Origin of the sequence: Kitasatospora sp. NBC_00240 (assembly GCF_026342405.1) — a bacterium.
GTDB lineage: Bacteria > Actinomycetota > Actinomycetes > Streptomycetales > Streptomycetaceae > Kitasatospora.
The window spans coordinates 9,002,479-9,059,976 of record NZ_JAPEMU010000001.1 but is presented as its reverse complement, the minus strand read 5'-3'; the positions used below and the strand labels follow the sequence as shown (position 1 = coordinate 9,059,976).

Sequence of the window (57,498 nt, the reverse complement as noted above, 5' to 3'; positions counted from 1 at the left end):
GGTCAGGTACTGACGTCGGTACCAGTCCACCGAGTGGTGGTTGAACTGCCACGGGTCGGCGTTGTCGCGCATCGACGCGTCGTCGGCCAGCTGGTCCGTGTTGGGGTAGACCAGCACCTGCCCGGCCAGGGCGAGGTCACCGTCGGCCCGGGCGAGCAGGGTCACCGCGGCCGCGAGGTTGCCACCGGCGCTGTCGCCGCCGACCGCGAGCCGGGCCGGGTCGGCGCCCAGTTCCTCGGCGTGGTCGGCGACCCAGCGGAGGGCCGCGTGGCAGTCGTGCACCGCCGCCGGGAACGGGTGCTCGGGCGCGAGCCGGTAGCCGACGGTGACCACGAGGCAGCCGGCCTCGGCGGCCAGGTCGCGGCAGAGCCCGTCGGCGGTGTCGATGCTGCCGAGGGTCCAGCCGCCGCCGAAGTAGTAGAGCAGCGCGGGCAGCGGCCGGGCGGCGCTCGGCCGGTAGACCCGGACCGCCAGCTCGCCCCCGGGCCCGGGGATGCGGAGGTCCGTCACCTTGTGCAGGGAGCGGGGGCTGCCGGCGGCGGCCCGGATCGAGGCCAGGTCGGCGGCTCGGGCTTCCTCCACCGACAGGCTGTAGAGGGGGGCCGCGCCGCTGCGGGCGCGCTGGTCGCGCAGGGTCTGGAGCTGTGGGTGCAGGGGCATGGCGGTGCTCCGATCGACGGGGCGTCAGGGGGCCGGGCAGGCCGGGCGGACAGCGGTCAGCAGCCGGCCGGTCGGACAGGCGGCGGGGCGGTGCAGGGCAGTGGCGGGGCCGCCGGGCGACGGGCGAGGGGTCCGGTGGGTGCCGGGGAGGTCCGCCCGGGCCAGGTCCACCGGTCCACGCTCACCAGGAAGGCCTCGGTACCGGAGAGCGCGACGGCCGCCCGGTAACCCTCGGGCGCGGGCACGTCGGCGACGCGGTAGTCGTGCGACCAGGCGTCGACGGGGTTCCCGCCGGTCACGGTGCCGCTGTCGAGCAACGGGATCCGCAACCCCTGGGTCAGCCGGCCGCCGTGCGCCTTCACCAGGGCCTCCTTGCGGGCCCACAGACCGGCGAAGCGCTCGGCCCGGCTGTCCGGGTCCGCCGCGGCCCGCACGAAACATGCCTCCTCGGGCAGGAACCAGCGCTCCGGCATCCCGGTGGCGTCCAGCCGTGGCAGCACCCGTTGGACGTCCACCCCGACCCGCCGTGACGCCGAGAGCGCGACCATGGCCATGGCGCCGGAATGGGAGAGGTTGACCTCGGCCCCGGTGTACCGGCCGGCCAGTTCCGGCTTGCCGTGCGGGCCCCGGCGCCAGCGGATCTCCTGCGGCGCCACCCCGAGCCGGCCGGCGACGATGTGGCGGACCGCGCCGTGCGCGAGGACGAACCGGCGGCGGGCGTCGGCCGACAGGTAGGCCGCCGCGCGTGCCCGTTCCTCCGGGTCGAGCACGGCGAGCAGGTCCGCGGGGGCCGGACCGGGCTGCTGGTCGGGCACCAGCCACAGCTGGACCGTGTCCGGTTCGCCGGTCATCCGGGCACCCGGGTGTCCGCGGGGGCGGCGGTCGCCGGCGCCCTTCCCGGCCCCGGCGGGCCCGGTGCGTCCGCCCGCTCCCTGACCAGTCGGGCGAGCCGGCGCACGCCCTCCTCGATCTGCTCGGGTTCCAGGGCGCTGCAGGACAGCCGGAGGGCGCGCCGGCCCCCGTCACCGGAGTGGAAGAAGCTCATCGGGGTCCAGAGCACCCCGTAGTCCCGGCCGGAGATCTCCAGCAGGGTCTCGTCGGCGGTCATCGGCACCTCGACCACCGCGAAGAAGCCGCCGGCCGGCGCGTTCCAGCGAACCCTCGGCTCGTCGGCGAAGGAGCGCTCCAGAGCCGCCAGCAAGGTCCGCAGGTTGCGGCGGTAGAACGCGGTCTTCTCCTTGACCGCCGTCCTGATGCTGCACCCGGACTCGACCAGGAAGCCGCCGACCAGGGCCTGCGCGACCGGCGAGGTGTTCACCGTGAGCAGGCTCTTCACCGTGGACAGCTCCTCCGCGAGCAGCGTGCGCCGGCCCTGGCCGTCGGTCACCGTCTGGTCGGCGACCAGGAACCCGATCCTGGCGCCCGGGAAGAAGGACTTGGCGAAGGAGCCGAGGTGGACGACCCGCTGCTCGGTGTCCAGCGCCTTGAGGCTGGGCCGGGGTTCGTCGTCGAGCCCGAACAGCCCGTACGGGTCGTCCTCCAGGAGCAGCAGGTCCGCCTCGGCCGCCACCTCCAGCAGCCGCCGCCGGGCCGGCACGGGCATCGAGACCCCGGACGGGTTGGCGAAGTTCGGCACCAGGTAGAGGGCGCGCGGACGGCGGCCGCCGACCCGGACGGCGCGGGCGACGGCGAGCACGGTCTCCGGGTCGAGGCCGTCCGCCGTCTCGGGCACCGGCATCACCTCGATGCCGAGCAGCCTCGCCGCCCCGGTGAACCCGACGTAGCAGGGTTCGACGGCGAGCACCACGTCGCCGGGCCCCGCGCACAGCCCGCGCAGCGCGACGACCATGGCCTCCTGCGCGCCGGTGGTGACCATCACGGCCTGCGCGGGCACCTCGATCCCCTCGTCCAGGAGCAGCATCCGGGCGATCAGCGGGCCGAGGTGACCGTTGGTCCGGCCGTACTGGAGGAGTTGGCGCTCCCGCTGGTCCGCGTCGAGGCCGAGATCCGCCAGGTGGGCGAGGTAGGTGCGCAGGTAGCGGTCGAGGTCGTCGGTGCTGTGGAAGCCCTCGTGGGGGCGTCCCGCCGCCAGCGGGACGGCGTCGGGGAACCGCGCCGAGACCTCGTTCAGGAAGTTCATCGACGCGGACGCCGGATCGGACACCGAGGCGTGCAGGTCCTCGCGTGCCAGTACTGTCGCCATCGTCCGACCGTCCCTCATCGTCCTGTGCCCGGGGCTGTGCTCGGGGCTGTGCCTGGGGCTGTGCCTGGGGCTGTGCTCGGGGCCGTGCCCGGTGCTGTGCTCGGGGCCGTGCCTGGGGCTGTGGTGCGGGCGACCGCGGGCCGGTCGACGGCCGACAGGTCCGGTCGTCCGGTGAGTGCCATGGTGTGGGCGAGTTCCTCGGTGGCCAGGCCCAGCACCCCGGCCACCCCGGCGGCGCCGTCCGCGGCCAGCCCCCAGAGGACCGGGCGGCCGAGCAGGACGGCCCGCGCCCCCAGCGCGAGCGCCGCGAAGGCGTCGGTGCCGCTGCGGACGCCGCCGTCGAACAGCACCGGCGGGCCGGCGGCCCCGACCGCGTCCACCACCTCCGCCAGGGCGTCCAGGCTCGCCGCCGCGCCGTCGAGCTGCCGGCCGCCGTGGTTGGAGACCACGATCGCGTCGGCCCCGTGCTGCACCGCGAGTACGGCGTCCTCGGCGGTGAGAATGCCCTTCAGGACCAGCGGCAGCTCGCTGCGCCCGCGCAGCCACGCCAGGTCGGCCCAGGTCACCGACGGATCGACGGCCTCCGCCGTGTGCACCGCCAGCGCGGAGCGACCGGCGTCCGCGCGGTGGGCGGAGGCCATCAGCGCCGGGTCGAGGTTGACCGCGGAGATGCCGGACGGGACGGCGAAGCCGTTGCGCGCATCCCGGTGGCGCCGTCCCAGCTGCGGCGCGTCCACCGTGAGGACGAGGGCGCGGTAGCCGGCCGCGGCGGCCCGCTCCACCAGGCCGGCCAGCACCTCGCGGCGGCGCAGCCAGTAGAGCTGGAGCCACAGCGGTCCGGCGGCCGCTGCGGCGATCTCCTCCAGCGTGCGGCTGGCGAAGACGCTGACCACGTAGAGCGCGCCGGCCGCCCCTGCGCCGTGGGCGGTGGCGACTTCGCCGTCGGGGTGCAGCAGCCGGTGGTAGGCGGTGGGCGCGACGCCCACGGGGGTGGCCAGCCGGGCACCGAGGATGTCCGTCCCGGTGTCGCAGGCGGCGACGTCGACCAGCACCCGAGGCCGCAGCGTCACGCGGGCGAAGGCGCGCCGGTTGGCCCGGACGGTGCGCTCGGCGCCGGCTCCGCCTTCGACGAAGTCCCAGACCTGGGCGTCGAGTCGGCGCCGCGCCCGGTGCCGGTAGTCCTCGATGCGGAGCACGGGCGGGAGGTCCGGGGAGGGGGCCGGCGGTGGGGGGTCCCAGGGGACGGTGGCCGGACCGGGGGCTTCGACGGGCGCGGTCACCCGGTCACCCCGCCGTCGGCGTAGCAGTTGCCGTCCAGCGCGACCGTCGCCAGGGAGAGGTGGTGCGGTCCGGCGTCGTAGTCGGCCAGCACCACCGTGCGCGGCCCGGTGGACGGCTCGGCGAGTTCGCCGGCCAGCTCCCACCACACGCCGGTGGCGGGCTGCCCGGCGTCCGCGAACCGCAGACCCGCCGGCCACCGGTGGGCGGCGGCGGCCGCCGCCGTGGCGCCGAGGATCGCGGTCACCGCCCCTTGCGCGGAGCCGTCGCCGGGCCCGCCGAGTTCGGCGGCCAGCGCGGCGGCGGGGCTGTCCGTGGCCAGGATGTGCGTGGCGACCCGGGAGACCGCGGCCACCCGCTCCCCCGGCAGCGGTTCGCCGAACAGCAGGGCCACCCCGTGGTTTCCGGCCGGGACGACGACCGGGACCTTGGGGTCGTACGGCAGCGACTCCTGCTCGACGACCAGCAGCAGCGCCCGTCGCAGGCCGCCCGATCGCGCGTAGGCGTCGACCAGCCGCAGTGCGGTGAACGCGCTCGCGGCGCCCTGGTCGCTGACCGCGAGGGCCATCGGGGTGCCGGGGCAGATGTGGCTCAGATAGGTGGTCGTGGCACGGCCCGGGGTGATGTCGGGGACGGAGTGGGCGAGCACCAGCAGGTCGACCGCCTCACCCTCGGGCACCACGGCTCTGATCAGCGCCTCGGCCATCTCCCCGTAGGACCGGCCGTCAGGACTCGCGCCGGGGTCCAGCGCGCCCGCTTCGAGTTCCAGTCCGTACGGGTGCAGCAGATCGGTCAGGTAACGCCGCAGGCGCGCGGTGTGGACGGGGTCGGCGGCCGGCGCCCCCGGGCCGGGGAAGGCCAGCCGGACGGCGCGGCGGATCCCCCAGGGCGGTGACGGCCCGTCGGCGGTGGTCCCGTCCGGGGGGCTCGTGGCGTCCGCCGCACCGGCCGGTACGAAGGTGCGCACCGGTCACGCCTCCGGGATCAGGTTCTGGGCGACGTAGTCGGCCAGGGAGCCGACCGTGGCGAAGTCGTGCCGGCCCAGCTCCTCGACGCTGATCTCCACGTCCAGGTGCTCCTCCAGCTCCAGGATGAGTTCGAGGCCGCTGGTCGAGCTCATGCCGAGGGCCTCCATCAGCGTGGTCGCGGCGGTGGCCCCGGTCACCTCGCGCTTGAGCACCTGCGGGAGCAGGGCGCAGATGTCGTCGACCAGTTGCTCGCGCAGAGCGGGGTCGATGGTCGGGAGGGCGGTGTCCCGCTCGGTCATCGTCGATCCTTCGGTGGTGGGTGGGGTGGGCGGGTCAGTGCTGGAGGACCATGGCGGAGAAGGTGGCGCCGCGTCCGGCGCCCGCGGCGGCCATCACATAGGGCTGGCCCGGCCGGAGCAGCCCCCGCTCCCGCGCGGTGCGGTGGTTGACGAGGTTGTCCGCGCAGAAGACGTGCCCGGCGGTCGCCACGTTGTCGAGCACGACCCGCTCACGGGGGTAGCCGAGGGTGCGGCAGACCTGGTGCCAGGCGACGTTGTTGACGTTGTGGGGCAGGATCACCCCGATCGCCTCCATGGTCAGGCCGGCCCGTCCGACGGCGGCGAGGATCGCCTCGGCCAGCGCGTCGGCGTAGATCCGCTGGAACTCCAGGGCCCGCTCCGGCTCGTCACTGTCGAACTCGCCCCTGAGGTCGGCCGCGTAGGACAGCACCCGGTCGCGCTCCCCGGTGGGGGCGACCAGGCAGGCCGAGGCGCCCTCGCCGAAGAAGGAGGTGTCCGGGACGATCCCGGCCTCGGGGGTGAAGGCCTTCTCCCCGGCCAGGACCAGGGCGAGGCCGTCCCGATCGCCGTCGGCGGCGAGCAGCCGGCCCGCCGCGTCGATGGCCAGCAGGCCCGAGGCGCAGGCGTGGTGGCCGACCGCGAACACGGTCGCCCGGTCGAGGCCCAGCTCCCGGCAGAGTTCCTGGACGGGGTTGTGCGGGTAGGGCACCACGGTCGGCAGGGTCCGGGCGTGCAGCACGTAGCGGACCTGGTGCTCCCGGCCGCGCAGGGCGGGCAGGCCGGCGACCGCGCCGCGCAGCAGGTCGAGCAGGGTGCCGTGCGGGTCGCGGGCCACCTCGCCGAGCTTGTGGTAGCGGCGGAAGATCTTGATCTGCATCGGGGACAGCCCGAACTCCTCGGCCAGGTCCTCGATCGGCGTCCGGCCGGTCGGCAGGTGGTCGGCCACCGCCAGCAGCGCCGTCACCGGAGCAGCTCCGGGGCCGGTTCCGGGGCCTCCGCGGTCTGCGCCGGCTCCTGCTGCCGCTCCTGCTCCGCCGGCCCGTCGCCGACCAGCGGTCCGGTGCGCGTGCCCGGATCGAGGGCCGCCTCGACCGCGAGCGCCTCCACGCCGAAGGCGAGCGCCTCGGCGTCGTTTGAGGAGAAGTAGTGGGTGTTCGTCTGCACCTCCATCAACAGCGCGTCGGGGAGGTCGTCGAAGGCCACGTAGAGCGCGCTGACCGTGTCCTCGGTCTGGTGGGTCCACCGGAATCCGCTGTCCTCCCGTGCCTTCCGCAGCTGCCGGGCCAGCTCCTCGGTGTCCGACGCGGTGCCCTCCTCCGGCGGCCGGTTGGACGTGCGGTCGTTGAGAAAGCACTGCACGTCGACGCGCTCGCCCCGGTCCGCCGAGACCCGGGCGATCAGTTCGTTCAGCTTCTCCGGGTGGAAGTAGGCGTGCTTGAAGGTGGCCAGCGCACCGCGCCGGGTCAGCTCGACCACCTCGTCGACGGTGCTGTCCCCGATGTCCAGCACCGAGATGCCGGCCTGGGCGACCATGCACACCACGTCGCTCAGGTCGGACCGGAAGCGGTTGTTGACGACGGGCCGGACCACCACCGGGCCGGTGACGTTGATCCGCCGAAGCGCGACCGCGTACAGGGCCTGCAGAACGGTCTGGGTGTCGGTACCGGTCCGCTCGGCGATCAGCGGCACCGCCAACCGCAGGGCCCGGGACTCGAACAGGCCCACCCGGTGCCGGGGGGTGTCCTGGTCCGCCACCGGCGGGAACCGGCGGGCCGGGATCGTTCCGAGGACCCGCTCCCAGTGGCGCAGGGCCTTGCCGTTCTGCCGCTGCCCGGCCGGTGAGCGCTGCCAGCCGGCCTGCTCCAGCGGCTGCAGGCCGGTGACCGGCGCCGTCGAGCGCTCCTGCACCTCGCGGAGCATGATCGCCCCGCCGACGGCATCGGTGACCAGGTGGTTCATGATGCTGATCAGATGGGTGGCCATGCCGTCCCGGCGCACCATGCCCATCCGGACCGGCCATTCGGTGGCGTAGGCGAAGTCGGTGGCCCGGTAGTGCTGTTCGACCTGGTCCGCCACCTCGTCGGGATCACCGTCCCCGGCGTCGTAGACCTCCAGGGTGGTGCTGCCGGAGCCGAAGAGCTCCTGGGTGGGCCAGCCCGCCGCGTCGAACCTGAGCAGGGTGCGCATCGAGGGGAACCGGCTCATCAGGTAGCGCAGTTCCTCGGCCACGCCGGCGACGGTCGTCCCGGCGGGCAGGGCCATCCGGCCGCCGATGGGCAGCGAGCTGCGCTGGTCGACCATCGCGTGCCAGATCTCCCACATCCCCCAGGACATCTCGTCGACGCCCGAACCCTCCCCGGTGAAGTCCACGGTCACCCGCTCGGCGGGCTCCCGGACGGGTACCTGCCGGGTCTCCTGCTCGCTCATCGGACCGCCGCCATCTCTGCCAGGTGCCGCTGCCGCATCAGGAACTTCCGTACTTTGCCGGTCGGGCCGAGGATCAGGTCCTCCTCGGAGACGGCCACCACCCGGCGCAGCGTCGCCGCCGCCGCGTCCGTCAGCGCGGCGCGGACCGCCGCGGTGCGGTCGGCGTCCGGGTCTGCGGTGGGGTGCAGGGCGAGCAGGACGTCGGTGACGACCGCGCCGTCGGCCTCCAGCGAGACCACCGTGCAGTCGTGCACGTCGGGACAGTTGGCGAGGATGCGCTCCTCGCTCATCGCGGTGTACAGCCACTCGCCGCCGCCCAGGTCGACGGCGTCGACCGCCCGGTCGACGTGGAAGTAGTAGCCCTCCTCGTCCCGGTACATCAGGTCGCCGGTGAGGTAGTAGCCGTTCAGGCGGTTGCGGTAGGTGGCGTTCGAGTCGTTCCAGTAACCGGGGGCCAACGACGGCGCCTTCAGGCCGAAGTGACCGACCTCGCCGACCTCGACCTCGCGGCCGGTGGCGGTGTCCAGCAGCGCCACCTCGGCGAAGCCGTGCGGCACCCCGACGCAGCGCCCGTAGCGCTCGGTGCCGGCGCTGTGGGTGATGTGGAACGCGGAGTGGCCCATCTCGGTGGAGCCCAGGCCGTCGACGAAGCTGGACCCGGGGACGCGCCGGACCCCTTCGCGGGTGACCGTCTCCCGGGAGCCGGCCGCGACCAGGTTGCGGATGTGCGGCTCGTGCGCGCAGTCGCCGGTGTTGAACCAGAGCGACACCGAGTCGAGGTCACGGCCGGCCAGGTCGTGGCGGGCCATCCGGGCCCAGGTGGCCGCGAAGCCGAGGACGCCGGTCGGACGCCAGCGCTCGATGGCGTCGACCACCGCCGCGCCGTCGTTCTGGGTGGACAGGAACAGCAGCTCACTGCGGTTGCACAGGGCCAGGTTGAGCGCCGAGATCCCGGCGGCGTGGGCGGCCGGCAACGCGCTGAGGATCCGGTCCGTCCCCCTGGCCCGGGGGGCCGCGAGGCGGAACAGCCGGGTGGCGGCGAACAGGCTGGCGTTGGAGTGCACGACGGCGGTGGGCATCCGGGTGGTGCCGGAGGAGTGGGTGATGGCGATCGGGTCGTCGTCGTGGTGCCGGTACGGGGCCGGGGCCGCCGCCGGGTCCCCGGTGCCGGTCGCGGCGGTGTCGGCGTGGATGCGGACCCCGAGGTCCTCGCCGGCCAGCCGGGCCCGGTGCTCCGGGTCGGTGAGCAGCCCGACGCCGCGCAGCCGCCGGACGTACTCGGCGGCGATGTCGCCGGGGATGTACTGGTTCATCAGCGCGGGGATCGCACCGAGCCAGGTCAGTGCCAGGAAGTTCAGCAGGCAGTCCGCGGAGCCGGACACGTAGACCGCGACCGGGTCGCGCGGGCGGATGCCCTGCCCGTGCCACCAGGCCGCCCGGGCCGCCACCCGCTCGCGGAGCTGCCCCAGGGTGAGGCCCTGCTCGGCCGGGTACCCGTCGACCGGGACGTCGAAGGCGGCGCCAGGACCGTCCGGGTCGGCCCCGTGCTCGAAGAGCTTGTGCAGCACGTTGCCCGCGCCCAGTCCGGGGTCGGCGGCCAGCCGCGCTCTGATGTTGGTGCCCGTCACTCTGCGCTCCTTGAAGGGTGTCCGTGCGGGTGTCCGCACGGCTGCCCGTGCGGGTGTTGTTCGGGGGCCCGCGGAGGCGGGGGCCCGTTCATCCGGCCCCGACCGCCTTCTCGACGGCCGCCCTGAGCTGCGCCCTGGTGGGCTGGCAGGCCAGGTCGAGTCCCCGGGCGAAGGGCAGGACGGCCCCGTCCGGCCGGGTGACCCGCCGGGGCGGCGCGATCAGCCGCATCTCCTCGGCCGCGGTGGCGATGATCTCCCCGCCGACGCCGCAGGTCCGGTTGGAGTCGTCGACGACGACCAGCCGCCCGGTCCGCTCCAGCGAGGCGGCCAGTCCGGACCAGTCGAACGGGAACAGTGAACGCGGGTCGAAGACCTCGACCGAGATCGAGCCGGCCAGTTCCTCGGCCACCGCCAGGGCGTCGTGCACCAGGTGGCCGACCGCGACCACGGTGACGTCGGTGCCGCTGCGGTGGATCCGGCCGACCCCGAGCGGCACGGGTGCCAGCCGGGCGAGGTCCAGGTCCTCCCGCACCCCGAGGGCTCCGGAGGGGGCGAAGACCACGACCGGGTCGTCGTCCCGGATCGCCGTCGCCAGCAGCCCGTAGGCGTCGGCCGGGGTGGCCGGCACCACCGTCTTCACCCCGACGTGGGCGAACAGGCTGTAGGGGTGGTCGGAGTGCTGGCCGGCCCAGCTCTCCCTGGAGCCGGAGCCCGGCAGCAGGTAGGTCACCGGCACCCGGGTCTGGCCGCCGGTCATCAGCGAGAACTTGTGCGCCTGGTTGGCGATCTGCTCGAAGACCAGGAACAGCAGCGCCGGGATCTGGAACTCGATCAGCGGCCGCAGCCCGGCCATCGCCGCGCCGGTGGCGAAGCTCGTGAACGCCTGCTCGGAGATCGGTGTGTCCAGCACCCGGTCCGGACCGAAGCGCTTCAGCAGCCCGGCGGTGGCGTGGGTGACGGCCACCCCGACGTCCTCACCGAACACGCAGACGGCCTCGTCGCGGTCCATCTCGTCGCCGATCGCGCGGTTCAGCGCCTTGAGGTAGGAGAGGTTCGGCATCAGTTGGCACCCGCCCTGGCGCGCATGCCGGTGGCGTAGAGGTGGTCCAGCGCGGTGGCCGGGTCGGGGTGCGGGCCCTCGCAGGCGAACCGCACCGCCCGGTCGAGCAGTTCCGCGACGTCCGCGTCGATCGCGGCGCGGGTGGCGGCGGGGATGCGGGCGCCCTGGATCTCCAGCGGGTCCCGGGCCCGGCCGGCCGCGATCTCGGCGTCGGTCCGGTAGCGGGGGCGTGCGGTGTGCTCCCAGGTGTGATGGGCGTCGAAGCGGTAGGCGGTGCACTCCAGCAGGGTCGGGCCGTCGCCGGCCCTGGCCCGGGCGACCGCCTCGGCGGTGGCGTCGCGGACCGCCTCGGGGTCCGTCCCGTCCACGGTGCGGGCCGGGATGCCGAAGGCGGCGGCCCGCCCGAGGATGCTGCCGGCCACCGTGTCGGCGGTCCGCATCGTGGTCGCGAAGCCGTTGTTCTCGCAGACCAGGACGAGCGGCACCCGCCACAGCGCGGCCAGGTTGAAGGCCTCCAGCACCACGCCCTGGCTGACCGCGCCGTCCCCGAAGTAGGTGAGCGCGACCCGGTCCGAGCCCGCCCGCCGGAAGGCCCAGGCGGCGCCGGCCGCGATCGGCACGGCGGCGCCGACGACGGCGTTCGCCCCGAGCACGCCCACGCCGAAGTCGGCGGCGTGCATCGAGCCGCCGCGGCCCTGGTTGAGCCCGGTGGTCCGGCCGGCCAGCTCGGCCATCGTCCGGGCCGGGTCGGCGCCCTTGGCCAGGACGTGGCCGTGACCGCGGTGGGTACTGGTGATCACGTCGTCGGGGCGCAGCGCCGCGCAGGTGCCCGCGGCGATCGCCTCCTGGCCGGTGTACGGGTGGATGCCGCCGAGCACCACCTTGGCCCTGACCAGTTCGACGGCCCGTTGTTCGAAGCCGCGGACGAGTGCCACGGTCCGGTACAGGGTGGCGGCCGGGTCCGTCGTCGGGTCAGCCATGGCCGGCAGCTCCGTCGGCCCGCCAGAGCACCGGGCAGAACGCCGGGTCCGCGTAGTCGGGGCGTCCGTCCGGCAGCCGGCGGACCAGTACGTCGTGGTTGTAGGCGGCGGGGGCGCCGTCGCCGAGCGTGAAGTCGCAGTACTCGTTGGCGCCGTCCTGGAGGTGGAAGGAGATCGCGCGGCGCGGCCGGCCACTGCGGTTGGGGCCGCTGCCGTGGTACGTCCGGCAGTGGTGGAAGCTCATGTGGCCCTTGGGGATGATCATCGGCACCTTGCGGATCACGGCGCCGTTGAAGGCGGCGTTCGCGGCGAGCACCCGCTCCAGGTCGGCCTTGTCGCGGTCGGCGAAGTGCTTGGTCATCGAGTCCTGGCGGCCGGTCTCGCGCCAGAGGTGGCTGCCGTCCACCACGGTGAGGGTGCCCATCTCCTCGTCGCAGTCGTGGAACGGGACGAAGGCGGTCAGCATCCGCTCGGACGTCGAGGTGGACCAGTAGTGCTTGTCGAAGTGCCAGGGCACGATGTTGCTGGGCTCGCCGGCGACCGGCGGCTTGAGGATGAGCGTCGACTGGAACACCCGGATCTCGTCCGCGCCGGCCAGCAGTGCCGCCACCGCCCCGATCAGGGGCTTGCACAGGACCTCGGCGATCGGGTCGCTCTCGTGGTGGACGTAGTCGTTGTGGCGCTGGACCGGTCCGTCCGAGGGCTGCCAGGCCGCCAGCCGGGGCGGGCGGACCGGCAGGGTGCGGCTGCGCCCGCCGGCGTAGTAGTCCTCGCTCGCGGCGGCCAGCCGGTCCACCTCCTCGTCGGTGAACAGCTTCTTCGTCAGGTACCAGCCGTGCGCGGCGTAGAAGGCGATGTCGTCGGCGTCCGGCAGCAGCGCCAGTTCCTCGTCGGTGAGGTCGAACCGCAGGGTCGGGGCGGCGGTCATCGGTGGCCCGCCTCGGTGGTCAGGGGGATCTGGACGGACTGCCGCACGGTGGCGAGCTCCCTTTCCTTGGCCTCGTAGAGGGCGGGTATGTTGCTGGTGCCGAAGGTGCGGGCGCCGTGACGCTCGATCAGCTCCCAGAAGAAGGTCCGGCGGACGTGCATCGAGGTGGCGAAGATCTGGTACATCTGGCCCCAGTGGTCCCGGTCGACCAGGATTCCGCGGCCGCGCAACCGGGCCACCGGGAGGTCGACCGGCCCCAGCCGGCCGTCCAGCGAGTCGTAGTAGCCGTCCGGGGTGGACGCGAAGCCGACGCCGCGCTCCGCCAGGGTGTCGACGGTGGTGACGATGTCGCGGCTGCTCAGGGCCAGGTGCTGCACGCCGGGGCCGTCGTGCCAGGCGAGGAAGTTGTCGATCTGCCCGGGGGTGCGGCTCAGGTCCGGCTGGATCAGCGTGAGCGTGACGCCACCGCCGGGGCTCTGCACCACCTGGGAGAACATGCCCTGCTCACCGACCTCGATGTACTCCTCGAAGATCACGTCGAAGCCGAAGGCCTTGCGGTAGAAGTCCGTCGTGCCGGCGAGCTGCCCGTCCGACACGCAGACCGCCGCGTGGTCGATGCTCCGCAGCAGGTCCGGCGACGCCGGCGGCGCCACGTCCAGCATCTCGATCAGACCGGGCATGAACTCCCGCTCCGAGCCGTGCCGTTCGACCAGCCGGTGCACCACGTCGCCGAAGCCGGAGACGGTGGCGGTGACCACCGAGGTGCCCTCGCGGGTGTGGGTCCGGGGGGCTTCGAGGGCGGTGGCGCCGCCGGCCACCGCCGTGGTGTACGCGGCGGTGGCGTCCCGGCTGCCGAGGGCGAGCACGGCCACGCCGTCTCCGTGCCGGGCGACGTACCGGGCCGCCGGATGGTCCGGCGCCAGCCCCGAGGTCAGCAGCACCCGGCAGTCGCCCTGGCCCAGCAGCAGGCTTCGCTGCCCGGCCAGACCGGTCTCGGGACCGCCCTGCCCGAGCAGGCGGAAGCCGAGCCCGGAGCACAGCACGAACGCCGCCTGGCGCGCGTCGCCCACGTAGAACTCGACATGATCGACGCCGAGGAAGTCCATTGCGGTAGCCGTTCCTTCTCTGTTCGCTCGGTGCCGTCAGACGGCTCTGGCGAGCCGGGTGCTCGGCAGGCCGTAGACGAGGCTGATGTTGTGGCCGCCGAACCCGAACGAGTTCGACATGACGTGGCTGATCCCGGGCGCGGCGCGCGGGCCCTTGCGCACGTGGTCGAGCTCGCAGGCCGGGTCGGGGTCGTCCAGGTTGTGGGTGGGCGGCAGCAGCCCGCGCCGCAGCGCCAGGACGGAGACGGCCGACTCGACCACCCCGGAGGCGCCGAGCAGATGGCCCGTGACCGCCTTGGTCGAGCTGACCGGCGGGGCGTGCCCGCCGAAGACCTCGCGGAGCGCGAGCGCCTCGGCCTGGTCGCCGAGCCTGGTGCTGGTGCCGTGGGCGTTGACGTAGCCGATGTCCTGCGGCGATACGCCCGCGCTGCGCAGCGCCTGCCGCATGCAGGCGGCGGCGCCCGCGCCGTCGGGGCGCGGGGTGGTCGGGTGGTGGGCGTCGTTCGTCGCGCCCCAGCCGAGCACGTCGGCGTACCCGGCCGCGCCGCGCCCGTCCGCGTGCTCGGCGCGCTCCAGCACCAGCACCCCGGCGCCCTCGCCCAGCACCAGGCCGTTCCTGCGGCGGTCGAAGGGCCGGCTGGCGCCGGTCGGATCCTCGGCCCAACCACGGGCCAGGGCACGGGCGTTGCCGAAGGTGTCGACCAGGGTGGGGAACAGCGGTGCCTCGCTGCAGCCGACCACCACCACGTCGGCCTCGTCGGCGCGCAGCAGCCGCAGCCCTTCCCCGACGGACTGGGCCCCGGCCGCGCAGGCCGTGCTGATGGACGAGCTGTAGCCCCGGATGCCGTGCCGGATCGCGACCCGGGCCGCGCTCATGTTGGGCAGCATGGCGGGCAGCAGGTAGGGGCTGACGCCCAGCCGGCCGCGCCGGGTCCGCAGGACGACCTGGGCCTCCAGGGTGGCCAGCCCGCCGTTGCCGGAGAGGATCACCCCGATCCGGTACGGGTCCACGTCCCGGCCCACCTCGATGCCGGCGTCGGCCAGCGCGTCCGCCGCGGCCCGCATCGCCATCACGATGTAGCGGTCCACCAGCCGGGTCTCGGGCGCGGGCAGGACGGACGTGGGGTCGATCGGCGCGGCGAAGCCGGCCGTCTCCAGCGATCCGGCCAGCGGCCCGTCGGGGTCCGGCCGGGTCAGCCCGGACCGGCCCTCGCACATCGCCGCCATCACCTCGTCGGCGCTGCACCCCACCGGAGTGACCAGGCCCATCCCGCTGACGACGACGTCGGCCTGCCGGGTGCTGGTGTGGCGCGGGTCGCTCACGGGTGTTCTCCCTCGTGGAGTTGCGGTTCTTGGCCCGGCCGCGGCCCGGGGCCGAGCAGGACGGCGGCCGCGCGGTCGAGGCCGTCGGGGGTGTGCGCCTGGTCGACGCGGATCAGCAGGGCCTCCTCGGCGTCCCCGTCGGCGATCAGCAGTGCCGCGACGGCCGTCGCGGCGGCGGTGTCGCCGACGCAGACCACCGGGCCGGTCAGCCGCCACCGCGCGGCCACGTGGCCGGCCACCGCGTTGGGGACGGCCTGGAAGAACAGCAGCGGTCCGATCCGGGCGCCGCCGTCGACGGCCTCGGCGACGTGCGCGGCGCCGGCGAGGTCGCCCAGCGGGCTGACCACCACGACGGCGGTGACCGGCCGTCCGGCGCCGTCCGGTCGGCCCGGGGCCGGCACCGGGGCGGGGTGCCGCTGCAGGCAGCGGCGGGCGGTCTCGGCGGCGAGCGGGCTGAACGAGGAGACCACGAACCCGGCGATCGCCGGTGCGACCTGGTCCTCGGCGGACTCCGGCCATTGCGCGGAGGACAGCACCCGCAGGCCGGCTGCCGAGGCGGCCCGGGTCAGGGCGGCGGCGGAGGCGGCATGGGCAAGAGGTACGGGACCGGCCGCGGCGCCGGGTGGTGAGACGCTGGTCAGGTTCACGGCGCGCCGACCAGGAGCGCGGTGTTGGCGCCGCCGAACGCCGTGGTGAGGCTCAGCGCGTGGTCGGCCGCGGAGGGCGCGGCGCGGTCGAGCACCAGGTTGAGCGGGCAGCTCTCGTCGGGGCCCAGGAAGCCGGCGTTCACCGGCAGCCTCCCGGCGCGTAACGCCGCGATGGTGACGACGAGTTCGAGCAGCGCGCCGGCCTCCAGCGCCTGGCCGTGCACGGACTTGGTGGAGCTGACCGGCACGGTCGACGCGCTGTCGCCGAGCGCCAGGTGCAGGGCGGCGGCCTCGGCCGTGTCGCTGACCGGGGTGCCCGAGCCGTGGGCGTTCACGTACCCGATCCGGTCCGGGCGGACGCCGCCCCGGTGCAGGGCGTCGGTGATCGCCCGGGCCAGCCCGGTGCCGTCCGGGCGCGGTCTGCACACGTGGTAGGCGTCGCCCGCGCGGCCCCAGCCGGCCAGCACGGCCAGCGGCCGGGTCCGCCGGGCCCGGGCCGCCGGCGCGGCCTCGACCACCACGGCGACCACGCCGTCGCCGAGCAGCAGCCCCGTGCGGCCGGCGCTGAACGGGCGTACCCGCCCGTCCCGGGCGAGTGCCCGGCCCGCGTCGAAGACGGCGAACTGGTCGGCCTCGACCAGGTAGCCGGCCGCCACCACGATCCGGTCCGCCTGCCCGTGGGCGACGGCCGCGGCGGCGTCGGCGACGGCGGTGCTCGACGCCACGCAGGCGGAGGTGTAGGCACGGGCCTTGCCGGACAGTCCGGCCCGCCGGGCCACCGCGTCCGCGAACACGTCGGCGCCGTGGACCGGGCGCTCTGCCGGGGTGGCCCGGGCCAGCTCCGGATCGCCGTGCACGGCGAGGTGCAGCGGAGTACCGGACCGCTGCACCGTGGACAGTCCGGCCTGGTCACAGGCCTCGCGGACGGTCCGGTCCAACTCCTCTGCCAGGACCGGGTTTCCGGGGTACGTCGCGGCTTCGCCGACCTGACGGCCGGCCACGTCGAAGCGCAGCACCGGCGCGAAGGCCGGTGCGCCGTCGAGCGCGGCGGACAGCAGCGGCCGGACGCCGCGGCCGAGGGCACTGAGCACGGCGGCCCCGGTGACGACCACGGAGCGGGGGCCGCGACGGACCGCCGGCTTGCTCTCGGTCACCCTTGCTCCCCTTCGTTCTCGGTGTTCCGACGCCGGGTCGGAAGGTGGCGGACAGTCGTGTGTGGCGGGCCGGGCGGCCGGCGCCCGCCGGCCCCCGGGCCGGATCGGGTACGCCCGGACGGCGCCGGGTCGGGCAGCTCCGGCTTCAGGCACCAGCGGCTCCAGGCACCTCCGGCTTCAGGTACCTCCGGCCGAGGCCGGTCGGGTACGCCCGGCCGGGTCGGGTCAGGCTGGGGCAGGTCAGGCCGGGTCGGGTCGGAGCTCGCCGAGGCCGGCGAGGAGGTCGACCACGTCGGACACCGTGCTCATCCGGGCCAGGGTGTCGTCGTCGAGGCGACGGTCGTAGCGCTGCTCGATCTGATGGGCCAGCCAGGCCAGTTCCATCGAGTCGATGCCCTCCGGCACCTCTTCCGGCGTGCGGTCGCCGAAGCCGGCGAGCATCGCGACGACCTCGTCCCGCCCGGGTGCGGCCGACACGCTCAACGGCCCGTGGCCGACGCGGACCGGATCCGGGCGGCCACGGCCGCACCGAACTCCCCGACCGTCATGGTGCCGAGCAGTTCGGCCTCGTCGTCCTCGAAGGTGACGCCGAAGCGCTCCTCCACCCGGACACCCAACTCGGCGAGGGAGAGCGACTCCAGGTCCGCGCCGGCCGGGCCGAGCAGGGTGTCGTCGTCGACGTCGGTGATGTCGTAGTTCATCGCGCTCAGTGAGGTGAGCACGAACGCGCGGATCTCCTCGGTGGACATCGCCTCAGTGGACATCGCTGGTAGTTCCCTTTCGGTCGGACCGTTCGTGGACGGTAGGTGTCTGCGGCGACCCGCCGGCGCCGCTCAGGGCGGCCCGGTCGCGGACCAACTTCCCGGTGGCGGTGCGCGGCAACTGGTCGACGACATGGATCAGGCGGGGACGTTTGTAGGCCGCCAGCCGTTCGGCGAGCTGCGCCTCGATCTGTGCGGCGGTGCCGCTGCCCGGGCGCAGTACGACGTAGGCCTCGATCGAGGCCCCGAGGACGACGACCGCGGCGGAGACCTCGGGCAGGGCGGCGAGGGTGTGTTCGACCTCGGTGAGGTCGACCTTCAGACCGCCGACGGACACCTGCGAGTCGAGCCGTCCCAGCACCCGGACCCGCCCGGTGCCGGGGTCGACCGCGCCGCCGTCCTTGGTGTGCAGCCAGCCGTCGGCCCAGCGGGTGGGGCCGCCTCCGCCCGGATTCCCGTGGTCGAGGTAGGGCGACGCCTCCCTCGCGATCAGCAGTTCGCCGTCGACGGCCCGCAGGGTGAGGCCGGGGGCGGGGGTCACTTCGGGCCGGTGCTCACCGAACAGGTCGGTGGCGATGACGCCGACCTCGGTCATCCCGTACATGCTGCCGAGGCGCACACCGTAGCGGTCGACGAAGGCCTCGTGCACCTGGGCCCGGACCAGCTCCCCGCCCGTGGTCATGCCGGTGAGCTGGGGCAGTCGCGGTGGCTGCGCCACCCAGCCGAGCAGTTCGATGTGGAACGGCACGCCCAGCAGGGTGGTCGGCTCGGGGCCGGCCGCGACGGTGGCGAGGATCCCCTCCGCCGTGAGCCGGCGCGGGACCGCGAGCCGTACGCCGGCGTGCAGGCTGTGCAGCAGGCCGCCGACGAGTCCCAGTACGTGCACCATCGAGGCCGTCGAGACGATCCGCTCGCCGGCCCTGGGTACCCCCTCGATCCGGGCGTACCGGCCGAGTTCGTCGATCAGATCGGCCGCGGTGCGACCGATGATCTTCGCCGGCCCGGTCGAGCCCGAACTGAGCTGGACGACCGCGTGCGAGGTCCGCGCCGGCCTGCCCGGGCGGGCGGTGACGACGTCCTGTTGATGGTAGAAGCCACCGGCCGGTCCGCCGCCGGCCGGCCGCTCGGCGGTCACCACCACCTGGGGGTCCAACCGGGCGAGTGCCCGGTCGGTCTCGTAAGGGGTGAGCCGGTGGTCGAGCAGTGCGGCCTGGGCCCCGATCCGCCAGCTCGCCAGCAGGTTGGCGACCAGGGCGAGCGAGGGGGCCAGGCAGAGGGCGACCGAGCCGCCCCGACGCAGGCCGGCCGCGGCGAGCACGGCCTGCCTGACGCTGACGAGCTGGCGCAGTTCGTCCCTGCTGACCGGTTCGTCGAACGTCAGGCAGGGCTCGGATCCGGCCCCGCGGAGAAGGACCTCGTCGACCCAGGAGGGGTCGGGCGGGAGGGCGGCTAAGCCTCCGGGTGAAGTTGTGGCAGCAGCCTTCATGGAGAACCAGAACCTCTTTCAGGTACATGACCAAAGGAGCTGACAGAATTCCCACGCCGAACTTTCAACTCTGAATTGCCTGATGTCAAGTCCTGTAACTTTCATGGCATTTCACGGCATGCTGGGTTCAAGTTGTGATGGCACTACCGGGTTTGTTTGGCGCATTGACGGGGGAGCGCTCCCCCGCTAGTGTGGCCGCCGGTTGGCCAACTGCCATGATCTGGCCGGGTTTTGCCGCACTCTGACTACCCGCCAGTAACTCTCGCCGCCCGGTCGGGCGGTTCACTCTTTTTCGGCAAGGCCGCACGTGGCCGGCCTATTCACGCACTTCCGGGCGGCGGGCACCGAGGGCGTGGCCGGCATTGGATCAGACCAATCCCGCGGCGTGGATTTCCTTTCCGCCGCCTTGTTCCGCCGCCTTGTTGTACGCATTCATGCCAACTTTTCGAGGACAGGCATCACGTGGAACCAGTCATCGACCCCGGCCTGAACTCGGCCGTGGAGCGCTACTACGACATCACCCTCGATCTGTACGAGGACCTGTGGGGCGAACATGTCCACCACGGCTTCTGGGACCCCGGGGAGACCCCCGGACTGGAAGGCGCGGACCGGCACGCGGCCACCGACCGGCTGGTCCACGAACTCGTCGACTACACCGGCGTGCCCGCCGGATCGCGGGTGCTGGACGTCGGATGCGGCATCGGCGGCCCGGCGATGCATCTGGCCGGGCCGCTCGGCTGCACCGTCGAGGGGATCACCCTCAGCGCCCGGCAGGCCGCCCGCGCCAACGAGAAGGCCCAGGCCGCCGGCCTCGCCGAGCGCGCCCGCTTCCACCAGCTCGACGCACTCGCCAACGGCTACCCGGACGAGTCCTTCGGCGTGGTCTGGGCCGTGGAGAGCCTGATGCACATCGCGGACCGGGAGGCCTTCTTCGCCGAGGCGATGCGACTCCTCACCCCGGGCGGCACGCTCGCCGTCGCCACCTGGGCGGTCCGCGACGGCGAACTCGACGACGACGAGCGGGAGCTCGTCCGGCAGATCCTGGTCCACCAGGTGATGCCCGACTTCTCGTCCCTGGAGGAGCACGAGCGACTGGCCGCCGCGGCCGGCTTCGCCGACGTGGCCACGGTGGACTGGAGCGGCGCCGTCGCCAACTCCTGGGACCCGGGCTTCGCGCAGATCCAGCAGTTCGAACGGGGCCCCAAGCTGATGCGCGACCTGGCCCGCCGGCGCGGCGTGGACGTCCTCGGCTTCTTCCACGCGGGCCCGTTGATGAAGAAGGGCTTCGACACCGGCGTCATCACCTACGGCGCGTTGCGGGCCACCAAGCCCCGGCAGGACTCCCCGCGGACGCCGCCGTCCGGCCTGACGCCGTGACCGCGGACCCGGCCGGGGCGGAGGTGGTCCGCCGGATCGCGGAGCTCCTGCGGGAGGTCGTCGGCGAAGACCGCGCCTGGTCGGACGCCGTCCGCCCGGACACCCGCCTCGACGGAGAACTACTGTTGGAGAGCCATGAGTTGGCGGCCTGGAGCCTGGTCCTGCGGCGCGCCTACGGGGACCACGTGGACCTGGTCGAGCACGTGGCCGGCCTCGACATCGACCAGATCATCGCGCTGACCGTCGGGGACGTCGCCGACCTCGTCGCGGCCGGGCAGGACGAGAACGCCGGGCAGGACGAGAACGCCGGACCGGCCATGGCCGACTCCACGACCCCGGCACGGTACTGATGGGCCGCTACCTCTTCGTCTCGCTTCCGCTGACCGGCCACGTGAACCCACTGGCCGCCGTCTCCCGGGAACTGCTCGGGCGCGGGCACGAGGTGCTCTGGGCCGGCTCCGAGTCCTTCCTGCGACCGCTGCTCGGCCCGGACGCCTCGATCGCCCCGATCCCGCTGCGGGCCCACCGCGGCCAGGCGGACCGGGGCATGGCCGCCGCGAAGTCGCGCTGGGACGGCTACATCGTGCCGCACGCGAAGAGCACGCTGCCGGGCATCGAGCGGGCCGTCGCGGCCTTCCGGCCCGACGTCCTGGCGGTGGACCAGCACGCGGTCGCCGGCGCGGTCGCCGCCCACCGGGCCGACCTGCCCTGGGCCTCGCTGGCGCCGACCACCATGGAACTCACCCGCCCCTACCGCGCGCTGCCCAAGGTGGAGGAGTGGATCCACCAGCGAATGGCGGCCGTCTGGACCGCCGCAGGCCTCCCCGGCGAACCGCCGCACGACCTGCGCTTCTCGCCGCACCTGCTGATCGGCTTCACCGGCGAGGCCCTGACCGGCCCGCTGGAGTGGCCCGGGAACGCCGTCCTGGTCGGCCCCGCCCTGGCACCGAGGGCTCCGGACACGGCATTCCCGTGGGACTGGCCGGACCCCGCCCGGCGCCTGGTCCTGGTCACGGTGGGCACCCTGTCGCTGGACCTCGCCCGGGAGTTCCACGCCCGGGTCGTCGAGGCCCTGCGACCGCTCGGTGACAGCGTCCAGGCGATCCTGGCGGCGCCGGACGGCACCGTCACCGAACCGCCGGCGCACGTCCTGGTCCGCCCCCGGGTACCGGTGCTGGAACTGATGCCCCGGCTGGACGCGGTGGTCAGCCACGGCGGGCTGAACACCGTCTGCGAGGCGCTGGCCCACGGGGTGCCGCTGGTGGTGGCCCCGATCAAGGGGGACCAGCCCATCAACGCCGCCCAGGTGGTGGCGGCCGGCGCCGGCCGGCGGGTCCGGTTCGCCGGCGTCCGGCCGCAGCAGCTGCGCGAGGACCTGCTGGCCGTACTGGACGACCCGTCCTACCGGGCCGCGGCTCGGCGGGTGAGCGAGTCCTTCGCCGCCGCCGGGGGCGCACCGGCCGCGGCCGACCACCTGGAGGCCCTGCTCGCCAGAACCGCCGGGTCCGGCCGACCCGGCGGACCCGGCCTGCCGGCCGAGGACGCCCCGGTCGTCCGGAGCTCCTGAACCACCGAGGGCCTCCGAACCACCCGGACCTCGTGCACCACCCGAGCCTCCTCGTCGCCACCCGGACCTCGTGCACCACCCGAGCCTCCTCGTCCACCCGCGCCTGGACCACCCAGGCCTCCCGGCCGCAGGCCGACCACCCAGGCCCTCCAGGCCACTTCGACATCCAAAAGAACGGGAAGCGCACAGACGTGAAGACGCTCCGCGACACCTGGCTGGTGTTCCAGCGGCACATGCTGCTGATGGTGAGGTCCCCGCTCTCGATCGTCCTGGGCGTGGCTCAGCCGGTCGTCTACCTGGCCCTGTTCGCGCCGCTGCTCAAGCCGGCGCTCGCCTCCATGGGCGCCGGCTCGATGACCGACGCCTACCGGATCTACGTGCCCGGCATGCTGGTCGCCCTGGCCCTCGGCGGGGGCCTCTACGTGGGCTTCGGCCTGCTCGCCGAGCTGGGCTCGGGCGTCATCGAACGGGCCCGGGTCACCCCGATCAGCCGGGTGGCGCTGCTGCTCGGCCGGGCCCTGCGGGACGTGGTCACGCTGGTCATCCAGGCCGGCATCATCATCGTGCTGTCCATGCCCCTCGGACTCTTCGTCCGGATCCCGGACCTCCTGCTCGCCTACGTGCTGCTGGCGCTCATCACCCTGACCAGCGCCTCGATCTCCTACGGCATCGCGCTCAAGGTGAGCAGCCCGGACGTGCTCGGACAACTGGTCAACAACCTCGCGCAGCCGCTGATGCTGCTGTCGGGGACGCTGCTGCCGCTCGCGCTGGCACCGCTCTGGCTGCGCCGGGCCTCCGACTGGAACCCCTTCAGCTGGACGGTGGTCGGCATGCGCTCGCTGTTCGCCGGCCACGCCGGCGATCCCGCGGTCTGGCAGAGCATCACGCTGATGGCCGCCATGGCGGTGCTGGCGCTCACCTGGTCGGCCCGCCTCTTCGCCCGCTCCGTCCGGTGACGGCCGACCCGGGCCGGGCAGCGGTGCCCGTGCCACCCGTGCCCCCAGCAGGACCCGTGCCCGCCGTCGTGGCAGCACCCGCCCTCGCCCCCACCTCCGCACCGATCCCCGCCGGCTGACAAGGACATCCCGATGATCGAGACCAACGGACTTCGGAAGTCCTTCCAGACCGGACGGCGCCGCAAGAGCACCGACGTGGAGGCGGTGGCGGGCCTGGACCTCACCGTGGCCGAAGGTGAGATCTTCGGCTTCCTCGGTCCCAACGGCGCGGGCAAGACCACCACCCTGCGGATGCTCGCCACCCTGCTGCGCCCGGACGCCGGCGACGCCGTCATCGCCGGCGCCGACCTGCGCACCCAGCAGGCCCAGGTCCGCCGCAGCATCGGCTACATCGCCCAGGGCGGCGGCACCTGGGACGATGTGACGGCCCGTGAGGAACTGGTGATGCAGGCCCGGATGCACGGCATCGGCAAGGCCGAGGCGCAGAGCCGGGCGGTCGCCGCCCTCGACGCCTTCGACCTCACCGAGTACGCCGACCGCAACTGCCGTACCTACTCCGGGGGGCAGCGCCGGCGGGTGGACATCGCCCTCGGCGTGATCCACCGGCCCAAGGTGCTCTTCCTGGACGAGCCCACCTCGGGCCTGGACCCGCAGAGCCGCTCGCACATGTGGGACGAGATCCGCCGGCTGCGCAGCGAGGGCATGACGGTCTTCCTGACCACGCACTACCTGGACGAGGCGGACGCACTCTGCGACCGCATCGCCATCATCGACGGCGGCGGCATCGTCGCCGAGGGAACGCCGACCGCACTCAAGCGCTCGATCGCGGGCGAGGTGGTCACCGTCGGAGTGGCCGACGCCGACGCCGCGGAGAAGGCCTCCGGGGTGCTGGCCGAGCAGGAGTGCGTGCGCTCGGCCGAGGTGCGCGAGGGCGGCGGGCTGCGCCTGTCGGTGGACGCCGGCGAGACGGCGATGCCGCAGATCATGCGGGCCCTGGCGGACGCCGGGATCGAGCTGGCCACCATCGAGCTGCACCGCCCCACCCTGGACGACGTGTTCCTCACCAAGACCGGCCGCTCGCTGCGGGAGTCCTGACCATGACGCGCGGTACGGCGACAGAGACGACAGAGGAGAAGCAGATGGACCGGAGCGGCCGGGACGCGGACAGGTCGGGCAGGTCGGACGGCTTCGGCCCGGACGAGGAGCGCACGGTCCGCCGGGCGGTGGTCACCGGCGGCGCGGGCTTCGTCGGCTCGCACCTGTGCGACCGGCTGCGGGAGGAGGGCACCTCGGTCGTCTGCGTCGACAACCTCCTCACCGGATCGGTCGACAACCTGGCCACCCGGGCCGACGACCCGGGGTTCGTCCTGGACCGCAGCGACGTCTCCGAGGAGTTCGACGTCGAGGGGCCGGTCGACCTGGTGCTCCACCTCGCCTCGCCCGCCTCGCCGCACGACTACGCGAGACACCCGATCGAGACCCTCAGGGCCGGTGCCCACGGCACGCTGAACGCGTTGGAGCTGGCGCGCCGCAAGGGCGCCCGGTTCCTACTGGCCTCCACCTCGGAGGTCTACGGCGACCCGCTGGTCCACCCCCAGGTGGAGTCCTACTGGGGCAACGTCAACCCGGTCGGCCCCCGCAGCCAGTACGACGAGGCGAAGCGCTTCGCGGAGGCGCTCACCACCGCCTACCGAACCGCCCTGGGCGTGGACACCGTGATCGTCCGGCTCTTCAACACCTACGGTCCGCGGATGCGGCCCACCGACGGACGGGCGGTGCCCACCTTCATCACGCAGGCGCTGGCCGGGCGGCCGCTCACGGTCGCCGGCGACGGCGGGCAGACCCGATCGATCTGCTACGTGGACGACACCGTCAGCGGCATCCTGGCGGCGGCCGCCAGCGGGCACCACGGGCCGGTCAACATCGGCAACCCGGTCGAGCTCAGCGTCCTGGAACTGGCGGAGCACATCCGCGAGTTGTGCTCCTCGGCGTCGCCGGTCGAGTTCGTCGAGCGGCCCGGGGACGACCCCACCCTGCGTCGCCCGGACATCGGACTGGCCCGGTCGGCGTTCGGCTGGCAGCCGGTCGTGGACTTCGAGAAGGGCCTGGCGCTGACGATCGACTGGTTCGCCCGGCTCTCCCCCGGCGGTCCGTGAGCCGTCCGGTCCCTGAGCCGTCCGGGCGGTGACACGTCCGGGCGGTGACCGATCCGGCGGACCCGGCCGGAGCCCGGCCCGGGAGGACCGGTGGTGACGGCGCCCGTTGCAGGCGCTCCGGCTCCGGCCGATGGGGCGGGCGGCCCTGTGCGAGTAGGGAGTCTCCCCGGTGGTGACATAGCATCCGAGCGGCAGAACGCACACCTGTTCACGGGGGACTACCGCACTTGTTCAAGAGATCGACGCCGAGGCCGTCCGGGACAACCGCGAAAGCGGCCCGTAACATCGGGGCGGCGGCGCTGGGCGCCCTGGTGCTCGGCCCGTGCTTGCTGGTGGGGCCGCTGGGCCCCGGACCGGGAACGCCGAAGCAAGCCTGCGCGCGTCGAGTCCCGGGACGAGGCGCTGACCCGGGCGGATCTAATCCAGGACCACCTGCGCGACCTGACGGGCCTTGAGCGCGATCCGTGGGGCAAGCTCCTCGCCTACCACCGGTGCCCGGGTCGCGGCAGGGGCATAGCCGATGAGGGTGAGGCGTACCAGCTCAGCTCGGCGACCCAGTTGAAGGCCACGGACGATCAGCGTCCCGAGGTGATCCGAGCCCTGCGGGAGAGGCTCGTGAACGAGGGCTTCAAGATCACCTGGACGGAGTCCGCCCCGGCCGCTCGGGCCGCCTCACCCACCGGCGGCTTCGAGGCCGTCCACGAGCCCGACCGGTACACCGTCTCCCTGAAGGGCGGGGCCGAGGCCGACGAAGGCGTGATCCTCGTCGTCACCCTGCCCTGCCAGGCGCCGCCCGCCGGCGCCGCGTCGCCCGCCCCGACAGCCGGCACCTGAACCGGCGCCTGAAACTGCTGGGCCATTTCGGAACGGCACGATGGCATGCCGCCCGGGCCGCTCGGGGCGCGAAGGACAGGACCGGGCCTCCCACTGCGGTCCGAGGACCGGTTCGCACCCCGCGGCGCCGCCTCAGGTGAGGACCGCAGGCCTCAGCACCTCGTCGCACCACCGGCGGAAGGTGGTGGGCGGGTCGGTAGCCGGCCCCGGTGCTCTCGATCACGGCGTCCATCGCGAAGGCGGGCGACAGCCGTCCGGCGTGCCGGGGGTAGCCGCGGCCCCAGGCTGGTGACACCGGCCACGCGCCTGACGCCCTGGGCCTGGACGGCGTCGCAGGCCGGGCGGGTGAAGTCGAGGTAGTGGTCCTCGATGTCGTCGGCGCCCGGGTTCGGCGGGACGAGCCACAGGACGCTGTCGGCGCCCTTGGACGCCTCGGCGAGGGCGTCCGGACCGGTCGAGGGCCGCGTCAACGACGTGAAAGCGCAGCATGTTCGGCAGAGCGAAGTCACTGCTACTGCGCAAACGACTCCTCCGCTCCCCCGTACCCTGTCCGGTCCCCGCTCCCCCGTCCCCGGGTTGACCGGGGTGGCCGGGGTGGCCGGGGATCGCGGGAGCGCTCCCACCTCCCGATGCTCATGGCGGTCAAAGCCGGAGAAAACTTCTCGTGCGTCAGGGATTACGCCGAGGCCGTGGCTTGGCTACGCTCGACCTCGATCGCGGGAGCGCTCCCACGTTCATCTCGACCGTCCTGGATCCTCTCCCACCCGAGAGCACGCGGAGAACACCCATGAGCACCCCCGAGTCCGTCCGGCGCGCCGCCCCCTCCCCCGACGGCCGCGCCACCGAAGAGCAGCCCGCAACGTCCCGGCGACGCCGCACCGCCCTGCTGGCTCTGGCCGCCGGAGCGACCGCCGGAGCCGTGCTGCTGGCCACCCAGACCGGGGCCGGCGCCGCCGTCCAGGGCAGCCTGGCCGGCGGAACGCAGTTCTACAAGGACCCGGCCTCCCAGGTCGTCAAGTGGGTCGCCGCCAACCCGAACGACTCCCGCACTTCCGTGATCTCCAAGCGGGTGGCCAGCCAGCCGCAGGGCATCTGGTTCGCCAACTACCGCCCCGACACCATTACTTCGGATGTCCGGACGATCACCGCAGCAGCCGCCGGAGCGGGCCGGGTACCGGTGCTGGTGGTGTACGAGATCCCGAACCGCGACTGCGGCGGCGCCTCCGCCGGCGGCGCCCCCGACCTGGCCTCGTACGACGCGTGGGTGACCAAGTTCGCGGCCGGCCTCGGCAGCGGCCCCTCGCTGATCGTCCTGGAGCCGGACTCGATCGCCCTCACCACCTGCCTGTCCGCCCAGCAGCAGACCGACCGTTTCGCCTCCCTCTCGCGGGCCGGCGCCACCATCCACGCGGCCGCCCCCAACGCCAAGGTCTACCTGGACGGCGGCCACTCCACCTGGAACAGCGCCGCCACGCAGGCGGACCGACTGCGCAGTGCCGGCATTCTGGCCAACGCCAACGGCTTCTTCACCAACGTCTCCAACTTCAACACCACCGCGGGCGAAGTCGGTTACAGCAAGTCGGTGCTGTCCGCCCTGGGCAACCCCGGTAACCTGCACGCCGTCATCGACACCAGTCGCAACGGCAACGGCCCGGCGGGCGGCGGCGCCTGGTGCGACCCGGCCGGCCGCTCGATCGGCAACTACCCGACCGCCGCCACCGGTGACGCCTCGATCGACGCCTTCCTCTGGGTGAAGCCCCCGGGCGAGGCCGACGGCTGCGCCGCCGCCGCGGGCACCTTCTCGGCGGACGTCGCCTACCAGCTGGCCGCCAACGCACCGGACCCGAGCCCTCAGCCGACGGCCACGCCCACCGCCACGGTGACCCCGACGGCGACCGTGACACCCACCGCCACGGCGACCCCGACCGCGACGCCCACGGCGACGGCGACCCCGACGGCCACGCCGACGTCCGGCACCACCGCCTGTTCGATCGCGTACCGGACCAACACCTGGAGCACCGGCTTCACCGCCGACATCACGGTCAAGAACACCGGCACGGCCCCGATCAGCAGCTGGACGCTCAAGTGGACCTACGGCGGCGACCAGAAGGTCACCGGCTTCTGGAACACCAAGATCACCCAGTCGGGTGCGGTCGTCACCGCCACCGACCTCGGTTACAACGGCACCCTCGCCGCAGGCGCCTCCACCGGCTTCGGCTTCCAGGGCACCTACAACGCCGCCAACCCCACGCCCACCGCGTTCACCCTGAACGGAGCAGCCTGCAGCGCCATCTGACGAACCGTCCGGAGAACACCCGCTGATGCCGCCGGCCGGAAGCCCTCCGGCTGGCGGCATGAGCGGGCCGGGGCCGGCCACCGGGGCAGCCGTGGCCCTCACGGCGACGCAGAGCGGGAGCGGACGGCGGGGTCGTGCCGGCCGCAGACCGTATCGTGGTGGCGCTCACCATCGGAACGCGCACACCGGGGCCCACATGACCGTTCACCGGCCAGGACTACCGGAGGACCTTACGCCGGCCGAGGAGCTGTGGGCGCGCTGGGCGCTGCTCGCCGCCCTTGAGGCCACCACCGAATGCCAGGAACGCCCGCCGGTCCACCGGTCCGGCCGGTGGACCGATGACCAGGGCCTCCGCCGGGACGACAGCGGCTGCACCTGGTGGGTCATGTCCGAGCAGGGTGAGGGCCGGTTCGTGCTCTACGGCGAGGACGAGGGCGAGCGAGGTGAAGTGGCACGAGCCGGCGATCGACGTGCTGGCGGGAGGCCCGGACCGGCTGCCCTACGAGGAATTGCGGGACGGACTCGGAGGGCGCTAGATCGGCTGCGTCCACTGGTACGAGAACGGCGCCTGGGCCCGGGCGCCCTACCCGGACGGCCTTGACGACGACGGCCTGGACTGCGGCATGAGCTGCTTCATCGACCGCAGCGAGGTCCTGGGGGAACTGAGGAAGCACCTGGTCGACCCGGACGGCCCGAGCGCGGACAGCCTCCTGACCGACGCGGAAACCTACCGACTGGAGCCGCACCGGCTGCTGGAACGGTCGGGCCGGAACAACCGCTACGGCCATCAGTCGGACCGGCCGGCCCTCACCAGGGCGCTGGCCCGAACTGGTCCGACCGGGGAGTTCCCGGGGACCAGCAGGCTCTGACGACCAGGACCGCAGCCGGCGGCCGGCAGAGCACGTCGGACCTGCCCGACACCGGCCGGCCGAGGTACCGGCCGTCACCGAAGAGCGCACGCCACCGCCCGCCGCCGGTCGTTCCCCGACACGGCCACGGTCAGTCGGACACCCGCTGGACGGGCCGCTCCCCCGATCTTCGTGCGATGAAGCGGGTGAGCAGGACGACCTTCCGCGGAGCGGAGCGGTCACCGTCGATCCGGGAGAACAGGAGGTTGGCCGCGGTGCTGCCGACCGCTACCGGGTCCTGACTGACGACGGTCAGCGGCGGGTCGAGCTGTTTGGCGAGCGGCAGGTCGTCGAATCCGACGATGGACATCGGGGTGGGGTGGTCCAGCCCGTTCAGCACCCCGAGGGTGATGACGTCGTTGCTGGTGAACAGGGCGGTCGGCGGATCGGGCAGGACGCGCAGTTCGGCGAGGGCGTCCTGGGCGTCACCGTGGGAGCGCAGCCCGTGCCGTACGAGGTCGGGGTCGACCGCGAGCCCGTGGTCGATGAGTGCCTCCAGGTAGCCGGCGTAGCGCTCGGACTGGGTCCAGATCTCGTAGCGGTCGCCAAGGTAGGCGATCCGGGTGTGGCCGTGGCCCAGCAGATGGGTCACGGCACCCCGCGCGCCGTCCCGGTTGTCGACGGTGACGGTGTCGACGTCGAGGCCCTTGGCCGGGCGGTCCACGCAGACCACCTGGGTGCCGGCCTCCATCGGCGGTTTGAGGAACCCGTGGCCGCCGATGGTGGGAACGATGATCAGGCCGTCCACCTGCCGGGCGGTGAACGCGGCGATGACCTCGCGTTCCCGGCGCGGCTCGTCGTTGGTGCTGCCGACCAGGACCAGGTAGCCGCGGCGGTGCGCCTCGTCCTCGACCGAACGGACCATCAGGGCGTAGAAGGGGTCGGCGAGATCGTCCACCACCAGGCCGATGGTGGACGTCCCGCGTCTCTTCTGCCGCAGGTTGCGCGCATTGTCGTTGCGCTGGTACCCGAGCTTGCGGACCGCCCGCTCGACCCGCGCGGCGGTGTCGGGCGAGACTCCCGCCTCGCCGGCGATCACCCGGGAGACGGTCATGAGACTGACCCCCGCCGCCTGGGCCACGTCCTTCATCGTCGGGTGCTTCACAGGCATCCTCCTCGGCACGCTCCCAGCGTGCTCCTGCCGGCGCCGTTGTCCCCGATCAGAGACCACCTGGCCGGGGCGGACGGTGAAGTCGGCGCCCTGGAGGGCGTGCACCTGGCCGTAGCGCTTGCTCACCTTCCGGGCTTCCGGAAGGGGCTCTGTCATTGGACCGGCCTCCGGACCCGTCTTGGTAACGTTCACGCGATTGACCTGAGTCTGCTGCCGCACATGACGGCCTGTCAATACTCATGAAGTCGTCGAGTTACTCGTCAACTCCCTGGAAGCAAGGCTAGTTGATGTTATGTCATGGCCTTGACGAGCGATTCGCCGCATCGCAACAATTGCGTCTCGCTTGGTAGCGTTCCCATCCCGCTCGGAGCAATGACCGTACCCATGAGACCGCTGGCCGCCGATCCCCCGCGGCGGCCCGTCTCCACTCGAAGGTGGTCCCCGTGCTCTTAACCGTCCTCCGCTTCCGCGCCGCCGCGGTGGTCAGCAGCGTCCTGCTCGCCGCCTTCGGCGCCGGCGGGCTCGCCACGCCCCCCGCCCAAGCCGCGGCGTCCAACCTGACCCAGTACGTCGACCCGTTCATCGGCACCGACGACAGCAACGCCCCGAACCCCGTCGGCGGCGGCGCGGGCGGCTCGACCTACCCGGGAGCCGTGGTTCCCTTCGGCGGGGTGCAGTTCAGCCCCGACACGCCGACGGCCTCACCGTCCGGCTATCGCAACTCCGACACCTCGATCGAGGACTTCAGCCTCACCCACTTCGACGGAGCCGGCTGCGCGAACAACGAGGACCTGCCGCTGCTGCCGGTGACCGGCGCCCTCGGCGCCTCACCCGGCACCAACTGGACCGGCTACGCCTCGGGTTACACCAAGTCCAACGAGTCCGCCGCGCCCGGCTTCTACAAGAACCGGCTCGACAAGTACGCCACCGACGTCGAACTGACGGCGACCACCCGCACCGGCATGGGCCGCCTGACCTACCCGTCCTCGACCGCCTCGCAGCTGCTGATCAACACCAGCCGCAGCGCCACCGGCAACCGCAGCGGCTCGGTCAAGGTCAACGGCTCGGAGGTGACCGGCAGCGTCACCGCCGGCGGCTTCTGCGGCTCCTCCAAGACCTACCAGATCTTCTTCGACATCCGCTTCGACCGCGCCCCGAGCAGCTTCGGCACCTGGTCGGGCGGCACGGTGAGCGCCGGCTCGGCGAGCACCTCCGGTACCAACACCGGCGCCTACGTCACCTTCGACACCACCGGCTCCCGGACGGTGCAGTTCAAGGTGGCCCTGAGCTACGTGAGCATCGCAGGCGCCCAGGCCGACCTCGTCGCCGAGAACAACGGCTGGGACTTCGGCGCCGTCCGCTCCGCGGCGGACACCTCCTGGAACCAGATCCTCGACCGGGCCCGGGTCGCCGGCGGCTCCGCCGACGACCTCGAGAAGTTCTACACCTCCCTGTACCACGTCTTCCAGAGCCCCAACATCGCCAGCGACGTCAACGGCGACTACCGGGGCTTCGACGGCGCGGTGCACAACTCCTCGCGACCGGTCTACCAGAACTACTCCGGCTGGGACATCTACCGCTCCTGGGCGGCCCTGATAGCGCTCATCGCGCCCACCGAGGCCTCCGACATCGCCAAGTCGATGGTCCTGGACGGCCAGCAGGGCGGCCTGCTGCCCAAGTGGTCGCAGCAGACCAACGAGGACTTCGTGATGACCGGCGACCCCGGGCCCATCATCGTCGGCAGCATGTACGCCTTCGGGGCGCGGGGATTCGACACCGCCGCCGCACTGGCCCTGATGAAGAAGTCCTCCGAGGGCGGCACCGCCCAGGGTTCGCCGATCCGCGGGAACCAGTCCACCTACACCAGCCTGCACTACCTGCCCGGCGCCCCCTCGGACTCACTGGAGTACTCGGCCTCCGACTTCGCCGTCGCCCAGTTCGCCAAGGCCCTCGGCAACACCTCGGACTACTCCACCTACATGACCCGGGCGCAGTGGTGGCGCAACACCTTCAGCCCCGAGTCGGGCTACACCCAGCCCCGTAACTCCGACGGCAGCTGGAAGTGGCCGCTCGAACCGGGCGCACAGAGCGACTTCACCGAGGGAAACGCCGCCCAGTACACCTGGATGGTCCCCTACGACTTCGCCGACCTGATCAACACCATGGGCGGCCGGCAGACCGCCGTACAGCGGCTCGACCACCACTTCACCCAGGTCAACGCCGGTCAGAGCCTGCCGTACTACTACATCGGCAACGAACCCGAGCACGGCGTGCCGTGGGCCTACAACTACGCCCGCAACCCCGCCGGCGCCTCCGCGGCGGTCCGCAAGGTGATGACCGAGTCCTTCACCACCGGCCCCAGCGGGCTACCGGGCAACGACGACCTGGGCGCCACCTCGGCCTGGTACGTCTGGGCGGCCCTCGGCCTCTACCCCTCGACCCCGGGCGCGGACACCCTGGCCGTGCACGGGCCGTCCTTCCCGTCCGTCCTGATCCAGCGTCCGGGCGGGAACATCACCATCAACTCCTCCGGCGGCGGATCCTACGTCCAGGGGCTGAAGGTCAACGGGACGGCCACCAGCCACAACTACCTGCGCTACCCCGACGTCGCGGCCGGAGCCACCCTGGACTTCACCATGGGCGCGGCGCCGAGCACGAGTTGGGGCACCGGCGGCTCGGACGTACCGCCCTCCTTCCAGGACGGCGCGACGGCCGTACCCGCCGCCCCGGAGCTCGGCACCAACCTCGCCCAGGGGCGGGCGACCAGTGCCTCGGCCCCGTGCGCCGCCGCGGAGTCGAGCGACAAGGCGGTCGACTCCGCCCTCAGGAACAACAGCAAGTGGTGCTCGCCGACGGCCGGTGCCTCGCTCCAGGTCGACCTGGGGTCGGCGCAGACGGTCGCCTCGGTGGTCGTCAAGCACGCCGGGCTGGGCGGCGAGAACACCGCCTGGAACACCGGTGCCTTCCAGGTGCAGACGAGCACCGACGGCACCAACTGGACGACCGCGGCCAGCGTCACCGGCTCGCGCTCCAGCCGCACCTACACCCCGTTCGCGGCGCGCAGCGCCCGGTACGTCCGGGTGGTGGTCTCGGTGCCGTCCAACACCGGCGGCAGCACGGTCACCCGGCTCTACGAGCTGGAGGCCTACGGCTCCGGTCCCGCCGGGCCGGGCACGCAGGCCGGGCCGATCACCTCGGGCCTGAACTCCGGGAAGTGCGTGGACGACTTCTCCTCGTCCACCACCTCCGGCAACGCGATCGTCCTCTGGGACTGCAACGGAAGCGGCGCCCAGTCCTGGACGCCGACCGACGGGGCGCTGCAGGTCCTCGGCAAGTGCCTGGACGTCACCTCGTCGGGCACCGCCAACGGCACCCTGGTCCAGCTCTGGGACTGCAACAAAACCGGCGCCCAGCAGTGGCAGGCCGTCAACGGCACCCTGGTGAACCCCAACTCCGGTCGCTGCCTGGACGTCCCCGCCTCCGACACCACCAACGGCGTCCGGCTCGACATCCGGGACTGCAGCGGTGACGCCGACCAGAAGTGGACCCTGACCGCCTCCGTGTAGGAGCGGCCGTCCCGCCCGGTGCCACCCGCCCTTCCCGGGACGGGTGGCAGCGGGCACCGGCGTGCGGTCACCGCCGCGACCTCAACGGGCCCGTACCGACCGGTCGGTGGCCGGTGGTGTGCGGCGGGGGTGCCCGTCTTCAGGGCCCCCGCCGCCCGGCCGACTCCTCAGCGGGCCCAGGGGCGCAGCATGTCCTTCATCGCATCCGTCAGAGCGAACTGCAGCAGCGGGCCGTAGGTGATCCGGCCGACGCCGAGGCGGCGAAAGCGCTCGAGATCGTGTTTGACGGGATGTGCCGTGGAGTTCACGGGAACGGCGACGGCGCCGGTCACCGCCGCAAGCAGGTCGTCCTGGTCCTGAATGCCCACCGGGTAGACGCTGTCGGCGCCGGCCTGCACCATGGCCCGCAGTCGCTCGATCGCCTCGTCGAGGACTCCGGAGGCGTCCTCCGCGTGGAGGAACAGGTCGGTGCGCCCGTTGACCCAGAGCGGGACACCCGCCTCGTCGGCCGCCGCGCGCAGGCCGGCGATGTAGCTCGCGTGCTCCTGCGTGCTGCGCACGCGTCCGCCGTCCGAGTGCACGGTGTCCTCGATGTTGAGACCGACGCCGCCGATCTCGGTGAGTCCGGCGACGAGATCCGCAGGCTCCTGGCCGTATCCCGACTCCAGGTCCACGGACACGGGGACGTCGACTGCCGCGATGATCGGCCTGACGGCGGCGAGGACTTCCTCGAAGGTCTGCCCCTCGTGATCCTCGGCGCCCCGGGATTCGGCCAGTGGATGACTGCCGATCGTCAGCGCGGGGAACCCCGCACCGGCTGCCGTCCGCGCGGACCAGACGTCCCAGACGGTCGGCAGTACGAGCGGCAGGTGCTCGGTTTGCAGCTGCTTGAGGCGCTGAGCGCGCTCGACGGTGGTGCGAAGGTCCATGCCGAGGACGCTACCCCGGACGACCGCGAACAACGTGTCGGCGCGACGCTGTCCGGCACCGCGTCCCACGACGGCCGACGCCCCGCCCGAACGGGCCAGCCGCCGACGACGAGCCGGATGGATGCGGTCGCCCTGCGCAGACTGCTCGACGCGCCGCGGAGCGCGCCGTTCGACGCGTCGAGCAGCCGGGGAGAACATCCTCACGGTCAGTCGTCGTAGACGGTACCGGGCGGCGGTGTCCGGCCGGTGAGCAGGTAGGTGTCGATGGCGTCCCTGGTGCGGGCCGCGCCCCGGGCCAGGTAGCTGGTGTGCCCGTCCCCCTCGCGCGTCACCAGCACGCTGGAGGGCAGTTCGCGCGCCAGGTGCACGGCCCACGGGTACGCCGTCGAAGGGTCGTGGGTGGCGTTGGTGATCAGGATCGGTGGTGCGTGCCGGACGGTGGCCGGACGCGGCGGGTTCACCACCGGCGCCGGCCAGCCGATGCAGCCCGCGAGGATGGTCCACGACTGGGACGCGCCGCCGAACCGGGGGGCGACCGTGCGGCCGAGCCGCTGGAGTCGCTGCAGATCGCCCAGGGTGCGGATCGGCGTCGGCCAGTCGAGGCACTCGATCGCGATCGCGCTGCCGTTCGCCTCGCCGTCGCTCGGCCCGGTGGCGAGCGGGGACGAGAACGCCGTGGCGTCGCCGTTCCGTGCCTGCTCCAGCGCGCGGGCCAGTTCACCCTGCCGGGCCGGGAACAGCAGCAGGCCCTGGAGGTTGAACCGGATGTCCTCGCCGGTGACGGACGGCCTGCAGCTGCCCGTCGGGACGCACCCCGGCGCCGGGATCGGCGTGCGGTCGGCGGCCGCCACCAGGTCGTCGAGGAGCCGCCCCAGGTCGGCGCCCGGCGGTGCGCACGAGGTGTCCTGCGCACACCGGTCGACGAACCGCCCGAAGGAGTCCTCGTAGGCCCGCGCCTCGTCCTGGAACAGCGTGGTCGTCGACAGCGAGTGGTCGAGTGCGCCGTCCAGTGCCAGCGTCCGGATGCGGCCGGGGAAGAGCTCCGCGTAGGTCGCTCCGAGTTGGGAGCCGTACGACAGGCCGAGGTAGTTGAGTGGTCCCTGGCCGAGCGCCCGGCGCAGCACCTCAAGGTCCCGTGCTGCACTGACGGTGTCCAGGTGCTCCAGCAGGGGTCCGGTCAGCCGGCGGCAGCTCCGGCCCAGCTCACGGTTCCGTTCGACCAGGCGCTGGAACCCGGCCTCGTCCGTCGGGAACAGTGAGACCTGACGGTTGAGCAGCGCCGGGTCGCAGCGGACCGGGCTGCTGAGTCCGACACCGCGCGGGTCCAATCCGATCAGGTCGAAGTGCTCCCGGGTGGCGGCGGTGAACAGGCCGGCGCCGAGGGATTCCGCGTACACCAACCCGGTGCCGGAGCCGCCGGGACCGCCGGGGTCGAAGAACAGGCTGCCGACGGGGTGTGCGCCGGTCGCCGGGAGGCGGTCCACCGTGACCGTGGCCTTCGCTCCCCGGGGGTGGGCGTAGTCCACCGGCACCTGGACGGAGGCGCACTGCAGACCCTGCGGCGCGCCGGGGAACGGACAGGCCGTCCAGTTCAGTGGCGCGGCCGGGAGTTCGTCGGCCGCGGCGGCGGTGGCGGCCGCGGCGGTGCCGGTCGCCGCCGCGGCGGCCGCGGTGGGCAGCACCAGTGTCGCGGCGATCAGCGTCACCGTGGCGGCGACGCCGGTCATCCGGGTCGTCCAGGCCCGGTACGGTAATCTGCCCGCCCGCGCCGGGCGGGTTCGGCGGGGCCGCTCGCGGTCGTGCGGGTCGTGCTGTGGCGTGGTCATGCCGTCCATCCTGCCGCACGCGGCGGGCCCAGTCCCTGGAGCCAGCCGCAACGTTGGAGGTGGGGCCTGCCCCACTCCCGGGGGTCGGACGGCGGCCGCGACGGGCCCGGGTCGTCGCTCCGGTGGTCGGTCGGATCGGGACGCCGGCCCCGACGGTCGCACGCGCCCGGCCGAAGCGGGTGAGCACTACGGTGAGGGTTGCCCGCCCGGGCCCGGACGGCCTGCCCGTCCCGATGTGCCCGTCCCGATGTGCCCGTCCCGACCCGAAGGAGACCAGCCGATGACCACCGCCCGGCCCGCCGGACCGGCGGACGCCGACGAGTTGCTGCGGCTGCGCATCGCCGTCCGCGACGGCGGCCCGCTCACCGAACACTGGCAGGGCGTCTTCCGCGACGACATGCGCGCCCGCCTGGGCACCGATCCCGATCTGCTCGCGTACGTGGTCCCCACCGACGGCGGGCTCGCGGCGTGCGCCATCGGTATGGTGCACCGCGGCTACCGGGGGCCCGCCCACCCCACCGGCCGGTGGGGAAGGATCCACACGGTGGCCACCGATCCCGCCCACCAGCGGCGCGGTCACGGCCGCACCGCCACCTCCGCCCTCGTCGAAGCTCTCAAGGACGCCGGCTGCGGCTCCGTCGAACTCCGCGCCACCGAGGCCGGTGCCGGTCTCTACCGGGCCCTCGGCTTCGAGCCCGTGGGCGGCTTCATGGCGCTGCGGCCCGGCCCGGGCGGGTGGGTGCGGTGAACGCCTTCGAACTCCCGGCCGGGTCGCCTGCCGGCCGGGCGGATGTCGCCCGCTCCAGCAGCCCGGCCCGCTCGGCCGCCGGGAGGGCGTGCAGCATCAGGACACCCGAGTCGGTGTCCACCCGTTCACCGTCCTCGCCGGCCGCCACCGGCGGGGTGTCACCGTGGTGCAGCAGCAGGGCGACGACCGCCGGGCGCTGCGGGTCGGCGTCCAGCGCGAGGTAGGCGACGCCGGCGCCCGGGCCGAACGCGTCGCCGCTCCGTGCGTCCTCCAGCCAGCACTCACGGCTGAATGTCCGCGCGGCCGGAATGGTGCTGGTGTTGCTGGTGGTTGTCGAAGCTGCGGCATCAGATCACGCATCGACACCTCCTGGAGGCAGGCCTCATGAAGATCGGCATCATCGGCGCGGGACACATCGGCGGAAACCTCACGCGCCGCCTGACGAGCCTCGGGCACGACGTCTCCGTGGCCAATTCGCGCGGTCCCGAGACGCTGTCCGCGCTGGCCGAGGAGACCGGGGCAACCGCGGTACCGGTCTCCGAGGTGGCGCGGGGCGCCGAAGTGATCGTGGTGACCATCCCGTTGAAGAACGTTCCCGACCTGCCCGCCGGGGTCTTCGACGGAGCCGCCGAGGGCTTCGCCCTGATCGAGACCGGCAACTACTACCCGCAGCAGCGCGACGGAAGGATCGCCGCGATCGAGGACGAAGGCCTCACCGAAAGCCGCTGGACGGAGCGTCAGCTCGGCCGGCCGGTCGTGAAGGCCTTCAACGGGACGTACGCCCAGCACATCCTGGACAAGCCGCGCCCGGCAGGCGCCCCCGACCGGGTCGCGCTGCCGATCGCCGGTGACGACGAGGGGGCGAAGCAGGCCGTCCGGTCCCTGCTCGACGAGCTCGGATTCGACGTCGTCGACGCGGGCGGCCTCGACGAGTCCTGGCGCCAGCAGCCCGGAACGCCGGTCTACGGGCTCGCCGCCGGCATCGACGAGGTGGTCGCCGCACTCGCGGCGGCCTCCCCGGACCGCCCGGTGGAGTTCCGCGGCTGACCCGGCCGGGTAGTACGGGCTCGAACGCACCGGGCCCCGCGCGCGTGCCTGCTGCCCCCGGGGCCAGGTGCCGTCAGGGCCCGGTGTGTGCTCGGTGCGTCACCTGCTCGAAGGCAGGGGGCGCCGCCTCGCCATGCGTGCCGACGAGGCGTCACGGTCCGCCGAGGCGGGACGCCGCCTCGCCGGGGTCCGGATCCGGGACCGACGACGGCGAGCAAGCGGGCTTCGATGTGACTTCAGCCACACCGCGACCGTCGAATACTGGTCAATTGTGCAGCCTAGCCCCTTAAATCCTGGTCGGAGCGCCGATCCTGGCTGCCGGGCGGCCCGGTGCCGGACAAAACGATCTAGCTGTCCATGGCGGATTGGGCCTAGCCTGCCCGCCATGTCCCAGAACACGAACACCCCCGGTATCCCCGCGCAGCAGTCCGCCCCGGCCGGCGAGTCCGCCAAGGTGCAGCGCCAGGTCCAGCAGCAGGCGGGCATCGGACCGGTCTCCGGCGGCGGTGGCACCCTCTTCTCCGAGCCGGTCCTGGTGGTGAACCAGAAGGCCAAGCTGATCGAGCTGACCAACGAGTACTCGGTCTTCGACCAGCAGGGCGCCTCGCTGGGTTCGGTGGTCCAGGTCGGCCAGGGCGCCTTGCGCAAGGTGATCCGGCTGCTCTTCTCCATCGACCAGTACCTGACCCACAAGCTGGAGATCCGCGACGCGCACGGCACGCCGGTGCTGCTGCTGACCCGCCCGGCGAAGTTCATCAAGTCGCGGGTGATCGTGCAGCGCCCGGACGGCCAGGAGGTCGGTCAGATCGTTCAGCAGAACGCCATCGGGAAGATCAACTTCGCACTTGAGGTCGGCGGCCGGAAGATCGGCGCCGTCAAGGCCGAGAACTGGCGGGCCTGGAACTTCTCCATCGTCGACGAGACGGACACCGAGGTCGCCCGGGTCACCAAGACCTGGGAGGGACTGGCGAAGACGATGTTCACCACCGCGGACAACTACGTCCTCCAGATCCACCGCCCGCTCGCCGACCCGCTGCTCAGCCTTGTGGTGGCGACCGCGCTGACCGTGGACACCGCGCTGAAGCAGGACGCCCGCGGCCTCGGATAGCCGCAGGGCACACGGGGGACCTTGCCCGCTGCGGGCCGGGGGTCCCCCGTGTGCCGTGGGCCGCTCACCCCGGCTCTGCCCCACCGTCGGAAGACGCCAGGTTCAGCCGCCCGCGCCCACGTAGAGGGCGACGGCGTCGCCCGCCCCGACGGTGGCGGTGAAGGTGCCGTTCGAGGCGACGGTGTACTTGGGGCCGGTGCAGCCACCGCCCGTGCCCGGGTCGCCGTGCTGAACGTCGCAGTAGCTTCCGGCCGGCAGCGAGGTCTGGAAGGTCCGGGTCACGGCGGTGGTCTCGTGGTTGATCGCCACGTAACCCTTGGCGCCACGGCCGAAGGCGATGACGTTGTTCCCGTTCGACCACCAGTTGGTGACCGCGGTGCCGTTGGTGGCGTTGCGGAAGCCCACCATGTTGGCGATCTGCCGCCAGGCGTGCTGGCACTTCCAGCCGTTCTGGTAACAGGCGCTGACGGCACCCCCGTTCGGCGGCCCGGCGTCGATGTCGCTGAACTCGTACCCCGAGTACACGTTCGGCGACCCGTACGGCCAGGCCAGCAGGTACACGTTGGCGAGGGTGTAGGTGTTGCCGTACTTGTAGTTGAGGGTGGAGCCGTTCCGCTCGGTGTCCCAGTTGTCGGTGAAGGTGCGGGCGTTGGCGCTCGGCAGGTAGCCCGCCCCCCAGGAGTCGTTCCAGTTGCTCAGGTAGGCGAGCTTCTCGCCGGCGAAGATCCGCTTGAGGTCGTAGGCGCCCATGAAGGCGTCGACGTCGCCGGTGCCCGTGTACTCGCCGGGCTGCACCGCCTCGCCCGCCCCGTAGATGACCTCCTGCGCCCAGTAGATGCCCGGGTTGGTCAACTTGGCCTTGACGGCGGCGAGGTCGCCGGCGGCGATGTGCTTGGCGGCGTCGATCCGGAAGCCGTCGACGCCCTTGGCGATGAGGCTGTTGAGGTAGCCGGCGATGGTGGAGCGGACGTAGTCGCTGCCGGTGTCGAGGTCCGCCAGGTCGGAGAGCTGGCAGTTCTGGACGTTGGCGCGGTCCGCGTAGTTCGAGATGCTCGTCCGGCAGGAGTGGAAGTCCCAGTCCTGGTAGTAGCCGGGGTAGTTGTACTTGGTGTAGACGGTCCCGCCGGTGCCGGTGCCGGAGCCCGCGCTCATGTGGTTGACGACGGCGTCCGCGACCACCTTGACGCCGGCGGCGTGGCAGGTGCTGACCATCGAGCCGAAGGCGGTCGCGTCGCCCAGCCGTCCGGCGATCCGGTAGCTGACCGGCTGGTAGGACGTCCACCACTGGCCGCCCTGGATGTGCTCCTGCGGCGGTGACACCTCGACCCAGCCGTAGCCCTTCGGGCCCAGGACGTTGGCGCACTCCTTCGCCACCGAGGCGTAGGACCACTCGAACAGCGTGGCCGTGACGGTTCTGCTGCCCGGGGTGGCGGCGCGCGCTTCGGTGGGGGCGGTCGCAAGGCCGGTTGCCGCCATGGCCGCCGCCAGGGTCACGGCGGCGAACGACGCCCGGCTTCGGTGACGGGGCACGGGGGTGCGGTGGTTCACGGTGTCTCCTGGTGGGGTGGGAGCACGGGAGCCCGACAGCACGACATGATGCGCCCTGCTGCATATTGCTGCAGGATTCATGAAACTTGCCGGAAATATTTGCGGGGCAGCGCAGAACGTACGGCGTACCGATGGGGTCGTCAAGGGTTCCGGCCGGCGCTGGCGCACGGCCTGCCCGCCGTCCCGTACGGCCTGGGGACGGCGGGCAGGCCGGGCGGTCAGGCCCGGGCGCCGAACACCGGCAGGTACCCGCCGGAGTGGCCGGCGGCGTTCGGGTGGTAGCTCTCGTGGACCGGGATGCGGGTGCTGTTCAGCCACCAGTCGGAGGAGCAGATCTCGTGGTTGGTGAAGGCCGCGCGGACGTCGCCGAAGCTGAAGCCGGCGGCGGCGGCCCGGCCGGCGATGACGGAGTCGATGGTGTCGGCGGCGCCGTTGATGGCACTGCGGCTGGTGTCGCTGATCCCGAAGGAGCAGCTGCCGCCGATCTTGTAGAGGTGGGGGTAGTCGAGGACGACCACGCGGGCCGAGGGGGCGCGGTTGCGGATGCCCGCGTAGACCTGGTCGAGCAGGCCGGGCAGTTTGGAGTTGGCGAAGGACTTGGCGTTGTTGACGGCCGTCAGGCAGGCGTCGGTCCCGCTGAGTACGCAGGTCTGCATGGCGCCGGCGAAGCCCGCGTCGTTGCCGCCGACACTGATGCTGACCAGGGTGGTGGAGCTGTTGAGCGCGGAGAGCTGGTTGTTGATGACGTCCGTGGTGGTGGCGCCGGAGCAGGCGACGAACGCGAACGAGGACGGGGCGTGGGCGGCGGCCCACAGGGCGGGGTAGGCGTGGTTGCTGCGGTCGCAGGATCCGGCCGAGCCGATGTAGTCGCCGGTGCCCTCACCGGAGGAGTAGGAGTCCCCCAGTGCCACATACCTGCCGCCGGCGGCGGAGGCCGGTGACGCGGCCATGAGCAGGCTGCCGGCGAGCAGCAGGACGGTGCCGCACAGGGACAGGACGGAGCGCGATCTCATGGGACCTCCAACGGTCTACGCGCGCCATGTTGACGCGGCGGTAACTTTTTAGCCGGACGGTCCCCGCTCTGAAAGATTTTTCACAGGGGCAGTATTGTGAATCGAGTTCACCACCCCTTCACCGCAAGGGAATTGAACCGCGGCCCGCCGCACGGTACTCGCGGGCGCGGTAGCGAGCGGCACGCTCGCGCCGGAGCGGTCAGGACCGCGGGAGGGTTCTCGACGAGGCAGCGGGCCTCCGCTGCGCGCCCGCCTCCGCATCGACCGGCCCAGTACCCGGCCCGGCTCCGGCACTCCCGGGCGAGCCGCGGTGTCCCCCTGCGGGACTACGGGCACGACCGGTGAGCCCCTCGGTGCAGCACCCCACCGCGCACGACCTCCCGGCTCGCTCAGCACCGGAGAACAGCAGGACCCCGGGAGCAACCGATGCTCCCGGGGTCCTGCGCACTCCTCGGCCAGGCCCGTTCTGACCGCCGCGCCCCGCGCTCGGATCCAGGTGCCGTCCTGGTCCGGACACCGGCCCCGGTCCGATCCGAACCGGGGCCCGGGGAAGTCGGCGGGCGTCAGCGGGAGATCAGCCGAGTATCAGTGCGAGGTCAACGGCCCTGCAGGGACTTGACGTTGTCGCCGAAGGTCCAGCCCTTCGAGCCGTCCCAGTTGATCGACCAGGTCATCAGCCCCTTCAGCTGGCCGCTGAAGGAGTTGTAGGCCTGGCTGACCAGGCTCGGCGCCATGTAGCCGCCGCCCGCGCCGGACTGGGCGGGCAGGCCGGGCACCTGCTTGTCGTAGGGCACCTTGATGGTGGTGCCCTGGATCGTCAGGCCGTTGTTCAGGCAGGTGGTCTGCGCGGTGAAGCCCTGCACGGTGCCGGCCGAGTAGGAGTCGCCGGAGCAGCCGTACATGCTGCCGTTGTAGTACTGCATGTTCAGCCACCACAGGCGGCCGTTGTCGACGTACTTCTTGATGATCGGCAGGTAGGAGCCCCAGATCGACCCGTAGGTGACGCTGCCGCCGGTGACGTAGGCGGTCTCGGGGGCCATGGTGAGACCGAAGCCGGCCGGCATCTGGGCGAGGACGCCGTCGATGATGCGGATCAGGTTGGACTGGGAGGCGGACAGCGTGCCGATGCTGCCGCTGCCGGACAGGCCGGTCTCGATGTCGATGTCGATGCCGTCGAAGTTGTACTTCTTGAGGATCGGGACGACGGTCGCCACGAACTTGTCGGCGACGGTGCTGGAGCTCAGGTCGATACCCGCGGCGGCGCCGCCGATCGACATCAGGAGCGTCGCCCCGGCCGCCTTGGCCTGGCACATCTCGGCGGGGGTCGAGACCTTGACGCCCGCGTCCATGCCGTCCTGCCACAGGACGGTGCCGTCGGAAAGGATCACCGGGAAGGCGGCGTTGATGACGTTGTAGCCGTGCGCGGCGATCCGGCTGTCCGTGATGGGGACCCAGCCCAGGCCGGGGTGGACGCCGTTCGAGGCACCGTCCCAGTTCTCCCAGTAGCCCTGCAGGACCTTCCCCGAGGGCTTGGGCTTGGTGGCGCAGGTCTCACCGCCGGTCGGCGTGACGGTCGGCGTCACCGTGGGGGTGACGGTGGGCGTCACGGTCGGCGTCACGGTCGGCGTGACCGTCGGTGTGACGGTGGGCGTGACGGTGGGCGTGACCGTCGGCGAAGGGCTGCTGCCACCGGGGCCGGTGAGCGACACATCGTCCGCGTAGTAGACGGGCTGCCCGTACCAGCCGTGCAGGTAGACGGACACCGAGGTGGTGCTCGGCCCGGTGGTGAAGTTCACGCCGAGCTGGCTGTACGACGCGCTGCTGGGCGTCCAGGTGGACGTGGTGCCGGTGAGGCCGGTACCGGTCGCGCCCAGGTAGACGTAGCTGCCCTGGACGTAGGCGCTCAGCGTGTACTGGGAGTTGGGCTGCACGCTGACGGTCTGGGTGCACTGCGCGCTGTCCTGGCCGGTCGGGGTGGCCTTGAGCGCGGAGGCGCCGGAGTGGACCGGACTGCCGACGGCCGCGCCCGACCCGCCGGTGCAGCTCCAGCCGGAGAGTCCGCTCTCGAAACCGGGGTTGGCCACCAGGTTGGTGGTGACGGCCCCGGCCGTGACTGAGCCGGCCATGGCGAGACCGGCGCCGATGACGGCGGCGGCGCTCACCCCGGCGAGGGAGCGCCGCACGACGCTCGGTCGGTACGGGGCGCGGCCGGGCCGGTCGGCCTGCGACGCGCGTTCCAGGGCCGCCCGCTGCGGACGGGAAGCTCGGAGCGGCTCCGACCCGGGGTGGGCGCCTTCGAGGCGGGCCGGATCGGGGCCGGTGCGGTGATCGCCCGCGGGGCGTGGGCTGCGCGACCTTCGACGGAACATGTTGTGCTCCATTCCCGCCGAGCGCCATGGACATGACCGGCGCGTGGGGGCGTGACGCCCGGCAATGGGTGAGGTGGGGGCATGTGGGGCTGTACCGATCCGGATCGTAGGAGGGACGACAAGGCGCGTCAATAGGTCTGGACCAATTGCGAGATTTGCGGCCCGGCCGGGCGCGGTCGGCCCCCTGCGCCGGGCGGACCGGGAGTGCCCGGGTCCGCGTACGCCCCGCCCACGGGTGCGCACAGGCAGCGTCTCTGATCGACCGTCGGACCCACCGCCCGGCACCCACCCGGCGTCGGCGATCCGGCCACCGGACGGGCCCCGGCACCCCCCGGGCGGCGACCCGTCCGGCTGCCGTCCGGGCCGCCGCCCCGTAGGGTGCGGGGGAGGCAGGCCGCAGCCGTCGGAAGGAACGCGCAGCCGTGGAACAGCGCACCGCACCCGCCCTGACCGGCGTCCGCAACTTCCGGGACGTCGGTGGGCTGCCGGCCGCCGACGGGCGGGCCGTCCGGCCCGGCCTGCTCCTGCGCAGCGGGCATCTGGCGCACGCCACCCCCGAGGACGTGGCGGCCCTGGTCGGGCTCGGCCTGCGCTCCGTGATCGACCTGCGCGGGACGGCCGACCTCCGGGCGGAGCGGATGGACGTGCCCGTCCCGGGCAGCACCCACCGCTCGATCGCCCTCACCGACCCGGCCGCCGGTGCGAAGTTCCACGGCCTGCTGCGGGAAGGCGATCTGGCCACCCTGCGGGCCCAACTCGGCGACGGCGGCGGCGAGGCCCGGATGGTCGCCGCCTACCGCAACCGGGTGGTGACCCGCACCGCCGAGCACGCCCTGATCCTCCGGGTGCTGGCCGAGCCGGACGGGGTCCCCGCGCTCATCCACTGCTCGGCCGGCAAGGACCGCGCGGGCTGGGCGATCGCCGTGGTGCTGCTGGCGCTGGGTGTCCCCGAGGAGGCGATCCTGGCCGACTACCTGGCCAGCAACGGCCCGGCCCAGGCCTACCGCTTCCGGCGGGCCGACGGCTCCGTCCCCGAGCCCGGCTCGGAGCTGTGGACCTTGCTGCGCCCGGCCTTCGAGGCCCGCCCCGAGTACCTGCGAGCCGCCTGGGACACGGTCCGCGAGCACTGGCGGACCCCGGAGGCCTACCTGCGGGAGGGCCTCGGCCTCACCGACCAGGGCCGTCGGCGACTGCGCGAGCTGCTGCTCACCGAGGCCCGCACCGTAAGCTGATGCGCCTTGACAGCAACGGAGTTGACGTATCGTCAGCCCAGGCAGCGCACGGCGGCGGCGAAGACGGCGGGGTGGCGGGCCGCCACCGGGACGATCCGGGCGGCCACAGCCGGGCGGCCGCGCAGCCGGATCAGCGACTCGGTGAGCAGCCGGTAACGGCGGGTGGCCCGGCACCAGGCGCGTTCATACTCGTGCGGGCGGCCCGCCCGTACGCAGTCGACCAGCCGGGCCGCGCCGGCCAGCGCCACCGAGATGCCCTCGCCGGTGAGCGCGTCGACGTAGCCGGCAGCGTCCCCGACCAGCAGGACGCGCCCCGCGACCCGGCGCCGCACCCGCTGGCGCAGCGCGCCCGCGCCCCGGGCGGCGCCGACCGCAGCGGCGGCCGGCAGTCGGTGGCCGAGCAGCGGGAACCGCGCCAGCTGCCGCTCGAACGGCTCGCGGTGCGGGGTGAGTACGGCGACGCCGACCAACTCCGGCCCGAGCGGGGTGACATAGGCCTCGCAGTGCGCATCCCAGTGCACCTCGACATGGTCGGTCCAGGGCGCCACCGCGTAGTGCCGGCGCAGCCCGTACCGGGCCGGGCGGTCGTCGGGCAGGGCCAGGCCGAGACTGCGGCGGATCGGTGAGTGCAGTCCGTCGGCGGCGGCGAGGTAGCGGGCGCGCAGCCCGGCGGCGGTGACGTGGTCGTCGTGCTGCTGGACGGCGCCGACCCTGACCGGCTCGACCAGGACGCCGAGTTCGGTCGCCCGGCGGGCGAGCGCGTGGTGCAGTTCGGTACGGCGTACGCCAAGGCCCGGGCCGGAGCCGAACGGGGCCTCGGCCGTGTTGCGGGCCCCGTCGAGGTAACGGATGCCGCGCAGGGGGTGGCCGTGCGGGGTGACGCCGAGGGCGGTGAGGCCGCGCAGCGCCGGAGGCATCAGACCCTCGCCGCAGGCCTTGTCGATCGGGGTGGCGCGGGGTTCGGCCACCACCACCTCCAGGCCGGCGAGGGCCGCGTGGATGGCGGTGGCGAGCCCGGCCGGACCGCCGCCGGCGACGAGCAGGTCGATCACCGGGGCCCGACTACCGGAGGGCCGGTGCGGCGGCGGGGACGGGCAGGGTGGCGAGGGCGGCGTTCTCGCAGCGCAGCCGGACGGCCAGCAGGGGCAGGTTGAGCAGGGTGAAGCCGGTGGCGGTGAGCCAGTTTCCGTGGACCAGCGGCAGTGCGATCCCTTCGGCCACCACCGCCAGGTAGTTGGGGTGGGCCAGCAGGCGGTAGGGGCCGCCGTCGACCAGGGGCAGGCCGGGCACGACGATCACCCGGGTGTTCCAGCGCGGGCCCAGGGTGGCGATGCACCACCAGCGCAGGCCCTGCGCGGCGAGGGCGAGGGCGAGCATCGGCCAGCCGAGGGCGGGGACGAACGGCCGGTCGGCCAGGGCGGTTTCGGCGAGGCAGCCGGCCAGCAGCCCGGTGTGCAGCAGGACCATCACCGGGTAGTGTCCGGCGCCGTACTCGATGCCGCCGTGCCGCCGGCTCCAGGCGGCGTTGCGCCGGGCGGTGACCAGTTCGGCCAGTCGTTCGAGGGCGACCAGCAGCACCAGCAGGGTGTAGGGGGCCATCGGATGCCTACCAGGTGAGAAGGACGAGTTCGGAGCTGAGGCCGGGCCCCAGCGCGAGCAGCACCCCGGGGGTGCCGGGCAGCGGCGTCCGGGCGGCGAGGGTGTCCCGCAGGATGTGCAGGACGGACGCGGAGGAGAGGTTGCCCACCTCGGCCAGCGATCGCCGGCTCAGCTCCAGCGCCCGGGCCGGGAGGTCGAGCGACTCGCGCAGGGCGTCCAGCACCTTGGGTCCGCCGGGGTGGCAGACCCAGGCGGTGACGTCGTCCCGCTTCAGGTCGTGGTCGGCGAGGAAGGTGAGCACCTCTTCGCCTACGTGCTGCCGGACGACCTCCGGCAGGTCGCTGCCGAGCATGATGCCAAACCCCTGGTCACGGATGTGCCAGCCGAGCAGGTCGGTGGTGCCCGGGTAGAGGTGGCTGCGGGTGGCGACGACGGTGGGCCCGGCCGCGCCGCCCACGGGGGCCTCGGGGCCGACGGCGACGAGGGCGGCGGCGCCGTCGCCGAACAGCGCACCGGCCACCAGGTTGGCCGGCGAGCCGTCGCCGCGCTGGACGGTCAGCGAGCAGAGTTCGACGGAGAGCAGCACGGCGACGTGGTCGGGGTGCCCGCGGAGGTAGTCGTGCAGCCGGGCGACACCGGCTGCCCCGGCCACGCAGCCGAGTCCGAAGATCGGCAGCCGCTTGACGTCGGGCCGTAGCCCGAGCCGGTCGGCGAGCCGGGCCTCGATCGAGGGCGCCGCGATCCCGGTGACCGAGGTGGAGATCACCAGGTCGACGTCCCCGGGGCGCAGGCCGGCCTCGTCGAGTGCCCCGCGCAGGGCCCGCTCCCCCAACTCCAGGGCGCTCTCGATGAAGAGGTCGTTGGCCGCGCCGAAGCCGGCGAGCCCGGCGTACCGCTCCAGTGGCAGGGCCAGGTGGCGGGTGCCGACGGTCGAGGTGGCGTGAAGCCGGTCGAGCGCCCGGCGATCGGCGCCGCCGGCCAGAAAGATCTCCGCCAGGGCGTCCCGGATCTCGTGCTGCTGGTAGCGGTGGGGCGGGAGGACTCCGTGGACGGCCGCGATTCGCGTCATCACCCCATACTAGGGAGAATCGCCAGAAACTTTGCTTATCAGGACATCCCGGGCGGCCGGCGGCTAGCATCGTCGGGTGCGAGAGACCGGAACCCAGCAGGTCGAGGCGTCAGTTCGGCTGCCGGACCATCGTGTTCCGGGGCCGGTCGGCGGACTCGTCCGGGCGTGTCACCCCGAACCCACCGCCGTGGTGACGGTTCTGGTCACCGCCCTGGCGGCGGCCTCCGGCCTCACCCCCACCCGCTGCCTGCTGGTGGGGGGCGCCGTGCTGACCGGCCAACTGTCCGTCGGGTGGTGCAACGACCGGGTCGACCACGCCCGGGACGTGGCCGCCGGGCGGACGGACAAACCGCTGGTCGACGGCGCCCTCCGGCCCCGTGTCCTGGCCCTGGCCGCCGGTACCGCGCTGGCCCTGTGCGTCCCGCTCTCGCTGGCCGTCGGACTGCTCGCCGGCCTCGCCCACCTCACCGGGGTCGGCGCGGCCTGGGCGTACAACCTGGGCCTGAAGCGGACGCCGCTGTCCTGGCTGCCGTACGCGCTGGGGTTCGGCCTGCTCCCCGCCTTCGTCGCCCTGGGGTTGCCCGGCCGGCCCTGGCCGCCCGGCTGGGCGGTGCTCGGCGGGGCGCTGCTCGGGGTCGGCGCGCATCTCACCAACGTCCTCCCGGACATCGAGGCCGACCTGGCGGCCGGGGTCCGGGGGCTGCCGCAGCGGCTGGGCGGCGGGCCGACCCGGGTGCTGGCGGCACTGGTCCTGGGGTCCGCCGCGGTGGTCCTCACCGTCGGGCCGCCCGGTCCGACCGGGACGGCCGGCTGGGCGGCGCTGGGCGTCACCGGCCTGCTGGCGCCGCTGACCGTGCTGCCCGTACCCGGCCGTGCGCAGAGCCGGGTCCCGTTCCTCGCCACCCTGGTGCTGGCCGCCACCGCGGCGGCCGCGCTGCTCGCCCGCGGTGTCGGCCTCGGCCCCGGACCGGGGCCCGGATGACGGCCGGGCAGGGTGGCGGATCGGTGGTCTGGCGACGCGCTCCCGGCGCCCCGGCGGCGGAGCGCCACGGCGGGGCAGGACACGCCGGGGCGACACGCGATCGGGGACCGCGGCCGGTGCGGCGGGAGCCGAGCCGCTCTGACGTAACGTCGGAGGACGGGCCGGCAGGTGGGTCGACACACACGGAAGGCACACCGCGATGACAGCTCGGGCGGCAACGGGGCAGGACCCCGAGCCGGACGGCAGGCCGGACCGCAGGCGCCCGCGGGCGGGCACCCCCGCCACCCGCCGACCGGTCGTCCGCGGCGGCGCCCCGTCCGGCCACCAGGTACCGCCCGGCCTGGAGCACGCGGCCGGGTACGCCTGGCGGCTGCTGCTGGTGGGCGCGACCGTGTACGCCGTGCTGTCGCTGCTGGGCCGGTTGGTGCTGCCCGTGATCGCGGTGTTCGTGGCCCTGGTGATCACCGCGGTGCTGCGCCCGGCCGCCGATCTGATCAACCGCTGGCTGCCCCGCGGGGCGGCCGTCGCCGTCACCGTGCTCGGCTCGATCCTGCTGCTCGCCGGGTTGCTGGCCCTGATCGGCGAGAACGTGGCGGGCGAGTGGAAGCAGCTCGGTGACGAGTTCCGCGGCGGCGTCGACCGGATCGAGCTGTGGCTGAAGGGCGCGCCCTTCCACATCAAGCCGGCCACCGTCTCGGACCTCCAGTCGAAGATCAGCTCCTTCCTCACCGAACACCGCTCCACCCTGGTCAGCCGGGCGGTCAACGAGGCCAGCCGGGTGGTGGAGATCGTCACCGGCGCGGCCCTCGCGCTGTTCTGCTCGATCTTCTTCATCCACTCCGGCGAGGGCATGTGGCGCTGGGCGAAGCACCAGCTTCCGCACGGCGCCCGGGAGACCTGGGACCACGCGGGCCGGGCCGCCTGGCGGACCTTCGCCGGCTACACCCGGGGCATCATGATCGTCGCGGCCAGCAACGCGGCCCTGGTCGGCATCGCGCTGGCCCTGCTGGGGGTGCCGCTGGCGCTGCCGCTGACGGTGCTGGAGTTCTTCGCCACGCTGGTGCCGCTGATCGGCTCCCCGGTCGCGATGGCGATCGCCGCCGTGGTCGCGCTGGCCGCGAAGGGCCCGGTGACGGCGCTGATCGTGCTGGCGCTGATCGTGGTGATCGGGCAGATCGAGGGCCACCTGCTGCACCCGCTGGTGATGAGCTGGGCCGTCCGGCTGCACCCGGTGGCCGTCGCCCTGTCGGTCATCGCCGGCGGCATCCTGGCCGGCGTGATCGGTGCCGTCGTCGCGGTTCCCGTGGTCTCGGTGGTCTGGGCGGTGATCTGCGAACTGCGATTGCGGCGGGAGGCGGCCCGCAGGCCGGCGGCGCCCTGAACCTGACAGCCCAGGCGTACGGCCCGGGCGTCCTGGGCGTCCTGGGCGTCCTGGGCGTCCTGGGCGTCCTGGGCGAGCGTCCGACGTGCGCAGGTCTCAGCGCTGGTCGTCCATCGGCAGGCCCAGCAGGCTCCGGGTGGTTCCCGCCCCGGCCGGCAGCGCGTTGAGCGCCTGGACGATCTGCCGCTCCTCGAAGGCGAAGTGCGAGGCGAGAATGGCGGTCAGACCGTCCAGCTCACGCCGGACCTTCTCGGCCTCCGCCGCGTCCGGGTCGGCCGTGATCCCGCCGAGCAGCGTCTCCAGACTGCGCACGATCCCGCTGACCAGCTGGTGGTCCTCCGCCAACTTGGCGATGACGGGCCGCAGTTCCGGGACTTCCGCGGCCAGCAGCGGAAACGCGCCGTCGTCCTCGCCGGTGTGGTGCCTGGTCAGTACGGAGCAGAACGAGAGGCAGTGCTCCTTCAGCTCCCGGGGCCGCCCGCCGCGCCCGTCCAGGAAGGCGTCCACGTCGCCGCGCAGGGCCGCCAGCTCCTCGCGCAGCCGGTGGTGGATCTCGATCAACTCGTCGCCGAAGGCGGCGAGCCGCTCGTTCGGTCCAGTGGCAGTACCCATGTCCGCCCATCCTAGCCGTGCCCAACGGCGGTCGCGGGAACGGAACGGGGCGGCCGCCGGGGGGAAGTTCCCCGGCGGCCGCCCGTACGGCGGGTGCGCCCGTCAGGTCAGGCCGTCGGCGCGGTCCACTTCTGGTTGGCGGCGCCGGTGCAGGTCCAGATCTGCACCCGGGTGCCGTTGGCCGAGCTGTTGCCGGTGGCGTCCAGGCACTTGTTCGCGGCCGGGTTGACGATGTCGTGCGAGCCGGGCGAGTACGTCCACTGCTGGGCGCCGGAGCCGTTGCAGTCCCAGAGCTGCACCTTGCTGCCGTCCGCGGTGGCCCCGCCGGTCACGTCCAGGCACTTGCCGAGCGCGCGGACGGTGCCGTCGGTGCCGAGCGTCCAGTTCTGCGCGGTGGTGCCGTTGCAGTCGTAGAGCTGCACGGCGGTGCCGTTGGCCGTGCCGGCCGCGGCCACGTCCAGGCACTTGCCGGCCAGTCCGGTGACCGGGCCGCTCGCGCCGCCCTGGTTGCCGCCGGCGCCGTTCCAGGTGAAGGTGGCCGAGGTCTTGGCGGGCAGGTTGTAGGTGAAGTTCTGTCCGCCCCAGGCGACCCGGACGTTCTGCGCGCTGCCGCTGTCGTTGTAGGCGACCAGTGCCTTGGAGCCGTCGGGGTTGACCCAGGCGACGTTCGGGACGGCCGAGTTGGCGGTGGAGGCGATCCGGTAGGCGCCCGGCTTCACGAACTTGGTGAGGTGGCCCATGGTGTAGTACTCGACGGTGTAGTCGACCTGGCCGCTGCGGGCATCACCGTTGTGGACGGTGACGAAACCGGTGCAGGTGCCGCAACCACCGTAGTGCGGGCCCATGTTCTGGTCCACGGCCAGGCTCCACTTGGTCACCGACTTACCCCAGTTGCGGGTGTAGTCGATGATGTTGCGCATGTCCTCCTGCTGCTGGTTGCCGATCCAGGTGCCGCCGGAGTGCTCGGTGTCGAAGGCGTCCACGCCGGGGTACTGGTTGTGCACGGTGGTCTGGGTGGCCACGTCGCCGCCGTAGCCGTGCCAGGCGAGGCCGCCGAAGTTGGGGTGGTTTCGCACGGCGGCGTCGTCCACGGTGGGCGCGGCGTAGCTCGCGTACTGGTCCCAGTTCCAGTCCAGCGCCAGGACCTTGGTGCTCAGGCCGGCGCCGGCCAGCGCGGGCAGCAGGTTGGTCTTGGTGAAGTAGGCGAGACCGGAGCCGTTCCAGCTCATCGACGGGTAACCGGCGCAGCAGGTGGGCTCGTTCTGGACGGTCACGTAGTTCACCGGGACGCCCTGGGCCTGGTAGGCCTGGAGGTACTTGACGAAGTACTGGGCGTAGCTGCCGTAGTTCTCCGCCTTCAGCCAGCCCCCGTTGAGGTTGCCGCTGTCCTTCATCCAGGCGGGCGCCGTCCAGGGCGAGGCCATCACGGTGAGCGCCGGGTTGAGCTGGCGGGCCTGCTTGGTGAGCGGCAGCACGTCGGCCTGGTCGTGCGCGATGGTGAAGTCGGCGAGCGACGGGTCGCTCTGCCCGGCCGGGCGGTCGTCGTAGGTGTAGCCGAACCGGGCCAGGTCGGAGGAGCCCATCGGGTTGCGGACGAAGGAGAGTCCGATGCCGTCGGTGGGCGAGAAGAGCTTGCGCATGGTGTCGTCGCGGGTGGCGGCGCTCAGTGCGCCGCTGCTGTTGAGCAGCCACGCGGCGGTGTCGGTGAAGGAGGCGCCGCCGCCGGTGAACTGCTGGTAGCGGGTGGACTCGTCGACGGTGATCAGCTGTCCGCCGCTGCCGGTGCCCGCGGCGAAGGAGATGCCGGCCTGCTGCTGCAGTCCTCGGGTGACGTGCCGGCCGCCTGCGTCGTCGGTGGTGGTCAGCCAGATCGAGACCGGCTCGCCGGCCGCGTGGGCGGTGCCACCGGTGGCCAGCAGGCCCGCGGCGGCGAGGGCACCGGCCAGCAGGGTGGCGGTCGCGCGGCGGGGCCGTGAACTGTGGGCAGATCGATGCCTGGGCATGGTCGGCTCCGGATTCCGTCGGCCGAGGGCGGGGTGGGACGCGGTCGCGGGTGCGACCGGGGGCGCCTCGGGTGGGGGATCGACACCGGGGAGATGGCCTGGGGAGGGGCAGCCGGTGTCGCGGAGTGATTCAACTCCTGTAACTGTTGGAGCGTCAACCCTTTGGTCTCTACCAATTGTCGCCAAGTCGTGAAGGCAAAGTGCGGGCCTGGGGCCTGATGATCGTTCATCAGTTGACGGATCGACGGTTAGTAAACCTTCCAGTCAATAACCCTTGACGGCGCCCTCCGCGGTCCGGTTGACTCCGGTGCCGAGCCGAGCGGCACCGCACCTCCCGCACCGCCCTCCCCGCACCGGGCCCCCACGCTCGGCCCGCCGTCAGGCGTCCCCGCCCGCACCCGTGCCGCGGACGGACGTCCGCCCCACCGCACGGCCGAACCCCCACGCTGTCCCAGGAGGACACCCATGCGACGCCCCTCACGCCTCACCGCGCTGCTCGCGCCGCTCGCCCTGGCCGCCGGCACCCTGCTGGCCGCCGCCCCGGCCGCGAACGCCGCCGCCAACCCCGGCCCCGGCTTCCCCGCCCAGTACGCCGCGCCCTACGTCGAAACCTGGAACTCCCCCGCCGCGCTCGCCAACGCCCGCAACGCGACCGGGCTCAAGTACTTCACGCTCGCCTTCGTCATCAGCGACGGCAGCTGCAACGCCACCCTCAACGGCAACACCGCCATCACGGACGCCGGCTGGCAGTCGGCGATCAACAGCCTGCGGGCCGCCGGCGGTGACGTGATCGCCTCCTTCGGAGGCGCGTCCGGTACCGAACTCGGGCAGGCCTGCACCACGGTGAGCAGCCTGAAGGCCCAGTACAAGCGGGTGGTCGACACGCTCAACCTCACCAAGATCGACCTCGACATCGAGGGCGGCGCGCTCGGCGACACCACCGCCAACGACCGCCGCAACCAGGCCCTCGCCCAGCTCCAGCAGGAGTACGCCGCCGCCGGGCGCAACCTGGCCGTGCACTACACCCTGCCGGTCAACCCGACCGGCCTCGAGTCCAACTCGATCAGCCTGCTCAACAACGCCAAGAGCCGCGGCCTGAACGTCGGCGTGGTCAACATCATGACCATGGACTACGGCCCCACCCTGGACATGGGCAGGGCCGCCACCGACGCCGCCACCGCACTGCACAACCAGCTCGGGCAGATCTGGACCACCAAGACCTCGCAGCAACTGTGGGCGATGGAGGGCAACACCCCGATGATCGGGGTCAACGACAGCACCAACGAGGTGTTCACCACCGCCAACGCCACCACCCTCACCAACTTCGCCCGCAGCAACGGCATCCAGCTGCTGGCCTTCTGGGCGCTCGGCCGCGACAAGGCCTGTGCCACCAACGGCACCCTGTCCGACTCCTGCAGCGGGACGCCGCAGAGCGCCTACCAGTTCGCGAGCACCTTCAACGCGATCACCGGCGGCGGCACCGGCAACCCGCGCCCGACCGGCCGGATCAGCGGCTACGGCGGCAAGTGCGTGGACGTCGCCGCGGCCTCCAGCGCCAACGGCACGGCCGTCCAGCTCTACGACTGCAACGGCACGGCCGCCCAGAACTGGACGGTCGCCGCGGACGGTTCGCTGCAGGCCCTCGGCAAGTGCCTGGACGCGACCGGCGCCGGCACCGCGAACGGCACCCAGCTCCAGCTCTGGGACTGCAACGGCTCCGGCGCCCAGAAGTGGCAGGCCGGCAGCGGGGCGACCCTGGTCAACCCGGTCTCCGGCCGCTGCGTGGACGCCACCGGCCCCAGCTCCGCCAACGGCACCCGGCTGCAGCTCTGGGACTGCTTCGGCGGCGCCAACCAGCAGTGGCTGCTGCCGGCCTGACCGGGCCGACCCCGAAGGAGAGGACCACGCCGTGCACCGTCACCTGCGCAAGCTGCCGGCCCTGGCCGGATTGCTGGCCCTGCTCACCTCGGGCCTGGGCAGCGCCCCCGCCGCCGAGGCCGCACCCACCACCTTCGCCCACCCCGGAGTACTGAACAGCCGGGCCCAACTCGACTTCGTCCGGGCCAAGGTGAAGGCCGGCGAGCAGCCGTGGAAGGCCGCCTACGACCAGATGCACGCGAGCAAGTACGCCTCGCTCAGCCGGACCCCCAAGCCGCGGTCGGTGGTGGAGTGCGGATCGTACTCCAACCCCAACATCGGCTGCACCGACGAGCGTGAGGACGCCATCGCGGCGTACACCCTGGCGCTGGAGTGGTACATCACCCAGGACAGCCGCTACGCGGCGAAGGCCGTCCAGATCATGGACGCCTGGTCCGGCACGATCACCGATCACACCAACAGCAACGCACCGCTGCAGACCGCCTGGTCCGCGTCCAGCTGGCCGCGCGCCGCCGAGATCATCCGCTACACGTACACCGGGTGGGCGAGCGACAAGGTCACCCGCTTCTCCACCATGCTGCGCAACGTCTACCTGCCCAAGGTGGTCAACGGCAGCAACAGCAACGGCAACTGGGAACTGAGCATGAACGAGGCCACCATCGGCATCGCGGTGTTCCTGAACGACCGGACGGTCTACGACAAGGCGGTCGCCAAGTTCCGCGGCCGGGTGCCGGCGTACATCTACCTGGCCTCGGACGGCGCGCTGCCGAAGACCGCACCGGGCAGCGGCCTGAGCTCCCGCGACCAGATCGTCTCCTACTGGCAGGGCCAGGGCACCTTCGTCGACGGGCTCACCCAGGAGACCTGCCGGGACTTCACCCACACCGGGTACGGGCTCTCGGCGATCGCCCATGTCGCCGAGACCAGCCGGATCCAGGGCCAGGACCTCTATCCGGAGGTGGCCGACCGGCTCCGGCACGCCCTCGGCTTCCAGGCCAAGTACGAGCTGGGCACCGCCGTGCCGTCCTGGCTGTGCAACGGCAGCCTGGACAAGGGCCTCGGCCCGGTGACCGAGGTGGGCTTCAACGCCCTGCACAACCGGCTCGGTTACGGCATGGACAACACGCAGGCGCTGACCGAACAGCGTCGGCCGGCCGGGACGGACAACCTGTTCACCTCCTGGGAGACGCTGACCCACGCGGGCAATCCGGGCTGATCGGATCCCGTGTGCCGGGAGGGGCCCGGGGTGACGCGCCGACGCGGCGTCACCCCGGGCCCGTTCGCGTTCCCGCCGGCGGTGGGTCCCGCCGTCCGGGACCAAGGGCGCCCGAGGACGGCCGGGAAATCACGCGGGCGACCGGACGGCCGGACGCATTGCCCTTCGAATCAGGCAGGCAGAAATTCGATCGTTATTAGTACAAAGAATCGACACTTATTCATTCGTTCGCGTTTCTTCGTCGAATTCGCGAACATCCTCCGGCGACCACCGGCCGGCGCACGGGTGAACCGACCCCGCGTACGCCGCCGCGACCGCCCCGCGCCGATGGGCGCCCCCACCCCACCGTCGACCGGATGTACCCTCACATCCTGCCAGCTCAGCGGAGGTCCGTCGAGGCCCGGCCGCCTTCGGCGGCAATCCGCAACCGAGCCCCGAATCCCCTTCGGGTACATACCCCGGGCCGGACCGGCGCGCGTCCGCCCGCTCCGGCTCGTTCGAACGGCGACCCGTCACACCGGAGTGAACATCGCCCCGAAATACCTTCCTTTGCACTGTTGCGTACGAACTCGTGATGACCCAACAATTCGATAGTCGCATCACGGCCCGGGAATGTCCGGGCCCCCGTCGCCGGCCCGCCGGCGGCCCCGGCCTCCCGGGCGGGGCGCGGATGCCGGCGCCTTCGCCGCCCCACCTGCGGACGTCCCGCACCGAAGAGGGTTCCGATGGACAACCAGTACGAGGCCTACGCCTACGCCGACCCGCTGTTCTACGACTCGCCCCGCCGCTGGGGCGCCCAGGAGGAGTTCGCCGCCGTCGGCCGCCCGCTGCCGGCCGGCTGGGAACGCGGCGAGCTGGAGATCTGGGCCGTGGTGCGCCCCACGGACGTCCAACTCCCTTCGCAGGGCTGGAAGATCCACGTCTCCTCGTGCGCCGAGGACGCCGAGGCGGTGCTGGAGGAGGTCTACGCCTACTGCCTGCGCGAGCACCTCACCTTCAAGTTCCTGCGCGGCCTGCCGATCCTCCAGGTGCAGAACTCCAAGTACTCGCCGCGCGGCTCCAGTGGCAAGTTCTGCACGATCTACCCCGTGGACGACGCCGAGCTGGAGCGATGTCTCGACGGCCTCGGCCGGCTGCTCGCCGGGCGCCGGGGCCCGTACATCCTCAGCGACCTCCGCTGGGGCGAGGGCCCGCTCTACCTGCGGTACGGAGGGTTCGCGGAACGCCACTGCCGCAACGAGGCCGGAGAGCGGGTGCTC

Annotated in this window: 49 protein-coding genes and 2 pseudogenes (2 of these 51 cut by a window edge); 19 read left to right on the top strand and 32 right to left on the bottom strand. The window is 72.9% G+C overall.

What is annotated here, in order from left to right:
- The 19 genes from OG689_RS38420 to OG689_RS38330 form a co-directional block, all read right to left on the bottom strand.
- Nucleotides 1–660 carry the 5' portion of an alpha/beta hydrolase gene (locus OG689_RS38420; RefSeq protein WP_266326254.1) on the bottom strand. It extends 279 nt beyond the left edge of the window, so only the first 660 of its 939 coding nucleotides appear in the window; its start codon is at nt 658–660; its stop codon lies off the left edge, out of view.
- Nucleotides 661–716: 56 nt separating this feature from the next.
- On the bottom strand, nt 717–1,511 hold the full coding sequence (locus OG689_RS38415; protein ID WP_266326252.1) for a 4'-phosphopantetheinyl transferase superfamily protein: 795 nt from the start codon (nt 1,509–1,511) through the stop codon (nt 717–719).
- Nucleotides 1,508–2,863 carry a PLP-dependent aminotransferase family protein gene (locus OG689_RS38410; protein WP_266326250.1) on the bottom strand — a complete coding sequence of 452 codons (1,356 nt, stop codon included), beginning with the start codon at nt 2,861–2,863 and terminating at the stop codon, nt 1,508–1,510. Before OG689_RS38410 ends, OG689_RS38415 begins: the two co-directional genes overlap by 4 nt.
- A 14-nt stretch (nt 2,864–2,877) precedes the next feature.
- Complete coding sequence (locus OG689_RS38405; protein WP_266326248.1) at nt 2,878–4,143, bottom strand: alpha-hydroxy acid oxidase; 1,266 nt, start codon at nt 4,141–4,143, stop codon at nt 2,878–2,880.
- A complete protein-coding gene (locus tag OG689_RS38400; protein WP_266326246.1) occupies nt 4,140–5,108 on the bottom strand; it encodes a hypothetical protein in 969 nt (322 codons plus the stop codon). The genes OG689_RS38405 and OG689_RS38400 overlap by 4 nt, the downstream gene beginning before the upstream one ends.
- Nucleotides 5,109–5,111: 3 nt before the next feature.
- Entirely contained in the window at nt 5,112–5,408 is a 297-nt protein-coding gene (locus OG689_RS38395) for a phosphopantetheine-binding protein (RefSeq protein ID WP_266326244.1), read from the bottom strand.
- Between the two features lie 34 nt (nt 5,409–5,442).
- Complete coding sequence (locus OG689_RS38390; protein ID WP_266326242.1) at nt 5,443–6,372, bottom strand: 3-oxoacyl-[acyl-carrier-protein] synthase III C-terminal domain-containing protein; 930 nt, start codon at nt 6,370–6,372, stop codon at nt 5,443–5,445.
- Entirely contained in the window at nt 6,369–7,835 is a 1,467-nt protein-coding gene (locus OG689_RS38385) for a condensation domain-containing protein (RefSeq protein ID WP_266326240.1), read from the bottom strand. Before OG689_RS38385 ends, OG689_RS38390 begins: the two co-directional genes overlap by 4 nt.
- On the bottom strand, nt 7,832–9,463 hold the full coding sequence (locus tag OG689_RS38380; protein WP_266326238.1) for a class I adenylate-forming enzyme family protein: 1,632 nt from the start codon (nt 9,461–9,463) through the stop codon (nt 7,832–7,834). The genes OG689_RS38385 and OG689_RS38380 overlap by 4 nt, the downstream gene beginning before the upstream one ends.
- An 88-nt stretch (nt 9,464–9,551) precedes the next feature.
- Nucleotides 9,552–10,523: a transketolase C-terminal domain-containing protein gene (locus OG689_RS38375; RefSeq protein WP_266326236.1), complete on the bottom strand. Its 972-nt coding sequence runs from the start codon at nt 10,521–10,523 to the stop codon at nt 9,552–9,554.
- On the bottom strand, nt 10,523–11,503 hold the full coding sequence (locus tag OG689_RS38370) for a thiamine pyrophosphate-dependent dehydrogenase E1 component subunit alpha (RefSeq protein WP_266326234.1): 981 nt from the start codon (nt 11,501–11,503) through the stop codon (nt 10,523–10,525). Before OG689_RS38370 ends, OG689_RS38375 begins: the two co-directional genes overlap by 1 nt.
- Nucleotides 11,496–12,431, bottom strand: a complete 936-nt coding sequence (locus tag OG689_RS38365; protein ID WP_266326232.1) for a phytanoyl-CoA dioxygenase family protein — start codon at nt 12,429–12,431, stop codon at nt 11,496–11,498. Before OG689_RS38365 ends, OG689_RS38370 begins: the two co-directional genes overlap by 8 nt.
- On the bottom strand, nt 12,428–13,537 hold the full coding sequence (gene hppD, locus OG689_RS38360; protein WP_266326230.1) for a 4-hydroxyphenylpyruvate dioxygenase: 1,110 nt from the start codon (nt 13,535–13,537) through the stop codon (nt 12,428–12,430). The genes OG689_RS38365 and hppD overlap by 4 nt, the downstream gene beginning before the upstream one ends.
- 36 nt (nt 13,538–13,573) lie before the next feature.
- On the bottom strand, nt 13,574–14,860 hold the full coding sequence (locus OG689_RS38355; protein WP_266326228.1) for a beta-ketoacyl-[acyl-carrier-protein] synthase family protein: 1,287 nt from the start codon (nt 14,858–14,860) through the stop codon (nt 13,574–13,576).
- Nucleotides 14,857–15,507, bottom strand: a complete 651-nt coding sequence (locus OG689_RS38350; RefSeq protein WP_266326226.1) for a hypothetical protein — start codon at nt 15,505–15,507, stop codon at nt 14,857–14,859. Before OG689_RS38350 ends, OG689_RS38355 begins: the two co-directional genes overlap by 4 nt.
- Complete coding sequence (locus OG689_RS38345) at nt 15,504–16,661, bottom strand: beta-ketoacyl synthase N-terminal-like domain-containing protein (protein WP_266326224.1); 1,158 nt, start codon at nt 16,659–16,661, stop codon at nt 15,504–15,506. The genes OG689_RS38350 and OG689_RS38345 overlap by 4 nt, the downstream gene beginning before the upstream one ends.
- Before the next feature lie 240 nt (nt 16,662–16,901).
- Nucleotides 16,902–17,138, bottom strand: a complete 237-nt coding sequence (locus OG689_RS38340; protein WP_266326222.1) for an acyl carrier protein — start codon at nt 17,136–17,138, stop codon at nt 16,902–16,904.
- A gap of 2 nt (nt 17,139–17,140) precedes the next feature.
- A complete protein-coding gene (locus tag OG689_RS38335) occupies nt 17,141–17,425 on the bottom strand; it encodes an acyl carrier protein (RefSeq protein ID WP_266326220.1) in 285 nt (94 codons plus the stop codon).
- Nucleotides 17,415–18,908, bottom strand: coding sequence for a class I adenylate-forming enzyme family protein (locus OG689_RS38330; protein WP_266326218.1), 1,494 nt, complete (start codon nt 18,906–18,908; stop codon nt 17,415–17,417). Before OG689_RS38330 ends, OG689_RS38335 begins: the two co-directional genes overlap by 11 nt.
- A gap of 462 nt (nt 18,909–19,370) precedes the next feature.
- Here OG689_RS38330 and OG689_RS38325 point away from each other — a divergent pair, with 462 nt between their 5' ends.
- From OG689_RS38325 to OG689_RS38285, 9 genes are all read left to right on the top strand, one after another.
- Complete coding sequence (locus tag OG689_RS38325) at nt 19,371–20,285, top strand: methyltransferase domain-containing protein (protein WP_266326216.1); 915 nt, start codon at nt 19,371–19,373, stop codon at nt 20,283–20,285.
- On the top strand, nt 20,282–20,635 hold the full coding sequence (locus OG689_RS38320) for a hypothetical protein (RefSeq protein WP_266326214.1): 354 nt from the start codon (nt 20,282–20,284) through the stop codon (nt 20,633–20,635). Before OG689_RS38325 ends, OG689_RS38320 begins: the two co-directional genes overlap by 4 nt.
- The gene (locus OG689_RS38315; RefSeq protein WP_266326212.1) at nt 20,635–21,852 is read left to right on the top strand and encodes a nucleotide disphospho-sugar-binding domain-containing protein; all 1,218 of its coding nucleotides are present in this window, start codon (nt 20,635–20,637) and stop codon (nt 21,850–21,852) included. The genes OG689_RS38320 and OG689_RS38315 overlap by 1 nt, the downstream gene beginning before the upstream one ends.
- 191 nt (nt 21,853–22,043) lie before the next feature.
- Nucleotides 22,044–22,808: an ABC transporter permease gene (locus OG689_RS38310; RefSeq protein WP_266326210.1), complete on the top strand. Its 765-nt coding sequence runs from the start codon at nt 22,044–22,046 to the stop codon at nt 22,806–22,808.
- 132 nt (nt 22,809–22,940) lie between these two features.
- A complete protein-coding gene (locus tag OG689_RS38305; RefSeq protein ID WP_266326208.1) occupies nt 22,941–23,903 on the top strand; it encodes an ATP-binding cassette domain-containing protein in 963 nt (320 codons plus the stop codon).
- A gap of 44 nt (nt 23,904–23,947) precedes the next feature.
- Nucleotides 23,948–24,964, top strand: a complete 1,017-nt coding sequence (locus OG689_RS38300; protein ID WP_266326206.1) for a UDP-glucuronic acid decarboxylase family protein — start codon at nt 23,948–23,950, stop codon at nt 24,962–24,964.
- A 615-nt stretch (nt 24,965–25,579) separates the two neighbouring features.
- Complete coding sequence (locus OG689_RS38295; RefSeq protein ID WP_266326204.1) at nt 25,580–25,798, top strand: hypothetical protein; 219 nt, start codon at nt 25,580–25,582, stop codon at nt 25,796–25,798.
- 787 nt (nt 25,799–26,585) lie between these two features.
- Nucleotides 26,586–28,094 (top strand): glycoside hydrolase family 6 protein, encoded by a 1,509-nt coding sequence (locus OG689_RS38290; protein ID WP_266326202.1) that lies wholly within the window; start codon nt 26,586–26,588, stop codon nt 28,092–28,094.
- 623 nt (nt 28,095–28,717) lie between these two features.
- A complete protein-coding gene (locus tag OG689_RS38285; RefSeq protein WP_266326200.1) occupies nt 28,718–28,963 on the top strand; it encodes a hypothetical protein in 246 nt (81 codons plus the stop codon).
- Between the two features lie 130 nt (nt 28,964–29,093).
- Here the strand turns inward: OG689_RS38285 and OG689_RS38280 are convergent, their stop codons facing one another.
- Nucleotides 29,094–30,107 (bottom strand): LacI family DNA-binding transcriptional regulator, encoded by a 1,014-nt coding sequence (locus OG689_RS38280; protein ID WP_266326198.1) that lies wholly within the window; start codon nt 30,105–30,107, stop codon nt 29,094–29,096.
- Nucleotides 30,108–30,556: 449 nt separating this feature from the next.
- Here OG689_RS38280 and OG689_RS38275 point away from each other — a divergent pair, with 449 nt between their 5' ends.
- Nucleotides 30,557–33,679 carry a GH92 family glycosyl hydrolase gene (locus tag OG689_RS38275; protein ID WP_266326196.1) on the top strand — a complete coding sequence of 1,041 codons (3,123 nt, stop codon included), beginning with the start codon at nt 30,557–30,559 and terminating at the stop codon, nt 33,677–33,679.
- Between the two features lie 167 nt (nt 33,680–33,846).
- On the opposite strand, the gene OG689_RS38270 is transcribed toward OG689_RS38275, so the two are convergent.
- Nucleotides 33,847–34,608, bottom strand: a complete 762-nt coding sequence (locus OG689_RS38270) for an isocitrate lyase/phosphoenolpyruvate mutase family protein (protein WP_266326194.1) — start codon at nt 34,606–34,608, stop codon at nt 33,847–33,849.
- A gap of 206 nt (nt 34,609–34,814) precedes the next feature.
- Entirely contained in the window at nt 34,815–36,335 is a 1,521-nt protein-coding gene (locus OG689_RS38265; protein ID WP_266326192.1) for an alpha/beta hydrolase, read from the bottom strand.
- Between the two features lie 379 nt (nt 36,336–36,714).
- Between OG689_RS38265 and OG689_RS38260 the strand changes: the two genes are divergently transcribed.
- Complete coding sequence (locus tag OG689_RS38260; protein ID WP_266326190.1) at nt 36,715–37,182, top strand: GNAT family N-acetyltransferase; 468 nt, start codon at nt 36,715–36,717, stop codon at nt 37,180–37,182.
- Here the strand turns inward: OG689_RS38260 and OG689_RS38255 are convergent.
- Nucleotides 37,142–37,303, bottom strand: coding sequence for a hypothetical protein (locus OG689_RS38255; protein WP_266326188.1), 162 nt, complete (start codon nt 37,301–37,303; stop codon nt 37,142–37,144). The two genes, OG689_RS38260 and OG689_RS38255, sit on opposite strands and share 41 nt — an antisense overlap.
- 263 nt (nt 37,304–37,566) lie before the next feature.
- Between OG689_RS38255 and OG689_RS38250 the strand changes: the two genes are divergently transcribed.
- Nucleotides 37,567–38,229 carry an NAD(P)-binding domain-containing protein gene (locus OG689_RS38250; protein WP_323189364.1) on the top strand — a complete coding sequence of 221 codons (663 nt, stop codon included), beginning with the start codon at nt 37,567–37,569 and terminating at the stop codon, nt 38,227–38,229.
- 271 nt (nt 38,230–38,500) lie between these two features.
- A complete protein-coding gene (locus tag OG689_RS38245; protein ID WP_266327741.1) occupies nt 38,501–39,337 on the top strand; it encodes a phospholipid scramblase-related protein in 837 nt (278 codons plus the stop codon).
- Between the two features lie 102 nt (nt 39,338–39,439).
- On the opposite strand, the gene OG689_RS38240 is transcribed toward OG689_RS38245, so the two are convergent.
- From OG689_RS38240 to OG689_RS38225, 4 genes and pseudogenes are all read right to left on the bottom strand, one after another.
- Complete coding sequence (locus OG689_RS38240; RefSeq protein ID WP_266327739.1) at nt 39,440–40,813, bottom strand: alpha-amylase family protein; 1,374 nt, start codon at nt 40,811–40,813, stop codon at nt 39,440–39,442.
- A gap of 290 nt (nt 40,814–41,103) precedes the next feature.
- A complete protein-coding gene (locus tag OG689_RS38235) occupies nt 41,104–41,898 on the bottom strand; it encodes an SGNH/GDSL hydrolase family protein (protein WP_266326186.1) in 795 nt (264 codons plus the stop codon).
- Nucleotides 41,899–42,494: 596 nt separating this feature from the next.
- Nucleotides 42,495–43,451: pseudogene (locus tag OG689_RS38230) on the bottom strand (chitinase); the annotation flags it as partial.
- Between the two features lie 198 nt (nt 43,452–43,649).
- A pseudogene (locus OG689_RS38225) lies at nt 43,650–44,024 on the bottom strand (carbohydrate binding domain-containing protein); the annotation flags it as partial.
- 665 nt (nt 44,025–44,689) lie between these two features.
- On the opposite strand from OG689_RS38225, the gene OG689_RS38220 reads away from it, so the two are divergent.
- On the top strand, nt 44,690–45,499 hold the full coding sequence (locus tag OG689_RS38220) for a tyrosine-protein phosphatase (RefSeq protein ID WP_266326184.1): 810 nt from the start codon (nt 44,690–44,692) through the stop codon (nt 45,497–45,499).
- A gap of 32 nt (nt 45,500–45,531) precedes the next feature.
- On the opposite strand, the gene OG689_RS38215 is transcribed toward OG689_RS38220, so the two are convergent.
- Genes OG689_RS38215 through OG689_RS38205 form a run of 3 tightly spaced genes read right to left on the bottom strand, consistent with a single transcriptional unit; the run spans nt 45,532 to nt 48,167 of the window.
- Complete coding sequence (locus tag OG689_RS38215) at nt 45,532–46,551, bottom strand: NAD(P)/FAD-dependent oxidoreductase (protein WP_266326182.1); 1,020 nt, start codon at nt 46,549–46,551, stop codon at nt 45,532–45,534.
- Nucleotides 46,552–46,561: 10 nt separating this feature from the next.
- Nucleotides 46,562–47,098: an isoprenylcysteine carboxylmethyltransferase family protein gene (locus tag OG689_RS38210; protein ID WP_266326180.1), complete on the bottom strand. Its 537-nt coding sequence runs from the start codon at nt 47,096–47,098 to the stop codon at nt 46,562–46,564.
- Nucleotides 47,099–47,105: 7 nt separating this feature from the next.
- Complete coding sequence (locus OG689_RS38205; RefSeq protein ID WP_266326178.1) at nt 47,106–48,167, bottom strand: 3-oxoacyl-[acyl-carrier-protein] synthase III C-terminal domain-containing protein; 1,062 nt, start codon at nt 48,165–48,167, stop codon at nt 47,106–47,108.
- Nucleotides 48,168–48,243: 76 nt separating this feature from the next.
- On the opposite strand from OG689_RS38205, the gene OG689_RS38200 reads away from it, so the two are divergent.
- Both OG689_RS38200 and OG689_RS38195 read left to right on the top strand, forming a co-directional pair.
- Nucleotides 48,244–49,149, top strand: a complete 906-nt coding sequence (locus OG689_RS38200; protein ID WP_266326176.1) for a UbiA family prenyltransferase — start codon at nt 48,244–48,246, stop codon at nt 49,147–49,149.
- A 199-nt stretch (nt 49,150–49,348) separates the two neighbouring features.
- Nucleotides 49,349–50,530, top strand: a complete 1,182-nt coding sequence (locus OG689_RS38195) for an AI-2E family transporter (protein ID WP_266326174.1) — start codon at nt 49,349–49,351, stop codon at nt 50,528–50,530.
- A gap of 96 nt (nt 50,531–50,626) precedes the next feature.
- Here OG689_RS38195 and OG689_RS38190 read toward each other — a convergent pair whose 3' ends face one another.
- On the bottom strand, nt 50,627–51,142 hold the full coding sequence (locus OG689_RS38190) for a hemerythrin domain-containing protein (RefSeq protein ID WP_266326172.1): 516 nt from the start codon (nt 51,140–51,142) through the stop codon (nt 50,627–50,629).
- 107 nt (nt 51,143–51,249) lie between these two features.
- The gene (locus OG689_RS38185) at nt 51,250–53,145 is read right to left on the bottom strand and encodes an RICIN domain-containing protein (protein WP_266326170.1); all 1,896 of its coding nucleotides are present in this window, start codon (nt 53,143–53,145) and stop codon (nt 51,250–51,252) included.
- A 465-nt stretch (nt 53,146–53,610) separates the two neighbouring features.
- On the opposite strand from OG689_RS38185, the gene OG689_RS38180 reads away from it, so the two are divergent.
- The 3 genes from OG689_RS38180 to lanKC all read left to right on the top strand — a co-directional run.
- Entirely contained in the window at nt 53,611–55,023 is a 1,413-nt protein-coding gene (locus OG689_RS38180; RefSeq protein ID WP_266326168.1) for a ricin-type beta-trefoil lectin domain protein, read from the top strand.
- 61 nt (nt 55,024–55,084) lie between these two features.
- On the top strand, nt 55,085–56,239 hold the full coding sequence (locus OG689_RS38175) for an alginate lyase family protein (protein ID WP_266327737.1): 1,155 nt from the start codon (nt 55,085–55,087) through the stop codon (nt 56,237–56,239).
- Between the two features lie 725 nt (nt 56,240–56,964).
- Nucleotides 56,965–57,498: the beginning of a class III lanthionine synthetase LanKC gene (gene lanKC, locus OG689_RS38170; protein WP_266326166.1), read on the top strand. Its footprint extends 2,124 nt past the window's final position; 534 of the gene's 2,658 nt are visible here — the first part of the coding sequence; the start codon lies at nt 56,965–56,967; its stop codon lies off the right edge, out of view.

What these genes read in the sequence shown, in the direction of transcription:
- OG689_RS38415 (WP_266326252.1), bottom strand. Translation starts at nt 1,511, where the DNA reads ATGACCGGCGAACCGGACACGGTCCAGCTGTGGCTGGTGCCCGACCAG.
- OG689_RS38410 (WP_266326250.1), bottom strand. Translation starts at nt 2,863, where the DNA reads ATGGCGACAGTACTGGCACGCGAGGACCTGCACGCCTCGGTGTCCGAT.
- OG689_RS38395 (WP_266326244.1), bottom strand. Translation starts at nt 5,408, where the DNA reads ATGACCGAGCGGGACACCGCCCTCCCGACCATCGACCCCGCTCTGCGC.
- OG689_RS38385 (WP_266326240.1), bottom strand. Translation starts at nt 7,835, where the DNA reads ATGAGCGAGCAGGAGACCCGGCAGGTACCCGTCCGGGAGCCCGCCGAG.
- OG689_RS38375 (WP_266326236.1), bottom strand. Translation starts at nt 10,523, where the DNA reads ATGCCGAACCTCTCCTACCTCAAGGCGCTGAACCGCGCGATCGGCGAC.
- OG689_RS38370 (WP_266326234.1), bottom strand. Translation starts at nt 11,503, where the DNA reads ATGGCTGACCCGACGACGGACCCGGCCGCCACCCTGTACCGGACCGTG.
- OG689_RS38365 (WP_266326232.1), bottom strand. Translation starts at nt 12,431, where the DNA reads ATGACCGCCGCCCCGACCCTGCGGTTCGACCTCACCGACGAGGAACTG.
- hppD (WP_266326230.1), bottom strand. Translation starts at nt 13,537, where the DNA reads ATGGACTTCCTCGGCGTCGATCATGTCGAGTTCTACGTGGGCGACGCG.
- OG689_RS38335 (WP_266326220.1), bottom strand. Translation starts at nt 17,425, where the DNA reads ATGTCCACTGAGGCGATGTCCACCGAGGAGATCCGCGCGTTCGTGCTC.
- OG689_RS38330 (WP_266326218.1), bottom strand. Translation starts at nt 18,908, where the DNA reads ATGAAGGCTGCTGCCACAACTTCACCCGGAGGCTTAGCCGCCCTCCCG.
- OG689_RS38315 (WP_266326212.1), top strand. Translation starts at nt 20,635, where the DNA reads ATGGGCCGCTACCTCTTCGTCTCGCTTCCGCTGACCGGCCACGTGAAC.
- OG689_RS38305 (WP_266326208.1), top strand. Translation starts at nt 22,941, where the DNA reads ATGATCGAGACCAACGGACTTCGGAAGTCCTTCCAGACCGGACGGCGC.
- OG689_RS38300 (WP_266326206.1), top strand. Translation starts at nt 23,948, where the DNA reads ATGGACCGGAGCGGCCGGGACGCGGACAGGTCGGGCAGGTCGGACGGC.
- OG689_RS38290 (WP_266326202.1), top strand. Translation starts at nt 26,586, where the DNA reads ATGAGCACCCCCGAGTCCGTCCGGCGCGCCGCCCCCTCCCCCGACGGC.
- OG689_RS38285 (WP_266326200.1), top strand. Translation starts at nt 28,718, where the DNA reads ATGAGCTGCTTCATCGACCGCAGCGAGGTCCTGGGGGAACTGAGGAAG.
- OG689_RS38270 (WP_266326194.1), bottom strand. Translation starts at nt 34,608, where the DNA reads ATGGACCTTCGCACCACCGTCGAGCGCGCTCAGCGCCTCAAGCAGCTG.
- OG689_RS38265 (WP_266326192.1), bottom strand. Translation starts at nt 36,335, where the DNA reads ATGACCGGCGTCGCCGCCACGGTGACGCTGATCGCCGCGACACTGGTG.
- OG689_RS38260 (WP_266326190.1), top strand. Translation starts at nt 36,715, where the DNA reads ATGACCACCGCCCGGCCCGCCGGACCGGCGGACGCCGACGAGTTGCTG.
- OG689_RS38250 (WP_323189364.1), top strand. Translation starts at nt 37,567, where the DNA reads ATGAAGATCGGCATCATCGGCGCGGGACACATCGGCGGAAACCTCACG.
- OG689_RS38240 (WP_266327739.1), bottom strand. Translation starts at nt 40,813, where the DNA reads ATGGCGGCAACCGGCCTTGCGACCGCCCCCACCGAAGCGCGCGCCGCC.
- OG689_RS38235 (WP_266326186.1), bottom strand. Translation starts at nt 41,898, where the DNA reads ATGAGATCGCGCTCCGTCCTGTCCCTGTGCGGCACCGTCCTGCTGCTC.
- OG689_RS38210 (WP_266326180.1), bottom strand. Translation starts at nt 47,098, where the DNA reads ATGGCCCCCTACACCCTGCTGGTGCTGCTGGTCGCCCTCGAACGACTG.
- OG689_RS38205 (WP_266326178.1), bottom strand. Translation starts at nt 48,167, where the DNA reads ATGACGCGAATCGCGGCCGTCCACGGAGTCCTCCCGCCCCACCGCTAC.
- OG689_RS38195 (WP_266326174.1), top strand. Translation starts at nt 49,349, where the DNA reads ATGACAGCTCGGGCGGCAACGGGGCAGGACCCCGAGCCGGACGGCAGG.
- OG689_RS38190 (WP_266326172.1), bottom strand. Translation starts at nt 51,142, where the DNA reads ATGGGTACTGCCACTGGACCGAACGAGCGGCTCGCCGCCTTCGGCGAC.
- OG689_RS38185 (WP_266326170.1), bottom strand. Translation starts at nt 53,145, where the DNA reads ATGCCCAGGCATCGATCTGCCCACAGTTCACGGCCCCGCCGCGCGACC.
- OG689_RS38180 (WP_266326168.1), top strand. Translation starts at nt 53,611, where the DNA reads ATGCGACGCCCCTCACGCCTCACCGCGCTGCTCGCGCCGCTCGCCCTG.